The organism is Curtobacterium sp. MCLR17_039, from assembly GCF_003234745.1.
Lineage (GTDB): Bacteria > Actinomycetota > Actinomycetes > Actinomycetales > Microbacteriaceae > Curtobacterium > Curtobacterium flaccumfaciens.
The window spans coordinates 169,255-226,925 of record NZ_QKTF01000004.1 but is presented as its reverse complement, the minus strand read 5'-3'; the positions used below and the strand labels follow the sequence as shown (position 1 = coordinate 226,925).

At 71.5% G+C, this 57,671-nt stretch carries 50 protein-coding genes (1 of these 50 running past the window's edge); 20 read left to right on the top strand and 30 right to left on the bottom strand.

Features of this window, described 5'->3' with window-relative positions; translation table 11 throughout:
- Positions 1–11: 11 nt before the first annotated feature.
- From DEJ00_RS06665 to DEJ00_RS06650, 4 genes are all read right to left on the bottom strand, one after another.
- The gene (locus DEJ00_RS06665; protein WP_146247889.1) at positions 12–1,088 is read right to left on the bottom strand and encodes a glycosyltransferase family 4 protein; all 1,077 of its coding nucleotides are present in this window, start codon (positions 1,086–1,088) and stop codon (positions 12–14) included.
- A 64-nt stretch (positions 1,089–1,152) separates the two neighbouring features.
- Positions 1,153–2,649, bottom strand: a complete 1,497-nt coding sequence (locus tag DEJ00_RS06660) for a sugar transferase (RefSeq protein WP_111056800.1) — start codon at positions 2,647–2,649, stop codon at positions 1,153–1,155.
- Entirely contained in the window at positions 2,633–3,580 is a 948-nt protein-coding gene (locus DEJ00_RS06655) for a hypothetical protein (protein ID WP_111056799.1), read from the bottom strand. Before DEJ00_RS06655 ends, DEJ00_RS06660 begins: the two co-directional genes overlap by 17 nt.
- Before the next feature lie 14 nt (positions 3,581–3,594).
- Positions 3,595–5,046: a polysaccharide biosynthesis tyrosine autokinase gene (locus DEJ00_RS06650; protein ID WP_111056798.1), complete on the bottom strand. Its 1,452-nt coding sequence runs from the start codon at positions 5,044–5,046 to the stop codon at positions 3,595–3,597.
- Positions 5,047–5,198: 152 nt separating this feature from the next.
- Between DEJ00_RS06650 and DEJ00_RS06645 the strand changes: the two genes are divergently transcribed.
- Both DEJ00_RS06645 and DEJ00_RS06640 read left to right on the top strand, forming a co-directional pair.
- Positions 5,199–5,921 carry a type II CAAX prenyl endopeptidase Rce1 family protein gene (locus DEJ00_RS06645; protein WP_111056797.1) on the top strand — a complete coding sequence of 241 codons (723 nt, stop codon included), beginning with the start codon at positions 5,199–5,201 and terminating at the stop codon, positions 5,919–5,921.
- A 74-nt stretch (positions 5,922–5,995) separates the two neighbouring features.
- Positions 5,996–7,279 carry a PP2C family protein-serine/threonine phosphatase gene (locus tag DEJ00_RS06640; protein ID WP_146247888.1) on the top strand — a complete coding sequence of 428 codons (1,284 nt, stop codon included), beginning with the start codon at positions 5,996–5,998 and terminating at the stop codon, positions 7,277–7,279.
- 151 nt (positions 7,280–7,430) lie between these two features.
- Here the strand turns inward: DEJ00_RS06640 and DEJ00_RS06635 are convergent, their stop codons facing one another.
- From DEJ00_RS06635 to DEJ00_RS06610, 6 genes are all read right to left on the bottom strand, one after another.
- Positions 7,431–8,069, bottom strand: a complete 639-nt coding sequence (locus tag DEJ00_RS06635) for a TetR/AcrR family transcriptional regulator (RefSeq protein ID WP_111056795.1) — start codon at positions 8,067–8,069, stop codon at positions 7,431–7,433.
- Positions 8,070–8,141: 72 nt separating this feature from the next.
- A complete protein-coding gene (locus DEJ00_RS06630) occupies positions 8,142–8,813 on the bottom strand; it encodes a response regulator transcription factor (RefSeq protein ID WP_071248459.1) in 672 nt (223 codons plus the stop codon).
- A complete protein-coding gene (locus tag DEJ00_RS06625; protein ID WP_111056794.1) occupies positions 8,810–10,150 on the bottom strand; it encodes a sensor histidine kinase in 1,341 nt (446 codons plus the stop codon). The genes DEJ00_RS06630 and DEJ00_RS06625 overlap by 4 nt, the downstream gene beginning before the upstream one ends.
- Entirely contained in the window at positions 10,137–11,111 is a 975-nt protein-coding gene (locus DEJ00_RS06620) for a CPBP family intramembrane glutamic endopeptidase (protein WP_111056793.1), read from the bottom strand. The genes DEJ00_RS06625 and DEJ00_RS06620 overlap by 14 nt, the downstream gene beginning before the upstream one ends.
- Before the next feature lie 290 nt (positions 11,112–11,401).
- Entirely contained in the window at positions 11,402–11,959 is a 558-nt protein-coding gene (locus tag DEJ00_RS06615; RefSeq protein WP_071248520.1) for a hypothetical protein, read from the bottom strand.
- 2 nt (positions 11,960–11,961) lie between these two features.
- Positions 11,962–13,296, bottom strand: a complete 1,335-nt coding sequence (locus DEJ00_RS06610; RefSeq protein ID WP_111056792.1) for an adenylosuccinate synthase — start codon at positions 13,294–13,296, stop codon at positions 11,962–11,964.
- A gap of 208 nt (positions 13,297–13,504) precedes the next feature.
- Here DEJ00_RS06610 and DEJ00_RS06605 point away from each other — a divergent pair, with 208 nt between their 5' ends.
- The gene (locus DEJ00_RS06605) at positions 13,505–13,678 is read left to right on the top strand and encodes an antitoxin (protein WP_071248465.1); all 174 of its coding nucleotides are present in this window, start codon (positions 13,505–13,507) and stop codon (positions 13,676–13,678) included.
- Between the two features lie 104 nt (positions 13,679–13,782).
- Here the strand turns inward: DEJ00_RS06605 and DEJ00_RS18465 are convergent, their stop codons facing one another.
- Together DEJ00_RS18465 and DEJ00_RS06600 are read right to left on the bottom strand one after the other, a co-directional pair.
- Complete coding sequence (locus tag DEJ00_RS18465; RefSeq protein ID WP_155896763.1) at positions 13,783–13,947, bottom strand: hypothetical protein; 165 nt, start codon at positions 13,945–13,947, stop codon at positions 13,783–13,785.
- Between the two features lie 143 nt (positions 13,948–14,090).
- Positions 14,091–17,585 carry a S8 family serine peptidase gene (locus DEJ00_RS06600; RefSeq protein ID WP_146247887.1) on the bottom strand — a complete coding sequence of 1,165 codons (3,495 nt, stop codon included), beginning with the start codon at positions 17,583–17,585 and terminating at the stop codon, positions 14,091–14,093.
- 307 nt (positions 17,586–17,892) lie between these two features.
- On the opposite strand from DEJ00_RS06600, the gene DEJ00_RS06595 reads away from it, so the two are divergent.
- The 3 genes from DEJ00_RS06595 to DEJ00_RS06585 are packed head-to-tail and all read left to right on the top strand — an operon-like array spanning position 17,893 to position 21,400.
- Positions 17,893–18,555, top strand: a complete 663-nt coding sequence (locus DEJ00_RS06595; RefSeq protein ID WP_111056790.1) for a TetR/AcrR family transcriptional regulator — start codon at positions 17,893–17,895, stop codon at positions 18,553–18,555.
- A complete protein-coding gene (locus tag DEJ00_RS06590; RefSeq protein WP_111056789.1) occupies positions 18,552–19,322 on the top strand; it encodes a hypothetical protein in 771 nt (256 codons plus the stop codon). Before DEJ00_RS06595 ends, DEJ00_RS06590 begins: the two co-directional genes overlap by 4 nt.
- Complete coding sequence (locus DEJ00_RS06585) at positions 19,319–21,400, top strand: YhgE/Pip domain-containing protein (protein ID WP_111056788.1); 2,082 nt, start codon at positions 19,319–19,321, stop codon at positions 21,398–21,400. Before DEJ00_RS06590 ends, DEJ00_RS06585 begins: the two co-directional genes overlap by 4 nt.
- 75 nt (positions 21,401–21,475) lie before the next feature.
- On the opposite strand, the gene DEJ00_RS06580 is transcribed toward DEJ00_RS06585, so the two are convergent.
- Entirely contained in the window at positions 21,476–22,279 is an 804-nt protein-coding gene (locus DEJ00_RS06580) for an NAD(P)-dependent oxidoreductase (protein WP_111056787.1), read from the bottom strand.
- Between the two features lie 10 nt (positions 22,280–22,289).
- A complete protein-coding gene (locus tag DEJ00_RS06575; RefSeq protein WP_111056786.1) occupies positions 22,290–23,186 on the bottom strand; it encodes an endonuclease domain-containing protein in 897 nt (298 codons plus the stop codon).
- A gap of 249 nt (positions 23,187–23,435) precedes the next feature.
- Here DEJ00_RS06575 and DEJ00_RS06570 point away from each other — a divergent pair, with 249 nt between their 5' ends.
- Complete coding sequence (locus DEJ00_RS06570) at positions 23,436–24,425, top strand: LacI family DNA-binding transcriptional regulator (RefSeq protein WP_027464994.1); 990 nt, start codon at positions 23,436–23,438, stop codon at positions 24,423–24,425.
- Positions 24,426–24,528: 103 nt separating this feature from the next.
- Here DEJ00_RS06570 and DEJ00_RS06565 read toward each other — a convergent pair whose 3' ends face one another.
- The 3 genes from DEJ00_RS06565 to DEJ00_RS06555 form a co-directional block, all read right to left on the bottom strand.
- The gene (locus DEJ00_RS06565) at positions 24,529–25,176 is read right to left on the bottom strand and encodes a TrmH family RNA methyltransferase (protein ID WP_111056785.1); all 648 of its coding nucleotides are present in this window, start codon (positions 25,174–25,176) and stop codon (positions 24,529–24,531) included.
- A 21-nt stretch (positions 25,177–25,197) separates the two neighbouring features.
- Entirely contained in the window at positions 25,198–25,896 is a 699-nt protein-coding gene (locus tag DEJ00_RS06560) for a TetR/AcrR family transcriptional regulator C-terminal domain-containing protein (RefSeq protein ID WP_111056784.1), read from the bottom strand.
- A 181-nt stretch (positions 25,897–26,077) separates the two neighbouring features.
- Complete coding sequence (locus tag DEJ00_RS06555; RefSeq protein WP_146247886.1) at positions 26,078–29,539, bottom strand: SdrD B-like domain-containing protein; 3,462 nt, start codon at positions 29,537–29,539, stop codon at positions 26,078–26,080.
- Between the two features lie 179 nt (positions 29,540–29,718).
- On the opposite strand from DEJ00_RS06555, the gene DEJ00_RS06550 reads away from it, so the two are divergent.
- A complete protein-coding gene (locus DEJ00_RS06550) occupies positions 29,719–30,516 on the top strand; it encodes an HAD-IIA family hydrolase (RefSeq protein WP_027464991.1) in 798 nt (265 codons plus the stop codon).
- A 78-nt stretch (positions 30,517–30,594) separates the two neighbouring features.
- On the opposite strand, the gene DEJ00_RS06545 is transcribed toward DEJ00_RS06550, so the two are convergent.
- On the bottom strand, positions 30,595–33,663 hold the full coding sequence (locus tag DEJ00_RS06545) for a hypothetical protein (RefSeq protein WP_111056782.1): 3,069 nt from the start codon (positions 33,661–33,663) through the stop codon (positions 30,595–30,597).
- A 272-nt stretch (positions 33,664–33,935) separates the two neighbouring features.
- Here DEJ00_RS06545 and DEJ00_RS06540 point away from each other — a divergent pair, with 272 nt between their 5' ends.
- The 3 genes from DEJ00_RS06540 to DEJ00_RS06530 all read left to right on the top strand — a co-directional run bounded on the left by DEJ00_RS06540 (position 33,936) and on the right by DEJ00_RS06530 (position 38,594).
- Positions 33,936–35,129, top strand: coding sequence for an EfeM/EfeO family lipoprotein (locus DEJ00_RS06540; RefSeq protein WP_111056781.1), 1,194 nt, complete (start codon positions 33,936–33,938; stop codon positions 35,127–35,129).
- Positions 35,126–36,577, top strand: coding sequence for an iron uptake transporter deferrochelatase/peroxidase subunit (gene efeB, locus DEJ00_RS06535; RefSeq protein ID WP_258373569.1), 1,452 nt, complete (start codon positions 35,126–35,128; stop codon positions 36,575–36,577). The genes DEJ00_RS06540 and efeB overlap by 4 nt, the downstream gene beginning before the upstream one ends.
- 61 nt (positions 36,578–36,638) lie before the next feature.
- Positions 36,639–38,594 (top strand): alkaline phosphatase family protein, encoded by a 1,956-nt coding sequence (locus DEJ00_RS06530; RefSeq protein WP_258373568.1) that lies wholly within the window; start codon positions 36,639–36,641, stop codon positions 38,592–38,594.
- A gap of 246 nt (positions 38,595–38,840) precedes the next feature.
- On the opposite strand, the gene DEJ00_RS06525 is transcribed toward DEJ00_RS06530, so the two are convergent.
- Positions 38,841–39,731: a CPBP family intramembrane glutamic endopeptidase gene (locus tag DEJ00_RS06525; protein ID WP_181440098.1), complete on the bottom strand. Its 891-nt coding sequence runs from the start codon at positions 39,729–39,731 to the stop codon at positions 38,841–38,843.
- A 37-nt stretch (positions 39,732–39,768) separates the two neighbouring features.
- On the opposite strand from DEJ00_RS06525, the gene DEJ00_RS06520 reads away from it, so the two are divergent.
- Entirely contained in the window at positions 39,769–40,458 is a 690-nt protein-coding gene (locus DEJ00_RS06520) for a metal-dependent transcriptional regulator (protein ID WP_027464846.1), read from the top strand.
- Between the two features lie 618 nt (positions 40,459–41,076).
- Here DEJ00_RS06520 and DEJ00_RS06515 read toward each other — a convergent pair.
- Positions 41,077–41,721, bottom strand: coding sequence for a HEAT repeat domain-containing protein (locus tag DEJ00_RS06515; protein ID WP_111056778.1), 645 nt, complete (start codon positions 41,719–41,721; stop codon positions 41,077–41,079).
- Positions 41,722–41,829: 108 nt separating this feature from the next.
- Between DEJ00_RS06515 and DEJ00_RS06510 the strand changes: the two genes are divergently transcribed.
- Positions 41,830–42,783, top strand: coding sequence for an aldo/keto reductase (locus DEJ00_RS06510; RefSeq protein WP_111056777.1), 954 nt, complete (start codon positions 41,830–41,832; stop codon positions 42,781–42,783).
- Between the two features lie 170 nt (positions 42,784–42,953).
- On the opposite strand, the gene DEJ00_RS06505 is transcribed toward DEJ00_RS06510, so the two are convergent.
- The gene (locus tag DEJ00_RS06505; RefSeq protein WP_111056776.1) at positions 42,954–45,278 is read right to left on the bottom strand and encodes a septum formation family protein; all 2,325 of its coding nucleotides are present in this window, start codon (positions 45,276–45,278) and stop codon (positions 42,954–42,956) included.
- Entirely contained in the window at positions 45,275–45,826 is a 552-nt protein-coding gene (gene pyrE / locus DEJ00_RS06500) for an orotate phosphoribosyltransferase (protein ID WP_111056775.1), read from the bottom strand. Before pyrE ends, DEJ00_RS06505 begins: the two co-directional genes overlap by 4 nt.
- Positions 45,827–45,922: 96 nt before the next feature.
- Here pyrE and DEJ00_RS06495 point away from each other — a divergent pair, with 96 nt between their 5' ends.
- The 4 genes from DEJ00_RS06495 (at position 45,923) to DEJ00_RS06480 (ending at position 51,641) form a co-directional block, all read left to right on the top strand.
- A complete protein-coding gene (locus DEJ00_RS06495; RefSeq protein ID WP_146247885.1) occupies positions 45,923–47,590 on the top strand; it encodes a hypothetical protein in 1,668 nt (555 codons plus the stop codon).
- 74 nt (positions 47,591–47,664) lie between these two features.
- The gene (locus DEJ00_RS06490) at positions 47,665–49,011 is read left to right on the top strand and encodes a M23 family metallopeptidase (RefSeq protein ID WP_146247884.1); all 1,347 of its coding nucleotides are present in this window, start codon (positions 47,665–47,667) and stop codon (positions 49,009–49,011) included.
- A 138-nt stretch (positions 49,012–49,149) separates the two neighbouring features.
- Positions 49,150–50,964: an alpha/beta hydrolase gene (locus DEJ00_RS06485; protein ID WP_111056772.1), complete on the top strand. Its 1,815-nt coding sequence runs from the start codon at positions 49,150–49,152 to the stop codon at positions 50,962–50,964.
- Between the two features lie 17 nt (positions 50,965–50,981).
- The gene (locus DEJ00_RS06480; RefSeq protein ID WP_181440097.1) at positions 50,982–51,641 is read left to right on the top strand and encodes a hypothetical protein; all 660 of its coding nucleotides are present in this window, start codon (positions 50,982–50,984) and stop codon (positions 51,639–51,641) included.
- Positions 51,642–52,357: 716 nt separating this feature from the next.
- On the opposite strand, the gene DEJ00_RS06470 is transcribed toward DEJ00_RS06480, so the two are convergent.
- The 6 genes from DEJ00_RS06470 to DEJ00_RS06445 are packed head-to-tail and all read right to left on the bottom strand — an operon-like array spanning position 52,358 to position 55,460.
- Complete coding sequence (locus DEJ00_RS06470) at positions 52,358–53,164, bottom strand: aminoglycoside 3'-phosphotransferase (RefSeq protein WP_111056769.1); 807 nt, start codon at positions 53,162–53,164, stop codon at positions 52,358–52,360.
- An 8-nt stretch (positions 53,165–53,172) separates the two neighbouring features.
- Complete coding sequence (locus tag DEJ00_RS06465; RefSeq protein ID WP_111056768.1) at positions 53,173–53,775, bottom strand: hypothetical protein; 603 nt, start codon at positions 53,773–53,775, stop codon at positions 53,173–53,175.
- A complete protein-coding gene (locus DEJ00_RS06460) occupies positions 53,772–54,413 on the bottom strand; it encodes a hypothetical protein (protein ID WP_111056767.1) in 642 nt (213 codons plus the stop codon). The genes DEJ00_RS06465 and DEJ00_RS06460 overlap by 4 nt, the downstream gene beginning before the upstream one ends.
- The gene (locus DEJ00_RS06455) at positions 54,410–54,781 is read right to left on the bottom strand and encodes a hypothetical protein (protein ID WP_027464858.1); all 372 of its coding nucleotides are present in this window, start codon (positions 54,779–54,781) and stop codon (positions 54,410–54,412) included. Before DEJ00_RS06455 ends, DEJ00_RS06460 begins: the two co-directional genes overlap by 4 nt.
- On the bottom strand, positions 54,778–54,969 hold the full coding sequence (locus tag DEJ00_RS06450) for a DUF2273 domain-containing protein (protein WP_027464859.1): 192 nt from the start codon (positions 54,967–54,969) through the stop codon (positions 54,778–54,780). Before DEJ00_RS06450 ends, DEJ00_RS06455 begins: the two co-directional genes overlap by 4 nt.
- Positions 54,966–55,460: an Asp23/Gls24 family envelope stress response protein gene (locus tag DEJ00_RS06445; protein WP_110858766.1), complete on the bottom strand. Its 495-nt coding sequence runs from the start codon at positions 55,458–55,460 to the stop codon at positions 54,966–54,968. Before DEJ00_RS06445 ends, DEJ00_RS06450 begins: the two co-directional genes overlap by 4 nt.
- 194 nt (positions 55,461–55,654) lie before the next feature.
- On the opposite strand from DEJ00_RS06445, the gene DEJ00_RS06440 reads away from it, so the two are divergent.
- Together DEJ00_RS06440 and DEJ00_RS06435 are read left to right on the top strand one after the other, a co-directional pair.
- Entirely contained in the window at positions 55,655–56,491 is an 837-nt protein-coding gene (locus DEJ00_RS06440) for an exodeoxyribonuclease III (RefSeq protein ID WP_111056766.1), read from the top strand.
- A 133-nt stretch (positions 56,492–56,624) separates the two neighbouring features.
- Positions 56,625–56,873 carry a hypothetical protein gene (locus DEJ00_RS06435; RefSeq protein WP_027464862.1) on the top strand — a complete coding sequence of 83 codons (249 nt, stop codon included), beginning with the start codon at positions 56,625–56,627 and terminating at the stop codon, positions 56,871–56,873.
- 29 nt (positions 56,874–56,902) lie between these two features.
- Here the strand turns inward: DEJ00_RS06435 and DEJ00_RS06430 are convergent, their stop codons facing one another.
- The gene (locus DEJ00_RS06430) at positions 56,903–57,250 is read right to left on the bottom strand and encodes an aldehyde dehydrogenase (protein WP_258373565.1); all 348 of its coding nucleotides are present in this window, start codon (positions 57,248–57,250) and stop codon (positions 56,903–56,905) included.
- Between DEJ00_RS06430 and DEJ00_RS18460 the strand changes: the two genes are divergently transcribed.
- Positions 57,249–57,398 (top strand): hypothetical protein, encoded by a 150-nt coding sequence (locus DEJ00_RS18460; RefSeq protein ID WP_181440117.1) that lies wholly within the window; start codon positions 57,249–57,251, stop codon positions 57,396–57,398. The two genes, DEJ00_RS06430 and DEJ00_RS18460, sit on opposite strands and share 2 nt — an antisense overlap.
- Positions 57,399–57,537: 139 nt before the next feature.
- Here DEJ00_RS18460 and DEJ00_RS06425 read toward each other — a convergent pair whose 3' ends face one another.
- Positions 57,538–57,671, bottom strand: partial view of an AEC family transporter gene (locus tag DEJ00_RS06425; RefSeq protein WP_111056764.1) — the end only. It continues 790 nt past the right edge of the window; only the last 134 of its 924 coding nucleotides appear in the window; the start codon falls outside the window, past its right edge — the gene reads right to left on this strand; it ends in the stop codon at positions 57,538–57,540.

Below are 57,671 nucleotides of genomic sequence, written 5' to 3'. Positions count from 1 at the left end.
CATCTGGTCCCTCATGGAAGCAGAGCCGATGTGAACGCCTCGCTACTTGCCTTCAGCACTGCAGGCGGCCTGGGCGACGACTCGGCCCGGTGCAGTGCCTCTGCCAGCGCCCTGGTGTCGAGTTCCACCCACTCCCCAAGAGCCGGGTATGCGGCGAGATCGTTCTTGAGGCTCTTCGCGCCGGCAGCGACGACCCTGGTCCCGATCGCGGCAGCTTTGCCCAGCAACCCACTCGGCCCCTCGTTCGAGTGGGCAAGGACGACGCAGTCAACACAGGCAACTGCTGAGTCGAGCTCCACGTCGCTCAGTAATCGGTCAACGACGACGACGCGTCCCTCTGTCTCGAGAGTCGCGAGTCGGTGCCGGACTTCGAGCGGGATGTCCTGATCAAGCTTCCCGGCCACGAGCAGCCCGACATTCGTGTCGAGACCGACGATGGCGTCGAGGATCAGCTCAAGGTTCTTCCGAGCCGAGATGGCCCCGAGCACCGCAAACCAGTATCGGTCGGCCGTGATGCGGTGAGTAGAACGGAAAGCTTCGACGGCAGTCGGCGTTGCCAAGGTGCGGATCGGGTCCACAGCGATCCCGAACGCTGATTCCCCAGCCCACGTCGGTGACTTCAGAACCCGCAGACGGACTCTCCGCATTGCCGCGACCCGCCGGAACGCCATCGTCCGGAGCGCGGTCTTCAGCCGGGTGATCAAAACATTCCTCGCAGGCTGAGCGGTCTCACGCATCACCAGAACGCTCAATTCGCCGCTCCCCTCCCACCTGCGACGGAGCGCGAGACTGATTGCGGTTCGGTCTCCGTCGGGAACGATGACGTAGTCCGAATGCATCACACGCGAGGCGCGGACGAGATCGTCGAGTCCGCTGGCCGGTCGACGTCTGACAGCAATCCCCTTCTGAAGCCCGCTGAGGTGAAGACGTTCTTCCTCGACTTCTGGATGCTCACCAAGAAGAAGAGTGACATCGTCGCCTCGTTGCCGCGCGGCCTCCGCGATGAGCCGGGCATAGAAGAGCCTGTGACCTGTCGGGTTCGGCTCGATGACCACCGTGCGACGAATTCCCGGCATCACGGTAGCCATTGCATCCTCACCACTTTCCCTTTTCGTACGAGAACCGCTAGTCATCGCGCCGCACCTGGCGCGATCAGTAGGCACCGCGCGAAGCGACGACGGCTTTGGCCGTCCGCCAGAGGACCACGAGATCGCCCGTGATCGACCAGTTCTCCACGTAGTACAGATCGAGCCGCACGGAATCCTCCCACGACAGATCGGACCGACCGCTCACCTGCCACAGCCCCGTCATCCCCGGCTTCACCAGGAAGCGACGGTGGACATGGGTGTCGTAGCGGGCGACCTCCCGCGAGAGCGGCGGCCGGGGTCCGACGAGGGACATGCTGCCGGCCAGGACGTTGAACAGCTGCGGCACTTCGTCGAGGCTGTAGCGGCGCATGAACCCGCCGACCCGGGTGACCCGGGGGTCGTTCCGCATCTTGAACAGGACGTCGTTGCCCTCGGCCCGGTCGAGCGCACTGAGCTCCTGCAGGCGTTCCTCGGCATCGACGACCATCGAGCGGAACTTGATCATCCGGAAGGTGCTGCCGTTCAGCCCGACGCGCTCCTGCCGGAAGAAGATCGGACCGGTCGAGGTGGTCTTCACCAGCACCGCCAGCACGAGGAGCAGCGGCGACAGGACGACGACGAGCAGCCCCGCGCCGAGCAGGTCGAAGGCGCGCTTCGTGTAGAGCTTGCGGCCCGAGTACGTCGGTGTCTCGACGTGGATGAGCGGCAGGCCCTGCACCGGCCGGGTGTGGATGCGGGGACCACCGATGTCGGTCAGGCTCGGCGCGACCACCAGGTGCTGCCGACCCGGCTCGAGCGACCAGCTGAGTTCCCGGACGCGCTCCGGCGGCAGGTCGTCGGAACTCGTGATCACGACGGTGTCGGCACCCGTCTCGCGCAGCGCGGAGCCGACGTCGTCGAAGCCGCCGTGGCTCTGGATGGTCGACCCGGCCAGCAGGCCGCGGTGGTTCGTCGACACCACGGCGCCGACCACGCGGTAGCCGGCTTCGGGGGAACGCGCGAGTTCGCGGCCGATGTGCAGCACGCTGGTCGGGGATCCGACGAGCAGCACCGTCGCCGAGTAGGCGCCCTGCTGACGCTGGGCGACGAGCCACTGGCGCCAGATCCACCGGGACAGCAGGAGGACGAGGATCCCGATCGGGAACGCGATGAGCACGTAGCCGCGGGCCAGGTCGACGTGCAGCAGGAACGCCGCGATCGCGAGCAGGCCGAACACGCGAACGCTGGAGTCCGCGACCAGGCGGTACTCGGTGCTGCCGACGCCGATCACCCGCGCGCCGCGGGTGTCGTACAGGGCGAGTGCGCTCATCCACACGACGATCACCACGATGGAGATCGCGGAGTAGCTCAGTCGCAGGTCGGCGGTGTTCGTGGCCAGGTTCGACTCGAGTCCGAGCCAGGCGATCTGCACGCCGAAGACGACCCAGATCAGGGCCAGCAGGTCGGTGAAGAGCACACGGCGTGAGTACGTGCGGCTCCACTCGTCGGTGGCTCCGAGGGCGCGCGGTGCGCGGAGCGCGTCCGCCGTCACGAGGACGACCCGGTCACCACGTCGCCCCACCGTCCGACGAGACCCGCACGGTCGTGCCGTCCCACAGCCACACGTCCTGGCCGGCGCGGTCGATGGTGACGGTGTTGTCCGTGTCCGCGCCGTCGGCACAACCGACCGGCGTGACGGGGGTGCTCGGCGTCACCCCGGCGGCGGGCATCGTCACGAGCTGCACGCCGTCGCACGACGCGACCCCCACGCGGGCCAGCGTGTAGTCGCTGCCATCGACGGCGATCGAGCGCACGCCGCCCATCGGCACGTCGACCCAGGCTTCCTCACCGGTGCGCCACTCGAGTTGGCCGTCGCAGATGACGACCGCGGTCTGCTGCCCCTGGAACGCCTCGATCGGGTCGGCGCACGGCGCCTGGACGGTCCCCTTCGAGAGCACCACGCCGTCGGCGCTGATGCCGGCACCGGCGGCGCCGGGCGCCCCGGCTTCCCACGTCACGCCGGCGTCGGCGCTGGTCCGCGCCGTCGTGGTGCAGTCGTCGCCGACGCCTGCCAGGATCGAGAGCTCCGCACTGGAGGCCCGGATCGCCATGAGCGATCCGACATCCGTCCCGAGTCCCACCGGGACCCACGTCGCCCCGCCGTCCACGGAGTGTTCCAGCACCGGCCGCGGGCCGCCGCACGACCCACCGGACGCGCGCCACGCCTCCTGGCCGTCGACCGCTGCCAACAGGCGGCGACCCTGCTGCTTGGTCGACGCGGCGTCTGCGTCCGCAGACGCACTCGGCTTCGGTGTCTCGCTCGAATCCGGTGCCTGCGAGAAGGTCGGTATCGGACCTGCCGGTCCGTTCTGTTCGGGCGCGGTGCGGCCCAGGGCGAGTGTGACGAGCACCACGTCGACGACGATCAGCGCCACCACCACGACGGCCACCAGGATGAACGTGGTCCGGGGCAGTGCGCGGCCGAGGCTTCGGGTCCCCCGGCGATTCTTCATCTGATCGGCCCCGTTCAGCGTCCGGCGCGGCGGAGCACGCCCAGCTTCTTGCCGGCACGCTTCGGCGGGTGCGTCGACGTGGTCACGGTGTTGTCGTCCTCGTCGTGGCCGTAGCTGTAGCCGTAGCCGTAGCGGCCGTGGCCGTAGGCGCCCGGGCCCTTCAGCGGCATCTTCGTCAGGACGAAGCCGGAGACCGGGGCGCCGACGTTCTCGAGGGTGGCGACGGCCGCGGCGAGCTGGCCCTTCAGCGTCTGCCCCGAGGCGACCGCGACGATCGCGCCGGAGGCCTTCTTGGCCAGGATCGCCGCGTCGGTGACGGGCAGCAGCGGCGGGGCGTCGAACAGGACGTAGTCGAACTGCTGCTCGAGCAGGTCGATCAGGTCCTGCATCGCGCGCGAGCCGAGCAGCTCGGACGGGTTCGGCGGGATCTGACCGGCGGGCAGCACGACGAGCTTGCCGCGTCCCCACGGGTGGGCCACGTCCTCCAGGTCGGCGCGGCCGATCAGCACGTCGGTCAGACCGGCGTTGCTCTCGACGTCCATGTACTCGGCGACGCGGGGGCGGCGCAGGTCGGCGTCGATCAGGATGACGCGGAACCCGGCGCTGTCCAGGGCGATCGCCAGGTTCGCGACCGTGGTGCTCTTGCCCTCGGACTGCATCGACGACGTCATGACGAACGTGCGGGCACCGGTGCCGATGTCCAGGAACTGCAGGTTCGTGCGGAGCGTCCGGAACGACTCGGCGCGGGGGCTGCGCGGGTCCACCTGCACGATGAGCGGGCGCTCGGCGGCCTTGGCGTCGAAGGCGATCCCGCCGACGACCGGCTTGTCGCTGATCTTCTCGACGTCGAGCTCGGTGCGGATCCGGTTGTCCAGGGTCTGGCGCAGGACGGCGATGCCGATGCCCAGGGCGAGCCCGACGAGCAGCCCGAGCGCGACGTTGACGGGGACGTTCGGGCTGACCGGCGTGCTCGGCACGTCGGCCTGCTTCACGCGGGTGAGCTTGACCGTGCTCTTGCCGCTCGCGTCCGTGGCCTCGATGTCCTGCACGACGTTGGTCAGGCTCTGCGAGGTCGCGTTCGCGATGTTCGCGGCCTGCACCGGATCGGTGCCCTCGACCGAGATGGCGATGAGGGTGGTGCTCGTCGGCGCCGTCGCCGACACCATGGTCGCGAGCTGGTCCGCGTTCATGTCGAGCTTGAGCGACGAGATGACCGGCAGCAGCACGATCGGTGTCGACACCAGGTTCGAGTACGTCAGCACCCGCTGCTGGGTGAACGTGTTGCCCTGGGCCAGGTCACTGGCGCTGCCGGACGTCTCCGTGGAGACGAAGACCTGCGCCGATGCCGAGTAGACCGGCTTCTTCAGCAGGGAGAACCCTGCGGCTGCGGCCACTCCCACCAGGGCGAGTACGACGATCAGCACCCATCCCTTGCGGAGCACCGTGATGTAGTCGCGGAGTTCCACGCCTTTGCCTTCCCCGATCATGGCCGTCCCCGTGGTCCCGACACAGGCACGCCGGGGTACTCCCAGCGCACGGCATACAAATAGTGCCACAGGAACGAGCGCTGCTCGGGGGAAGTCGCCATCCGGCGCGCGGTGTCCTCTACGGTGGCCCCATGCGCTCCGAGCCGGCCCAGACCACCACCGAGCCCAGCGTGCGGCGACAGCGCGACCTCATCGTCATCCTGGTCGCACTCGGCGTCGCCGTGATCCTGACCCGGATCGTCGGACAGGTCACCCGGACTGGGGGCATCCCCTCGCCGGTCCTGCAGGTGCTCGCCGCGGACGCCGCCGTGTGGGTGCCGCTCGTCGTCGCTGCCGCCGTGGTGCTCCGTCGGACCCCGCGTTCGGCGATGGTGTCGCGGCTGCGGCTCGACCTGGGGATCGTGGTCTTCGCGATCGGCATCGTGATCGTGTGCCGCGCGGTGGACGTGTTCCTGTCGATCGCGTTCACGGGGTCGACCGGGCTGGTCCCGGCACCGACGCTCGGCACGCCCGACGTCGGGCTGCTGCTCGTGTCGGCGATCGGCATCGTCGTCGTCAGCCCGGTGCTCGAAGAAGTGGTGTTCCGCGGGCTGTTCCAGCGCCGGCTCGCCGCCGAGCTCACGCCCCGCACCCGGTTCCTCGCGGTGCTGGTCACGGCACTCCTGTTCGCACTGCTGCACCTGCTGCTCGGTGCGGGTGGCACGTCGCTCGGCGGGTTCCAGGTGTTCGTGACGACGTTCCTGCTCGGGCTGCTCACCGGCACGCTCGTCGCGATGACCGACCGCATCGGCGGCGCGATCCTGGCGCACGTGCTGTTCAACGCGGTCGCGGTCGTCGCCACCTGGCCGCGCTGAGCGGCCAGGACTGCGTCCCCAGATGGGGTCAGGGTCGGTCGCTCAGCAGCCGGGACCACTAGCCTGCACTGAGCATGACTCGCCCAACCAGCATCGTCGACAACCCTCTCGTCCGTCAGGCTCCGATCAGCGGCCTGTTGGCGCTGTCGGCGTTCCTGAGCGTCGTGATGCCGACGCTGGCGATCACCCAGCACCACCTGTTCGTCGCGAGCGTGATCGGTACGGTGGTCGCGACGCTGATGAGCGCGATCCCCACGCTCCTGCGCCGCGCGGCCTGGGTGGTGCCGGTCCTGCTCACCGTCGACTTCCTGACGATCGCACTGCTGCGTACCGGGACGGGCTCCGGCTCCTCGCTGTTCACCGCGATCGTGGTGCTCCCCGTGGTCTGGTGGGCGTCGCTCGAGGGCCGTCGCACCGTGCTCTTCGCGATCGCGGGCATCGTGGTCGTGATCCTCGCGCCCTACGTCCTGACCCCGTCCGACGCGCCCGGCGCGAGTGAACTCGTCCGTCTGGGCATCCTCGTCGTCGTGTTCGGCACCGTCGCCGTCGTCGTGCACGAGCTCTCCCGCCGCGCCCGACAGAGTCTGCGGTCCGCCGAAGCACGCGAGGGCAAGGTCCGCGCGGAGATCGACCGGGCGGCCGCCGTGCAGCGGTCCCTGCTCCCGACGACGACCGGCCGCATCACCGAGGACGTCGTCGTCGCCGGTGCCTGCCTGCCGGCCCGGAGCGTCGGTGGGGACTTCTTCGACTGGTACCCGACGCCGACCGGCGTGGCGGTGAGTCTCGGTGACGTCATGGGCAAGGGCGTCGGCGCGGGGCTGATCGCGGCCGCGGTGCGCGCGACCCTGCGCAGCGCCCGGACCGTCGAGGACCCCGGCGAGGCGCTGAAGCGGGCCTCCGACGGGCTGACCGCCGAGGGCGTCGGACCCGACCTCGCCTTCACCACGCTGTTCCACGCCCGAATCTCCGACGACGGCAGCCTCCAGTGGGCCGACGCCGGGCACGGGCTGAGCTTCGTCCTGCGCGCCGACGGGCACGTCGACCGGCTCCGGTCGGGTGACATGCCGCTCGGGCTCGGCATCCGCGAGGAGTGGGCGACGACCCAGGGCGCCCTCGAACCGGGTGACCTGCTCGTCTCGTTCAGCGACGGCGTGCTCGACCTGTACGACGACCTGGACGACACGATCGAGTCCGTCGCCGCGATCGCCCGTGCCGGCCGCGACCCGCACGCGGTCGTCCTCGCGCTCTCGGCCCGCGCCGACGAGGTGCCGCACGACGACGACGTCACGGTGATCGCCATCCGCCGGCAGCCCGTCGAGGTGGACACGGAGCGACCGCTCGCGATGCACGCCGACTGACGGCGCGGAACGAGCGCTGGCCTGCAGCTGTTGGTACGCGCCGCCGCTCGAACCCGAATCGTGCGGCGACGCGTGCAGACGGTGAGCGTCTGCCCTCGGACGCCCTAGCGTCCTCGGTCTGTGGGGGCGGCCCGACGGGCCACCCGGAGGGTCAACCGACCCGGTCGAGGTCCCAGAGGGGCGGCACGTACGCGCGGGACCAGCCCTCGCGCAGGCGCGTCACGGCGCGGTCGAAGGCCTCGAGCAGGTCCATCTCCGGCCGCACCATGGACTGCAGCTGCAGCCCCTCGTAGGTCGCGAGCAACTGCTCCGAGCCGCGCGCCGGCTCCATCGTGCCCGGCTCGCGCCCGAGCAGGACGTCCCGCTCCAGGGCGTGCTGCACGAAGGCGTGGAACCGTCGCCACCGGACGTGCAGCATCGGTGCGAGCGGGTGCTCGGGCGACGCCGCGATGTTCAGCGTCGCCGTCAGGAACCGCATGAGTGACGGGTCGGCCACGTTCGCGGTGACGATCGCGCGCAGGAACCGGATGGTGCCGTGCTGCTCGGCCAGGGGCATGAGCGGGACGGTGCGCTCCTCGTTCCACCGGTCGATCGTCGCGAGCAGCAGACCGTCCCAGCTCGGGAACGTCCGGGCGACGACCTCGGTGTCCACACCGGCCGCAGCCGCGACGACCCCGGGGGTCACCTCGTGCAGCGGACGGGAACGCAACGCCGTGATCATCCCGTGGATGACCTCACCCCGCAGGGAGGTGTCGTCGGAGGTGGTGACCGGCGGCGTTTCGATGTGCATGCATACACTGCACCAGCCCGGAGCGACCGTGCACAGTCCCCCGAACGGGAACGCGCGTTCCCCGGACAGGCCCTACGGCTGGTCCGGCACCGTCACGATCCGGTTCTGGTACGCCCACACCACGGCCTGCAGCCGCGACCGCACCCCGAGCTTCGGCAGCATCCGCGCCAGGTGCGACTTGACGGTCGACACTTCGAGCACGAGCGCAGCGGCGATCTCCTCGTTCGACATCCCCTGCGCCAGCAGGAGGAGCACCTCGCGCTCGCGGGCGGTCAGCACACCGTCGGCCCGGTCGCCGGAGACCGGCTGCAGGCTCCGCCGTGACACGAACTCCCGCAGCACCCGCCGGGTCAGTGCCTGGTCGAGCGTGCCGTTGCCGGCGGCGACCTGTCGCACGGCGTCGACGATGGTGTCCGGCTCGGCGTCCTTGAGCAGGAACCCGGACGCACCGGCCTCGAGCGCCCCGAACACGTAGTCGTCCAGGTCGAACGTCGTCAGCATGAGCGCGGGGATCGCCGGATCGGCGTCCGGCGCACAGAAGATCCGGGCGAGTTCGATGCCGTTCATCACCGGCATCCGGATGTCCAGGCAGGCGACGTCGGGTCGCGTCTCGCGCGCCAGCGCGAGCGCCTCGCCACCGTCGGCGGCCACGCCGACCACCTCGATGTCCGGCTCCGCGCCGAGGAGCGCGGACACCCCGGCGCGGACCAGTGGCTGGTCGTCCGCGACCAGCACGCGGATCACGCGACCACCCCGGTGCCGTCGTCGGCCTGCGCGGGTGCGGCAGGTGCCTCCCGGCCGAGCGCCAGCTCCACCAGCCATCCGCCGGTCGCGGTCGGGCCGGTCTGGAGGCGCGCCCCGACCAGGTCCGCCCGCTCGCGCATCCCCCGCAGGCCGTTGCCGCCCGAGGGAGAGGTCCCCGCTGCCGGGACGGTGGCTGGTGCGTTCTCCACCCGGATCACCACCCGGGTCGCGTCACGGCCGTCGATGGTGACGGTGCACGGGGCGGACGGGGCGTGCAGGGCGGCGTTGGCGAGTGCCTCCTGGACGGTGCGGTAGGCGGCGAGCTGCGCGAGCGGGCCGACGCCGTCGGCCAGCGGGCGGTCACCCGGCAGCACGTCGAGCCGGACGTCGCTGCGGAACCGGGCGCGTTCGGCCAGGTCGACGATGCCGGCGACCGTCTCGACGGCGCGCTCGGCGGGGGCGTCGTCGCGGAGCAGGCCGACCAGGCGGCGGAGGTCCTCGAGCACGGCGGTGCTCTGCTCCCGGACCTGGCGGGCACCCTCGTGGGCACGCTCCGGGTCCGCGTCGATCTGCCGGTCGATGACGGCGGCCATCAGCGCGATGCCGGACAGGTGGTGCGCGGCGATGTCGTGGAGCTCACGGGCCATCGCGGCGCGTTCGCGGGACACCGCGGCGTCGACCAGGGCGTCCTGCTCACGGTTCACGGCGCTGGCCTCGGCGGTGCGGGCGACGCGGACCTCGCGGCGGGACTGCACCAGCAGGGTGACCAGCAGGGGCAGGCCCACGGCACCGATCGCCTGCAGCACGCCCTGCCCGAGCGAGCCGGCGAGGCCCGTCGAGAAGTCACCGCGGAACGCGCCACCGGCGATGGCGAACAGCACCGCGCTGCCGGCGGCGACGAGCGCCCCGGCGACCAGGAGCGTCGGCCACAGGCGGGACAGCGGGACACGGAGTGCTGTGAGGACGACGGCGACGACCACGGGCAGTGCGGTGAGGCCGAACACGTCGAACGACTCCGGGGCGAGCGCCGCGACCACCACCGGCAGGGCGGCGACCACGATCAGCACGGTGCGCGGTGCCCGACGGGCGGCGAGCAGGGCGGCCGACTGCACCACCAGGTCGATGGCCAGGACGCTCCAGGCCAGGGTGAACGGTGCGGGCGCCCGCAGCGCCAGGGTGGCACCGTCGGGCTCGAGGGCGTCCAGGGGCGGCAGGCCGAGCAGCAGCCCGAGGGCGACGACGGCCGTGCCGAGGGCGACGAAGACGTCGACGCGGCGGGCGCGCCGTGCTGCCGGCTCGGCCGGTGCGCGCAGCGCGTCGTGCTCAGCGGGTGCCATCGTTGGATCCTACGAGGCGGGCGTGGGTGGGGACCGGTGCGTCGAGGGGCAGGGCGCGTCGGGCGGGGTCGTAGCCCAGGCGGCCACGGGTCGCGACGAGCAGCACCGCGGCGGCGATCGTCGACATGATGGTCAGGCCGATCATCAGCGTGCCGGCGGTCATGCTCGGGTACATCTCGGGGAAGAGCGTCGAGATCGTGTTGTTCACGCCGACGTGCAGCAGCAGGGCCAGGGGCAGGCTCTCGCGGGTCTTGTTGAAGACCTGGATCATCACGACGTTGAAGGTGATGGTGAACAGGGCGAACACGACGGGCTCGCTCCAGTGCGCGTTCGGCCAGCCGCCCCAGTCGCTGAAGTACAGCGGCATGTGCCAGAGCGCCCAGATCGGGCCGAGGATCGCGGCGGCACCGAGGCCCCCGAAGCGGTGCTGCAGGCGGGGCAGGGCGAAGTCGCGCCAGCCGGGCTCCTCGCTCAGGCCGGTCGAGAACAGCTGGATGATCAGTCCGGGCACGAGCATGGCGAAGGCCAGGGCCGAGGGGGCCCGCACGTCACCACCGGCGAACGGCAGCGCGGACACGACGATCAGGGCCGGCACGACGACGAGCGCCAGCGCGTACCAGTACCAGGCGACCCGCCAGCGGAACAGCCGTCCGACCCAGCGGCGGAGCCCCGCGCGACCGTCGGCGACCGCGGTGACGATGAACGCGCTGCCCAGCGGGCCGAGGAGCGCCCCGGGCAGGACGCCCGTGAACTGAGCGCTGCCCAGGACCTCGGGGAAGTGGATGTCCCACACGCCCATGCCGTGCGGCGACAGGATGTAGGGCACCCACGCGAGCCAGCTCAGGCCGAGTGCCATGGTGAAGAAGGACACGAGCGGGTGCCGGGCGATGAGGCCGCGGACACCCCCTCGGTCGCGGGCTGCGGTGCCGGCGGCGGGCCGGACTTCGGTGGTGTTCGTCATGGACACGACGCTAGGAACCAGCGCGCTCGGGGACGACCGGCTTCGGGATGCACCTGCGGGAGTTCCATCGAAGGATGCAAGAGCCGCGCGGGCCGTGCTTCGCCTGGGGGATGAACACGCCGTCGTCATCGCTCGACGCCCCGTCGTGCTCGAGACGCCGCAGTATTCGGAGGCGTCTCATGCGCTCGGCGGCGTCGGGGGAAGACACCGGCGTCCCGAGCGGCGCACTCGCGCCCGGACGGACGCCAGGCCCGGTGCCAGCTGACACCGGGCCTGGCGTCCGTCAGTGGTCAGACCACGGCGCGCAACGCGTCCGCGATGCCCGTCAGCGCCACGTCGAGCTCGTCGGCGACGCGCTGGTGGGTCGCCGTCGAGCGACGGTAGGGGTCGTCCACGTCGTCGTCGGCCGGGTCGGCGGGCGGCGGGACGGTGCCGCGCAGCCGGGCGACGCGTTCCACGAGCTGCTGCGGGGTCGTCACGTCGGCCAGGTCACCGGGCTCGAGGCCGGCGAGCACCCGCGCGAACTGCTTGATCGTGAACGTCCGCTTGGACGCCCGGGGCGCCAGGGAGACGGCGGCTGCGCGGTGCGATCGCTCAGCGGTCAGCACCAGGTCGGCCCGCTCGACGATCTCGGCCGTCAGGTACCGCGACCGGTGGGCCGAGGGATCGCCGCCGAGCCGCACGGACTGCTCGGCCGCGGCGGCGTCCATCGGGGCGCCGTCGTCGGCGATGGTGCCGGCCGACTCGACCACGAACGCCGGAGCGTCGGGGCCGAGCCGTGCCGTCAGGACCTGCGCGCCGAGCGGGGACCGGCAGATGTTGCCGCTGCAGACGAACAGGATCCGCATCGTCACGCTGCGTCGGTGCGTTCGCCGGCGCGCTCGTCGGCACGTTCGTCAGCACCGAGCAGGTCGTGCCGCACGACGATGGCGTCACGGCCGGGGCCGACACCGATCGCGGAGATCCGTGCGCCGGACATCGCCTCGATCGCCAGGACGTAGTCCTGTGCGTTCTTCGGCAGGTCGTCGAAGGTGCGGGCTCCGGTGATGTCCTCTGTCCAGCCGGGGAACTCCTGGTACACCGGCTTCGCGTGGTGGAAGTCGGACTGGTTGACCGGGACCTCGTCGACACGGACGCCGTCGACCTCGTACGCGACGCACACCGGGATCGTCTCGAGCCCGGTCAGGACGTCGAGCTTGGTGAGCACGAAGTCGGTCACGCCGTTGATGCGTGCCGTGTAGCGGGCGATCGGGGCGTCGTACCAGCCACAGCGGCGCGGGCGGCCGGTGGTGGTGCCGAACTCGAAGCCGTTGGCGCGCAGGAACTCGCCCGACTCGTCGAACAGCTCGGTCGGGAACGGACCGGCGCCGACGCGGGTCGTGTACGCCTTGACGATGCCGATGATCCGCTCGAGCTTGCCCGGGCCGATGCCGGAACCGGTCGCGGCGCCACCGGCGGTCGCGGACGACGAGGTGACGAACGGGTACGTGCCGTGGTCGACGTCGAGCATCGTGGCCTGGCCGGCTTCGAACAGGACGGTCTCGCCACGCTCCAGGGCACGGTGGATCTCGAGGGCGGTGTCGGCGACCATCGGGCGCAGGCGCTCGGCGAACGAGAGCAGCGACTCGACGACTTCTTCGGGGTCGATCGCGCGGCGGTTGAAGACCTTGACCAGCAGGTGGTTCTTCTGGTCGAGCGCTGCCTCGACCTTCTGGCGCAGGATGTTCTCGTCGAAGATGTCCTGGATCCGGATGCCGACGCGGTTGATCTTGTCGGCGTAGGTCGGGCCGATGCCGCGACCGGTGGTGCCGATCTGGCGCTTGCCCAGGAACCGCTCGGTCACCTTGTCGACGGTGCGGTGGTAGTGCGTGATGACGTGGGCGTTGGCCGACACGAGCAGCTTCGAGACGTCGACGCCGCGGGCGCGCAGGGCGTCGAGCTCCTGGAACAGCACCTCGAGGTCGACGACGACGCCGTTGCCGATGACCGGGGTCACGCCGGGCGTCAGGATGCCGGAGGGCAGCAGGTGCAGCGCGTACTTCTCGCCGCCGACGACGACGGTGTGGCCGGCGTTGTTGCCGCCGTTGAACTTCACGACGTAGTCGATGCGGGAGCCGAGGAGGTCGGTGGCCTTCCCCTTGCCCTCGTCGCCCCACTGGGCGCCGATGATGACTGCTGCGGGCATCTGGTTCTCCTCACGTTGGCGGAGGACCGCACACGGCCGTCCGGGCCGGTGGTCCACCCGAGTCTATCGGCTGGTCACCTGCGCGTCACCCGCCGTGACGCCCTGTGGACCGTGGGCCCCTTGTCCACATCCAGCGCACCTGGGTGTCCGTCCGGATCGGTCGGAGCACGGTCGGACCCGTCCAGATCCACCAGGGAAGGAGCACGACATGAGCGGCATCGGAGACAAGGCGAAGGACTTCGCCGACAGCGACAAGGGCGAGAAGGCCACGGACGCCGGCCTCGACAAGGCGGGCGACGCGGCCGACAAGGCGACCGGCGGCGGGCACGGCGACCAGATCGGCAAGGCCGAGGACGCAGCCGACGGCAAGATCGGCAAGTGACGTCCGAGACGCCACCGACGTACAGACGGGAGGCGCGGTGCCAGCTGGCACCGCGCCTCCCGTCTGTCGGTCGGTGCGTCCCGGATCGCCCGGCCGACCCCGGATCAGCTCCGGAAGAAGTCCTGGTACGACGGGTCACCGACGGGCTGGGAGTGCCCGGGCTCGGCCAGGCGCTGCTCGATCATGGCCTGGATGACGTCCGGCGGAGTGAGTCCACGACGGCGCCACTCGACCGGGTTGGACCGGAGCTGGTTCAGCGTGTTCTGCATGAGAGCAACACTGGCACCACGTAACTAGTTTGTCTAACTACCTGTCCTGTACACGCACCGGTGAGACGTGACTCCTGCACGAACAAGAGGTGCCGAGCCCGATCCGGGCCCGGCACCTCCTGGTCACCGTGTCGAACGGCGGATCAGCGCGCCACCTTCGCGGTCGGCGTCGACGTCGCCGTGCCGTCCTGGTAGCCCGTCGCCTTCGCGACGACCGTCACCGAGATCCGGTGCCCCGCGTCCGCGGAGCCGAGCGTGTACGACGAACCCGTGGCGTTCGTCACGGCCTTGCCGTCGCGCAGCCACCGGTACGAGTAGGTGACGCCCGTGCCGTCCCACTTGCCGTGGCCCGCCTTGAGCTTCGACCCGACCTTCGGCGTGCCGGCGATCGACACCCCGCTGCCCTTCTGGAGCTGCAGGGTCGGAGCCACCCAGGTCGCGGCGACACTCTGTGCCTGGCTGCCGACCGCGTTGCCGAGGTGGAGCAGCAGGACCCGGGCACTCGCGACACCGGGCGACCGGGTGACCTGGAGCGAGCCCCGGTCGGCGAAGACGACACCCGTCGACGAGCCCTGTGCGAAGGCCAGGGGCGGCTTCGCCGGGTTGAAGGCCACCGCGGTGGTCTCGTCCACGATCGACGAACCGCTCGTGGCCGCAGCCGGAGCGTAGGCCGACTCGGTCAGGACCGAGTACGTGAACGTCGACGTCGCACCGATCAGCGCGGCATCCACCGTCAGCACCTTCACCGTGCTGTCGAAGGTGTTGACGTCCTGGCCGGGCGCACCGCCGTTGAGGGGCTGCGCGTCCACGGTCTTGCCGGTCGCGAGGTCCACCGTCGTGGCGAGGGTGGCGTCGATGGTCGCCGACTTCGCGTCGTAGACCAGGTAGTCCGGCTCACCGTCGCGGTCCGTGTCGATCAGCACCTCGACGTTGGTCACGGCGCCGGGGTTGGCGTCGGGTCCCGCGGTCTGGATGCCGAACGCCAGCGTGCCGGAGGCCTTGTCGAAGCTCGCCCCGTAGGCCCGGACGTCCGCTGCCCGGAGCGACTGCGACGCCGAACCCTCCGCGAACGTCTCCTGGGGGTCCGTCCCGCCGAGCACGAACGGCGCGACCGCCGCGTGGTACCCCGTCGTCGCCGTCCCCTGGTCGACCACCCGGCCACGAAGCGGCAGGTCGGCGGTCTTCTGGGAGCCGGTGTACGTGATGCCCGCGCCGCGGACGGCGCTCACGGGCTTCGGCGCGACGTACGTGCCGACCCGCAGCGGATCGGTCGTGGTGTCGGTCGGGGTGAAGGTGACGAGCCCGGTGGCCGCCGCGACGAACTCGCGCTGGTACCCCTTCTGGACCGACTCCTGGGTGGGGTCGATGACCCGGCGGAGGGCCGTCGGGTCGGCGATCGTGAACGTCAGGTCCACGACGGCACCCCGGCCCGGCTGGACCGTGACGCGCTTGGTGCTGAGCGAGAACGCCACACCCGGCTGGGACACCCGAGGCTGGTAGGCCACGTCGTAGGTGTGCGCGGTCGAGCTGGTGTTCTCGACGAGCAGGGACCGGGTCTCGGTGGTCTTCTCGGCGACCTCGACGACACCGAACGAGGCGGTGACGAGCTGGCCGTTCTCGACGCTGCGGACCGTGGTGTCCGCCGTGACGGCCTGCAGCGCGTCGACGCGGCCGGTGCCCTGGCGGAGCAGGGTCGCGGTGCCGTCGCCGTCCTTGACGTCGTGCGTCGCCGTGTTCATCAGCGCCGCCTTCACCTGCGGGGCGGACCAGGTCGGGTGCGACTGGAACGTCAGCGCCGCGATGCCCGCGACGTCCGGCGTGGCCATCGAGGTGCCGCTCATCGACATGCGGCCGTCACCGGTGCCGTTGGCCGCCGAGATCACGTTGACCCCGGGGCCGGCGATGTCCGGCTTGACGATGTCGGCGAACGACCCGTGCACGCCACGGCTGGTGAACGACGCGAGCGTGTTCACGGCATCCGCCTCGATGGCGACCTCGAAGCCCTTGAGCTCGTCCGCGAAGCGCACGTGCAGGGTCCCCGCCTTCGCGGTGGCCTGGAGGCTCGCCACGCTCTTCGCGGTCAGCTCGGCCCCCGGGATGGTCGCGTTGCCACCGATGCCGGATTCGAACGTGTCGAGCGTGCCCGCCAGCAGGACGCCGACGCCGCCGGCAGCCTCGACGTTGTTGAAGCGCACGGCGGAACCGCACTCGAGCGCGGCGTCCGTCCACTTCAGCCAGACGACCTTGCCCGCGATCTCCGCGGCGTCAGCGGGGCTGAACGCTGCGCAGCCGTCGATGTTCGTGGTCGGGACGACGACGTCGCCCTCGACGGGCAGGGTGCCCTTGAAGTTGGACGAGTACTGCGAGCGGTAGGTCTTCGCGACGTCGGCCGGCGCGGTGACCTGGACGCCGTCGTAGAGCGACTGGCCGGTGGCGCTCGCGGCGACGGTGAGCGCACCCTCGGCGTTGCCCGGCGAACCACCGATGTCGGTGAAGTCGTCGGCGTTGCCCGAGGCGATCACGGGGAGCACGCCGCGAGCGGTCAGTGCGTCGATCTTGGCGTTGTCGGGGTCGTCCGGTGCGCCGTAGTCGGAGCCGAGCGACAGGTTCAGGACGTTGATGTCCTTGCCCTGGGTGAGCGCCTGGCCCACCCAGTCGAGCGCGGCACCGGTGACGTCGGTCGAGCCGCCGTTGTCGCCGAAGACCTTCAGGGCGTACAGGCCGGCCTCGGGCGCGGTGCCCGGGCCGATCCACATGTCCTGCACCTGCTGCGTCGTGAGCTTGGTGTAGTCGCCGTCGAACCGCTGCTTGTCGGCGGTCAGGCCGTAGCCGGCGATCGAGCCGGACACGTGCGTGCCGTGGTCGCCGCCCTTGCCGTCGATCGGGTTGTCGTCGGGAGCCGGCACCGGGTCGTAGGTGTTCGGGTCCGTCGGGTCGGCGTTGTAGGTCGCACCGGCGAAGTCGTACCCGCCGAGGAACTTCGACGCGTCGTACAGGCTGGGGTCCGGGGCGCCGCCGCTCGCGTTCGCCAGGGCCTGCTGGTACGCCTCGGTGGTGCCGGGGCCGCCGAAGTCGGCCTGCGTGTAGTCGAGACCGGTGTCGAGGACGGCGACGTTGACGTCCTTGCCGGTGTGGCCGGTCTGCTGCCAGGCGTCGAGCGAGCGCGTGTAGACGTCGCTCGCGGCGTTCTTCGGCGTGACGCCGTCGGCACCGGGGCGCACCAGGCTCGGGTCGACGCCCGAGGGAGCGGCGTCGGCGTTCTCGTTGACCGTCGGCTCGACGATCTTCTTCGGCGTGAGCGGGATGATGCTCTCGACGTCGGAGCGCTCCGCGATCTGCCGGAACGCGTCGACGTCGGCGACGACCGCGACTCCCGGGACGGTGTACTCGGTCGAGTAGAGCTCGGCCGCCTGGGCGTCCGCGCGCTTGACGGCCGACCGCACCGCGGCGACGGTGGACTGGATCGCCTCGACGCGGTTCTTGGCTGCGGAGGACTGGGTCCGCGACTTCGTCAGGTCCCCGCCCTTCGCCTTGGCGTCCACTTCGAGGGCGCCCTGGCCGGTCGTGCGCACGAACGCGGCGACGGTCTTCGTCGGCTTGGCGTCACGGAGCGGGGCGGAGAGCTTGAGGTCGGCCACCGAGATCCCGGCCGGAGCTGCGGAGGCCGCGCCCCCGACTGCGAGACCGCCACACGCGAGTGCCGCGACGGCGATGCCGGCGGTCAGGACGCGGGTGAAGCGATGGGGTGTTGGGTTCGGGTCGGGAATCGGTGTTGCACGGTTCAAAGAGGGCACTCCAGGCTCAGTCCGTGGTTCGCATGAGATTCCTGTGAAGCTATGCGTTCGTTCTCAGGCTGGACAGTCCGCTCTTTGGGGGACTCCCCTCGTCCGGGGGACGGAACCTGTTAAGTTGCACACCTGTGTGCACGTTATTACGATGGGGTGCGTGACCACCACCGAGCAGCCCTCGCGCGCGCCCCGCCGCGACGCCACGGAGAACCGGGCAGCCCTCCTCGACGCGGCGAAGACCTGCCTGCAGCAGGACCCGGATGCCTCGATCGAGACGATCGCCGCCTCCGCCGGCCTCTCGCGTCGTGCGGTGTACGGACACTTCCCCTCGCGCGACGACCTGGTGCGCGATGTCGTGACCGCCGGCGCCGCCCGGATCGCCGCCGCCATGCCCACCACCTCGGACCTGCAGGAGCTCCCGCCGGCCGCACGCCTCGCTGCAATCGCCGTGACGCTCTGGAGCGAGGTGTCGCACGTCCGCTCGATGGCCCGGGTCGCCGTGCGCAGCCCCTTCGCCGAACCCGTCGCCGAGGTGTTCGCCCCGTTGCGCTCGCAGGTGCGCCAGGCGTGCGCGCTCGGGATCGCCGACGGCGCCATGCGGGACGACGTCGACCCCGAGACCCTCGGCCGTCTGGTCGAGGGCGCGTGCATCGCCGTCCTCGACGAGGCCACCCGTTCCGGCACGAGCGACGAGGACGGACGGCGCATGGTGGTGGTGTCGGCGCTGGGCATGGCCGGCATCGACTGGCGCACCGCGCTGCTCTCCGAACCCGCTGCTCCCGCTCCCGCTCCCGCCCCTGCCCCGAAGGACCACGCATGACGCTCGAACTCGACCACGTCGGCATCGGCGAGGAGCCCGGCGCGCCCCTGCCCGTCGTCTCCGCCGTCGCCGCCCCCGGACGCCCGGGGGTCCTCGCCGTCGAGACCGAGCAGGCACCCGTGCTCGCGTCACTCGTCGCCGGTGGCCGCATGCAGCCCGACTCCGGCCGCCTGCTGCTCGACGGCCACGAGGACCCGGCAGCCGTCCGGCGCGCGTTCGCCCTGGTCGACACCCCCGGGGTCGCCGAGCCCTTCCCCGTCATGACCCTCAAGCAGATCGTGCGCGAAGAGCTCGCGTTCGCGGGGCAGCGCCCGAACCGCGAGCACGTCGACACCGTGCTCGACGAGCTCGGACTGCGGGACTACGTCGACACCGCCGTGCAGCGGGTGCCGACCGCCGTGCGCATCCGGCTGCTCGTCGAACTCGCCCTGCTCCGCGACGGTGTGACCGGCATCGTGATCACCTCGCCCGAGCGACACGGCGGCGCCGTCGAGGACTGGTTCCAGGTGGTCCGCGACGTCGCACGACGGGGCGTGACCGTGGTCCTCGTGACCTCGAAGGCCGCCGCCACGACCGTCGAGCACCTGCTCGGCACGATCGACACGCACGACGACGTCGCGACGCAAGACGACGTCGCGACGCACGTGACGCCCCAGACCGAGGACCCCGAGGACGTGGCCCGAACCGACGGAACCGAGCCGGGCCTCCCGGCCGCTCCTTCCGTCACCGAAGCATCCGCAACCGTCCCGACGGAGGCACAGAAGTGACCACCACCTCGCTCGTCCGCGCAGAACTCGCGCGGCTCACCGCGACCCCGCTCGCACGCCTGGCGTTCATCGCGCTGATGATCGTGCCGCTGCTGTACGGCGGCGCCTACCTGTGGGCGAACCGCGACCCCTACGCGAAGCTCGACCAGATCCCCGCCGCGATCGTGAACCTCGACGCCGGCGCCACGCTGGACGGCGAGCACGTCGACTACGGCAAGGACGTCACGAAGGAGGCCATCGACGGCGCCGACTTCAAGTGGACGAAGACGAGCGCCGCCGATGCCCGCTCCGGCGTCCGGAACGGCACCTACGACTTCGTCGTCACCATCCCGCACGACTTCTCCGAGCACCTGGTGTCCGCGCAGTCCGACGACCCGACGCAGGCGAAGCTCGTCATGACGACGGCCGACACGAACTCGTACCTGGCCTCGACCATCGCCGAGCAGGCGGGCAAGACCATGCGCACCGCCGTCGCCGAGCGCGTCGGCAAGCAGGCGGCGAAGACCCTGCTCGTCGGGCTCGCCGACGTGCGGGACAGCCTCGGCGACGCCGTCGACGGGGCCGATGAACTCGCGTCCGGAACCGCCAAGGCGGACTCGGGCGCGCACCAGCTCGCCGACGGCACCGGCAAGCTGTCGTCCGGTGCGGCGCAGCTCGCGTCCGGCACGGCCGACCTGCCGTCGCAGACCCAGCAGCTGAACAGCGGGGCGCAGCAGGTGGCGTCGGGGGCGTCGACCCTGGCGTCCGGGCTGGCCAGCGCGCAGCAGCAGACGGCGGCGCTGCCGTCGCAGACGCAGCAGTTGAACAGTGGGGCGCAGCAGGTCGCGGCCGGCAACAAGCAGCTCGCCGACACGGTCGACTCGTACAGCGCCGACGTCGAGTCGCTCCGACCCCTCGACGCCGAGACCGTGATCTCGGGCATCACCGACAACCTGCCCGAGGGTGTCGAGCTCACCGAGGAACAGCAGGCTGCCCTGCAGTCGACCGTCACCGACGCCGTCACCCGGGTCAACACCGCCGGCGCCTCCGCGAAGAGCACCTACGAAACGACGAAGTCCTCGGTGGACAAGCTCCGTGACGGCTCCGCACAGGTCGCGGCCGGCACGTCGTCGCTCGCCTCCGCGGCGCCGACGCTCGCGTCCGGCATCTCCTCGGCGGCGAACGGGGCATCCACGCTCGCATCGGGGGCCGCCCAGGTGGCGGACGGCACGTCGAAGCTGGCCTCGGCCGCTCCGACGCTGTCATCCGGTGCTTCGCAGCTCGCGACCGGTGCGAAGACCGCCGACCAGGGCGCGTCATCACTCGCGTCGGGGCTCGACAAGCTCACGACCGGGTCGTCGAAGCTCGCGTCGTCGCTCGACGAGGGCCGCACGAAGATCCCGGCGTCGAACGCCTCGGAGCGTGAGTCGCAGGCCTCGGTCATCTCCGACCCGGTCAAGGTCGGGGACGACAACGTCGCCGCCGCGTCGAACTACGGTGCCGGTCTCGCGCCGTTCTTCATCTCGCTCGCGGCCTGGATCGGCATGTACGCGCTGTTCCTCATCCTCAAGCCGATCTCCAAGCGTGCGATCACGGCGGTGCGGAAGCCCCTCGCGGTGGTGTTCGGCGGCTGGCTGACCCCGGCGCTCCTCGGCCTGGTGCAGATGGTGGCGCTGTTCTTCATCGTGCGCTTCGCCCTCGACCTGAACGTGGTGCACGTCGGCGGCACGATCGGCATCATGGTGCTGGCCTCGGCGACCTTCGCGGCGATCATCATGGCGCTCAACGTGCTGCTCGGATCGGTCGGGCAGTTCCTCGGCCTGGTGCTCATGCTCGTGCAGCTCGTCACCGCCGGCGGGACGTTCCCGTGGCAGACGCTGCCGGGGCCGTTGGCGGCGCTGCACTTCGCGTTGCCGATGACGTACTCGGTCGACGCGATCCGGCAGACGATGTACGGCGGGAACCTCGGCGCCGCGTGGTCCGACGCGGGCGTGCTGCTCTGCTGGCTGCTCGGGGCGCTCCTGGTGTCCTTCGTGGTCACGGCGCGGCAGACCCGTTCCCGCACGCTGCGCGACCTGCGCCCGAGCCTGATCGGGTAGCGGGCGCGGGCGCCGCGCGGCACGCTTCGTGAGCAGAAGAGGTCGGGTGACATCAGGTCACCCGACCTCTTCTGCTCACGAAGTGCGTTCGCCGAGCGGCTGGTGCACCATCCCACCGCCGAGGGTGCGCAGGTCGTCCGTCGGCAGGGCCGCACGGGCGTCCGCGTCGAGCACTGCGGACGCGTCGTCGAGGGGGTGGAACCCGATGCGCTCCCCGGCGGACAGGTCAGCCGGCGACCCGGTGTTCCGCGACAGGGCCCAGACCACGTGGTGCCCGGGATCGCGGAGCGCTACGGTCGCGAGCACCAGGCGCGTCAGGTCGTCGGGCGAGGTCCACGTGAGCAGCCCCCGGGTCGTCGGCGGCAGCGCCCCGAACGCACCGATCCGCGCGGACACGATCGACATCTCGTACCGATCGGCGAACAGGCTGCCGAGCAGTTCCATCGCCGCCTTCGTCACGCCGTAGTACGTGTCCGGACGGGGCAGCCGGTCGCCGGGCACGCTCCCCGGCTGGTCGAGGGGTTCGGGCACCAGCCCCACCGCGTGGATCGAGCTGGCCTGCACGACCCGGAGCACCCCGGCGGCGGCCGCCCGTTCGAGCACGTTCTTCGTGCCGGTCAGGTTCGCCGCGATCAGGTCGTCCCAGGCAGCCTCGGTCGGGATGCCCGCCAGGTGCACCACGGTGTCGACCCCGGCGAGCGCATCGTCCAGCGCTGCCGGGTCGTTCACCGAACCGGGCACGAACCGTTCCCCGGCGACGATCGGATCGTGGGGCCGCTGTTCGTCGAGCAGCACGAGGTCGTGTCCCGCGGACCGCAGTCGAGGACGCAGGGCGCTCCCGATCCGACCCGCGGCTCCGGTGATGAGCAGCGTCGCCATGCCGCGGACGCTACCCCCGGCGCGCGAGCAGCGACCTCAGGTGTGCGACCGCGCCGAACGCCGGGGTGTCGAGGTCGGACTTCGTCCACCGGACGACCGCCCAGCCGACTCGTTCCATCTCGCGGTAGCGGCGGAGGTCACGGCCCCACTGCTCGGCATCGGTCCGGTGGTGGTCACCCTCGTACTCGATGACGATGCGCTGCTCCGGGTAGGCCAGGTCGACACGGCCGACGAACCGACCGTCTTCGTCGAGCACGTCGACCTGCAGGTCGGGCTCGGGCAGCCCCGCGCGGACGATCGCCAGCCGTGCTCTGGTCTCCTGCGGCGACCCGGCACCCACCCGCACGAGCCCGAGCGCCACGCGCAGTCGTCGGACACCCGATCGCGCGCCCGCCAGGGCGACGGCGGCAGCGAGGTCGTCGATCGTCGTCCCGCACCGTCGTTCCGTGACGATGGCGTCCCCGAGTACGACGAGCTGGTCGACCGAGAGCACGGCACCGCAGTCCACCCACAGCGCCGCGGGCGTGCTCGTCGGCATCCCCCACCGCTCCGTCACCCGGGCACGGTCCGGTGTGATGCGGTGCCCGACGACCCCGCGGCGGCGCGGTTGTGCGATCGGCACGGGACTCGTGACGTGCACCGGTCCGTCGTCGGCGAACGGGACCGGCAGCTGCCAGAGGACCGCCGCCGAGACGTGACTGATGAACTGCCCGGGAACCAGGACCGGCCGGAACGCCCGGATCCGGTGGACCGGGTCGGGCGGACGGTCACGTGCCCATCGGATGGACCGGGTCGGCAGGATCAGGTCACGCCGTCGGAGTCGTTGCCGGGAGACGCCCAGGCGGTCGGCGGCACCGACGTCGAACGTGCGCCCGCGCAGCGGTGTCGGAAGTGGTCGTGCTCGCATGACCACCACGTTCGCGCCCCGCGCCCACCGCCTGCGCGCCGAACGCGACTTCTGTGCACAGCGCACCCCGGGCCTCCCGTGTGGAGGACCAGCCACGCGCAGATCGTGAGCAGAAATGGTCGGGTCGCCGCCCCGCACCCGACCATTTCTGCTCACGAAGCGAACCGCGACCCCACCACGACCCCGCCCGGCCCATGTCACGTCAACCGCTACGATCGACGCACGAGCCAACGGAGGTCGAAGCGCATCATGGGAGACGGCAAACCCGCGACCATCTACGACGTCGCCGCACGCGCCGGGGTCTCGAAGTCCCTCGTCTCCCTCGTGCTGCAGCGCTCCCCCCGGGTCAGCGACCAGCGCCGGGCCGCCGTGCTCAAGGCCATCCAGGAACTCGACTACCGCCCGTCCACCGCGGCCGTCTCCCTCGCCGGCACGCGCAGCCGCACGATCGGCGTGGTCCTCGACGACTTCCGCAACCAGTGGTTCGTGGACCTGCTCACCGGCCTGCGCGAGAGCCTGCAGGACCAGGGACACCGGCTCGTGGTCGCCGACCGGTTCCTCAACACGGGGCTCGATGCCTCTCCGGTGGAGGGCTTCCTCTCGATGCGCGTCGAGGGCATCGTGATCGCTGGCGAGCCCACCACGGACCTCGCGATCCCGGCCTCGATGCCGCTCGTGATCGCCGGCGGCCGGGTCGCGATCCCCCGTGCCGACACCGTGGCGAACGACGACCACGCCGGTGGCGGCATCGCGGCGCAGCACCTGCTCGACCTCGGCCACACCCGCCTCGGGTTCGTCGGCGCGAGCTCGGCGGCCTCGGCCGAACGCCAGGCCGGGTTCGCGCAGGCCGCGGCGGCACGCGCGTCCGTCGTCACGACGGTGCTGCCGGGCGAACCCACCGAAGAGGCCGGTTCCCGCGCCCTCGGCATGCTCCTCGACGAGCACCCGGACGTCACCGCGGTCTTCGCCGCGAACGACGTGATGGCCCTCGGCGCCCTGTCCGAACTCGCCGAACGCGGGTTGCGCGTGCCCGAGGACGTCTCCGTCATCGGGTACGACGACACCCCGGTGGCCGCGATGCGCTACGTCGGCCTGACGAGCATCGACGACCGCAGCGTCGAGATCGGCCGCGGCGCCGGCGAGCGCCTGCTGGCCCGGATCGCCGATCCACGGATCGCTGCCACGGAACTCCTCGTCGAACCCCGTCTGGTCGCGCGCCGCACCACCGCCGCGCGCTGACGGGGCAGCCCGGACTCCGGCCTGGAGGCCCGACCTGCCTCCGCCCCGCCCGCTTCGTGAGCAGAAATGGTCGGGTTCAGGGCCCGTGCCCGACCTTTTCTGCTCACAAAGCCGCGCCGGGCAACTCCGCGTGCTGGACGACCCAGCTGTGCATGACGATCGCCGCGGCGGCCGACGCGTTGATGCTCCGCGTCGACCCGAACTGCGTGATCTCCAGGTGTGCGTCGGCACCGGCGACCGCCTGCTCGGTCAGCCCGGGGCCCTCCTGCCCGAACAGGAACACGCAGCGCTCCGGGATCGTCGCGGTCTCGATGCGCTCGGCACCGGGGGTGTTGTCGATGGCGACGACGGGACGCTGTTCCTCGGACATCGCGGCGAGGAACGCCTCGACGTCGGGGTGGTACCGGACGTGCTGGTACCGGTCGGTGACCATCGCCCCGCGCTTGTTCCACCGGCGTCGTCCGATGATGTGCACGGTGCCGGCCAGGAAGGCGTTGGCGCTCCGCACGATCGACCCGATGTTCAGGTCGTGCTGCCAGTTCTCGATCGCCACGTCGAACGCGTGCCGGCGGGTGTCGAGCTCGGCGACGATCGCGTCCATCGACCAGTACCGGTAGCGGTCGAGCACGTTCCGGGAGTCCCCCGCGGCCAGCAGCTCCGGGTCGAGCCGCGGGTCGTCGGGCCAGGGTTCCGGGTGCGGCCCCACCCCGTTGGTCGTCAGCTCGTGCGACGGTTCGGGCGCTGTGGTCACCCGACCAGCGTACGGCCGAGGTCAGGCGGTGCGCGCCGGGTGGTCGATGCGCGACTCGATGCCGGCGATCAGGATGTCGAGGCCGAGCGCGAACCGGTCGTCGTAGGAGTGCTCGCCGAGGATCTCGCCCACCAGCCGGTGCCGCTCGGGGCGTCCGGCCTCGGAGTCCCCGCGCCCGACCTGCACCCCGGCGTGCCCGACCACGAAGTCGTAGACGACGAAGAAGGCGTACATCGCCTCGGCCGGCGGCAGTCCGGCGTCCTGCAGGGCACCGACGACCTTCGCCACGACGGCGTCGGACTCGGTCGAGGCGAGCGGGGCGCGCTGGCTGTGCGACTCGAGCACGAGCGGGTGGGTGCACATCAGGTCGCGGAACGTCGTGGCGAAGGTGCGGACGACGGCGTGCCACTCGTCCGGCCAGACGAAGGTCGCGGTGAACTCGTCGACGGTGCGGCGGACGAGTTCGGCGTGCAGGTCGTCGAGGCCGCCGATGGTCCGGTGCACGGTCATCGGGGCGACGCCGAGCCGCACGCCCAGTGCCCGGAAGGACAGGCGGTCGAGGCCGTCCTCGTTCGCGATGGTCGTGGCGGCGTCGATCACCTGCTCGCGGGACAGCACGTTGGGGCGGCCCCGGCGTCGTCGCGGCGTCACCTCGAGCTCCGTCTCCGACACCGGAGTGGGTCGGGGCGCGGTGGACGGGGTTCCGGGTTCGACGAGCACGAGGGGGCCTCCTTGATTCGGTACGTGTCCCGAAAAGCGTAGGGCAAAAGCCGACCGCGGTTCGGTGTCTCGACCATCTCGGGTCTGGCAGCAGCGCGCAAGAGCCGCTCCGGGCCTCCCGGCCCTTTCTGAGCGGACCGTCAGTGGGGCCGCGGCGACTGCCTCGCCGCGGCCCCACTGCTCAGCGCTGGCTCGATCCGCGGGTGCGACGTCTGCGCGCCGCGAGGAGGCCACCCAGGGCTAGGAGCAGCACCGCTGTCACCGCCGCCAGTCCGAGTCCGTCGGCTCCGGTGAACGCCAGTCCGCCGCGTGCCGGGCCGCGGGATCCGTCGCCGGTACCCGCCGCCTCCGCGTCGTCACGGCCGCCGGGTGTTCCCGAAGACCCGGCATTCCCGGCATTCCCGGGATGTCCGGGCGTGCCGGGCACTCCCGGGCCACCTGGCGTCACCGGCGGTCCGGTCGGTGTCTCCGCTGCGGGCAGGAGCCCCGCGTCGACGGTGCGGTCCTGTTCGATGTGCTCGAGCTGGCCCTCGTCGGAACGGATCGCGGCGAGTTCGACGGGGGCGGTCACGCCGGAGGCGTCGGCGTCGGAGTCGATCGCGCGGTCGTCGCCGACGAGCTCCTTCGTGAACTCCCGACCGTCCGGTGCCGTCCAGTGCACGCTGTACGAGCCGGGGCGCAGGTCGTCGAAGGTGTACTCGCCGTCGCCGTTCGTGGTGGTGGTCCGGCGCACGGCGTCGCCGCGGTCGTCCGAGCCGGTGAGGCGGACCGAGACGTCCGCGATGCCGGCTTCGTCGTCGTCCTGCAGACCGTCGCCGTCCTCGTCGGACCACACGAAGTCGCCGATCGAACCGGCCACGACGGTGACCGTCGCCGGGTTGGACTGGACCGGGAGCGCGAGGTTCGAGGCGCGGAGGCCGAACCGGTTCGTGTACGCGTCACCGTCGCGCTGGCCCGCCGTCGCGACCACGACCCGGTGTGTGACGGTCTCGCCCACTCCCACGGGGGCGGTCCGCAGGATGCGCGCAGCCGTGACGTCCGCGAGCCCGGCGGGGCACCCCTCGGTGCCGAACGCCGACGCCGAGCACCAGGTGGTGGTGCCACCAGCCTGGTTCGACGGGTCAGCGGCGTCGAGCACGACGTCGCGCGGGTCGCGGCTCGTGTAGCGGACGCGCTCACCGGCTGCGGCGGCGACCGCGATGGGCTCGGCGAGCCCGACCGTGCCGTGGAAGGTGGAGTTGCGGGTGTCCCCCCGGTACGGAAGGACGTCGATGACGTCCAGCCCGTCGATCGGGGTGGCGTCGATGTTCGTGTACCCGAGGTCCCACTCCAGGTGGTCCCCCGACACGACGACCGGCTCGACGGCGGTCTTCTCGACGCCGACCCCGCCGGTGGCGACGACCTGGACGGCGCGCTGGGCGTTGCGGAGGGCCTGCGGCGACTTGTCCGTCGGCGAAGCGATGTCCGTCACGTTGGTGATCGCCCCCGCCGGGGCGAGCTTCGAGACCGCGGCGGTGTACGTGATCGGGTCGATCGCCTCGTTCGGCCGGACCGCGGTCGTCCAGGTGAGACGCTGGACGTCGTTGCCGTCATCGTCCTTCGTGGTGTCGATCTCCGGCACCTCGGAGGCGCTGCCGGCGACGTAGGTCACGTGGTTCGGCAGCACGTCCCGCACCGTCACGGAGGTCTCCTTCCCCGTGGTGTTGCCGTTCGTGAGCGACGGGTACAGGGCGTAGTCGACGGTGTCGCCGGCGACGGTGAAGGTGGTCTCGTCGGGGGTGTCGGCCGCGTCGTGGCCCGGGTCGACGATCTTCTTCTGGATCCGGGCGAGGTTCTCGGTGAGGATGACGCTGTCGGACAGGGGACCGGCACCGAGGTCCGCGTCGGACCAGACGTCGTGCGCCCAGCGCTCCGAGCGGTCACCGAACCACGCGTGACCGAAGTCGTAGGCCCGCGTGCCGTCCGCGGCGTCCTCGGTGGTGACGTAGCTGTAGAGCGTGCCGTCACTGCCACCGGGGACGTCACCGGTCGCGCGGACCGCTCCGACGGCGTCGATGCCGCCGGGGACGTCTTCCGGCTGGTCGTACCAGGGGCCGTCCTCGTCGTCGCAGGTCGCCTTCTGGCCCGCGGAGGGAGCGGTCATGTCGTACGCGGCGTACTGCACCTTCGCGCTGGTCATGCCGCTGGTGAACGCCGCGACCCCGCCGCCGCCGACGCGGGTGACGTGCTGCGTGTCGCGGTCGAAGGTGTCGCAGAGGATCGCGTTCTCGAACGACGCCAGCCCCCTGTTGGAGGCGCTGACGTCGCTCCGGAGCAGCGTGCCCGGGGTGGCCCACGGGTCGCCGTCGCGAGCAGAGCCCCGCTCGACGGCCTGCCCGTCGCCGATGACCCGGAGGAGCCGCTTCTGCGCGGAGCCGTCTGCGTACTCGAGGACGTTGCGCTCGGCGGAGTTGTCACCCGTCGGTTCCGTGCCGCCGGGGAAGTTCGGCGCTCCGCTGACGGACGTGGTCTGCAGCGGCGTGAAGGTGTTGACCGACTCGACCGAGGTCCCGGTCGGAGGGTTGCGCATCCAGAGGCTGATGTAGCCGCTCACGAAGTAGGGCTTGGCGCCGCCGGCGATCGGCCCGTTCGTGAGGCTCCTCGAGGGGACGTGCTCGGGGTCCGTGACCGTCCCGGTGATCGTGACGTCGACCGCCCGGCCGGGGGCCGACTGCTCGCAGGAGAACGCACCGGAGTCCGTGACCGCTTGCTCGCCGCCGCCGCTGCCGCCGGGCAGGCCGCCCATCCGCCAGTCACCCGGCTCGTTCGGGCCGCAGACTGGGTTGCCGCCGTTCCACAGGACCGCATCGGAGGGCACGGCGCCGAGGATCCGGGAGAGGTCGTCCGCGAACGTCATCGGGCCGGCGCTCTTCTCGAACCCGAGGAGCCCCTGTCCGGGCACGAGCGGCTGCCAGTCCACGGCGATCGGGTAGATCAGCTGCAGCCCCTTCGTCGTTCCGTCCGGACCGGTGACGTCGGTCCGGAGCGATGACGCGTGGACGTTCTTGCTTAGGTTGTAGCGCGCGGCTGCGGACACGGTGACGGCGTCGGCGACCGCGGTGGCGGTCCCGTTCTCGGCTTCGTCCGCGGTGGCGGTCACCGGGACGGCGATCGTGTCGCCGTTCTGCAAGTCACCCGAGACGCCCAGGACGATCGACACGAAGACCGTCCGGCCTTCTCCCAGCGTGCCGATGTTGCAGGTCAGCACGGCCCCCGAGATCGCCGAACCCGGGCCGACGCAGATGGTCGGGACCCCTGCCCACGACGTGCCGGCGGGGGCGGTCACGGTGAAGCGTTCGTTCGTGCTGGTGCCGTCGTTCGAGTTGAGGGAGACGCGGTACGTGACCGCGTCCATCGTGCGGACGATGCCGTTCTTCTCACTCGCGTCGCCACCAGCGCCGTCCGTCGGGGTGAAGGGGCCGTTGCCGTCCTTCGTGACGTCGATCGCGACGGCCACCGTGCTCTGCGGCGCGGCGGATGCGGTGCCGCCGGGTGCTTCCGGCTCGCTCGCCACCACCGGGGCGGTCGGCAGGGCAAGACCGAGGACGACGCCAGCGGTGGCCAGGGTCGACACGGCGATGCGCGCTCTACTTCGAGATCGCATGGGTCTCCTTGTTCTCGCGAGGCTGATGTCCCGCAGATCGTCGGGACGAGAACCGCCCCAACAGGCAGCGTACGCACACATTGCATGCCACATCGATTATTCATGTTCTGAATATCGCTGATGGTGATTGTCGAGCCCGGGACGGTGGGCGCGAACCCCCGCGCAGTAAGGTGAGGCCCATGGCGACCCGAGACGATGTCGAGTGCTGGCTGACCGACATGGACGGCGTGCTCGTCCACGAGAACCAGGCGCTCCCCGGCGCCCCGGAGCTCATCCAGCAGTGGCTCGACGACGGCACCGAGTTCCTCGTGCTGACGAACAACTCGATCTTCACGCCGCGCGACCTCAGCGCCCGGCTCCGCGGCTCGGGCCTGCACGTGCCCGAGGAGCGGATCTGGACGAGTGCGCTGGCAACCGCGGACTTCTGCAAGTCACAGATGCCCGGCGGCTCGGCGTTCGTCATCGGCGAGGCCGGCATGACGACCGCTCTGCACGAAGCCGGGTTCATCATGACCGAGACCGCTCCCGACTACGTCGTCGTCGGCGAGACCCGCAACTACTCGTTCGAGGCGATCACCAAGGCCGTCCGGCTCATCCGCGCCGGCGCCCGCTTCATCGTGACGAACCCCGACGCCACCGGCCCGAGCGCCGAGGGGGTCCTGCCGGCGACCGGCGCCATCGCCGCGATGATCGAGAAGGCCACCGGCAAGCAGCCCTACGTGGTGGGCAAGCCGAACCCGATGATGTTCCGCTCCGCGATGAACCGGATCGGGGCGCACTCCGAGAACACCGGCATGATCGGCGACCGCATGGACACCGACGTGCAGGCCGGCATCGAGGCGGGGCTGCACACCGTGCTCGTGATGACGGGCATCAGCGACCAGGCGGAGATCGACCGGTACCCGTTCCGCCCGAGCGAGGTCATCTCCGGCGTGCACGAGCTCGTGCGCACCGAGCCCTTCGAGGTCGAGCTCTAGCGCAGGGCGAACGAAGTCACCCGGAACCGCACGTCGTACGGCCCGGGTGACTTCTCACACCGCGATCTCTCGGACCACTCAGACCTCTCGACGGCGACGGCGCAGCCAGACCGCCAAGAGCATCACGGCCCCCGAGCCGAAGACGCCCAGGGCGATCGCGACCGTCCGTGCGATGTCCGCCCCCGTGTACGCCAGGTCGGCCGGCAACGGTGCGACGACGAACCGGGCCTCGACCTCGTTGGACCGCACCTCCACGGCACCTCGAGGACCCACGGCCCCGTCTTCGCGCGCCACCGAACCAATCGCGACCGCTTCGAACAGGACGTGACCGACGGTGACGTCGCCGTCGGTCACCTGACGCGGGGTGCTCGCAGTGCACGCGGTCTGCTCACCGGGGGCGAGCTCCTCGGCTCGGCAGGTGATCACACCGGCCTCCACGCTCTGGACCGAGATCGAACGGGCGACCAGGTTGCTCGTGTTCGTCACCTCGTAGGTCGACGCGATCTCGTCGCCGGATCGCACCGGTTTGCCGTCACTCGGCGTCCAGGCTCCTTCGAGGAACAAGGCCGAGCGTGCATCGAGGCCGACCGTGACGGAGTCGTCCGCCGTCACGGACTCACCGTTCGGGTCCTTGCCGCTCGCGGTCTCGATGAACTCGACGGCCCCGAGCTCGATGTCGTCTTGCGTGAGGGCATGGTCGGGCACCGTGCACGAGGTCGATCCGCCGGGCACGAGCGGTTCCGCGGAGCAGGTGACGGCGAGCTCGGGCCGATCCTGGATCGCAGCGCCGATCTCCTTGAGCGTCGTGTTGCCGGTGTTCGTCACCGTGACAGCGACCTCCACCGAGTCTCCCGCAGCGGGAACGTCGTGCTCCGACGACGCGAGGTTCGCCGTGATCGAGGTGGACACACTCGGCACCTGGCGAAGCGTGACCGTGTCGTCGTCCTCAGCGTTCACGGTGCGACCGTCCGGAGCGATCCCGACCGCACGGTCGGAGAACACGATGCTTCCGCGGTCGATGTCGTCTTGCGTGAGGGCATGGTCGGGCACCGTGCACGAGGTCGATCCGCCGGGCACGAGCGGTTCCGCGGAGCAGGTGACGGCGAGCTCGGGCCGATCCTGGATCGCAGCGCCGATCTCCTTGAGCGTCGTGTTGCCGGTGTTCGTCACCGTGACAGCGACCTCCACCGAGTCTCCCGCAGCGGGAACGTCGTGCTCCGACGACGCGAGGTTCGCCGTGATCGAGGTGGACACACTCGGCACCTGGCGAAGCGTGACCGTGTCGTCGTCCTCAGCGTTCACCGTGCGACCGTCCGGAGCGATCCCGACCGCACGGTCGGAGAACACGATGCTTCCGCGATCGATGTCGGCCTGCGTGAGGGCATGGTCCGGCACCGTGCACTCGACCCTGTCCGTCGGTGCGAGCTCGTCCTGCGGGCAGCTGACCCCTGCGCCCACCAGACCCGGCATCGTGACCGCCACGTCGTGCAGCGTGACGTTCCCGATGTTCGTTGCGGACAACCGCAGCTCGACCGGGAGGCCCGGAACCGGCATGTCAGTCGCTTCGAGGGTCGCAGAGACTGAGGTCCCGATCGCCGGAGCGGACGCCGTGGTCGGCTGCGAAGCGGAGTCCGTGGCTTCGACCTCTGCACCGAGGGGCGATCGTGCGGTAGCACCGACCTCGTCATCGATGTGCCCCCGGTCGATGTCCGCCTGGACGACACGACGGGACGGCGTGGCACAGTCCGTCGACGCGCCAGGGGCGAGGTCGTCAGCCTCGCAGACGACGACACCGTTGGTGCCCTCGACCTCGAGCCCGGTCACGGGGAGCGCCCCTGCATTGGTGACGCGCTGTGCGAACGCGATTCCTTCACCGAGATCGGCCACCGCATCGCTGCTTCCGCTGAGGACGGGACGGTCCTCGACGACGAGCTCGTTCTGCTCGGGCAGGAACGTGATGCTCGCGGTCTCGGGCAGGTCGATCCCGGTGTGGTCGTTCACCGTGTCGGCACCGATCGAGTAGGTACCCGCCGTTGTCGATGTCACGTCGACCGTGACCGTGCAGGAAGCTGCCCCAGCGGCGAGCCCACCCGAGACAGTGACCGTCGACGAGCCCCCATCCGCCGCGACATCGGCTTGTGCGCAGGTGGTCTCGGCACGCGGGTCGGCCGACAGCACGAGGTGGTCCGGCAAGGTGTCCGAGAAGGACCAGCCCGACTTCGCACCGTTCTCGGACGTGTTCTGCACGGTGAACGTCAACCGTGCGGACTCGCCGACGAACGGAGTGGTCCCGTCGAATGCGTTCGCGAGACGCGGTGTGGCGTCGTACATCGTGACACCGTCGATCGCTCCGTCGTTCCCCGAGAAGTTCCCCTGCCGGTTCCGCATCGTCCAGCCGACCGCGTCGTTCGAGACCAGCAACGCTGCATCAGCGACGAAGTGTCCCCCGCGGACCTGGTGCCCACCGACCGAGTACGCCTTGGTCCCCGCAGTGGTGCACGGGTCGATCGCGGAATCGGTGACGGGACGCTCTCGCCCGCCGTCGACGAGGGAGAACACGAGCGACGGGTGGGCGAAACCGCTGCACGCCGACGCGGCGGCATCGACTCCGAAGGAGATGAACCGGTCGGTGCCGCCGATCGGGACGTCGCGCACTGACCCGACTTGCACACTGCCCGGCGTGGTGGACCGGTCCCAGGTCCAAGCGCTGACGGCGTGGTTCGTGCGTGGGTCCCCACCGTTGATCTGGCCGAGCACGTAGGCGAGTTCGCCCACACTCCCCTGGTCGCTGTGACAGGTCGGCGCGGTCGGCGCGACGAAGTTCGTGACGATGCCGTTGCACTGCGCCGCGCTGACCCACTCGGGGTCGGCGCGGTACTTGACACCGTTCAGCCCCACGTACTGGGTGAGGAGCATCGTGGAGGAGCCGACTCCCTGCTCGAAGTCCTCGCTGAAGATCACCTTCGGAGCAGAGCCGCTCGCGGACTTCGCGCCGTCCGCAGCCGGTGGGACAGCTCCGGCTCGCGGCAGTTGCACCTCGGCATGCGCGCCGGCGGCGGTCAGCGACAGTCCGGCCGTGATGGTCGCAGCGACGGCCAACAACGCCGACCACCGTTTCCAGGCTCCAGCGCCCTGTGGCGATGTCATCGGTCTCCTTCAGGTCTTCGTCCGCGCATGCGCTCGGACGGGGGCTCGCGGACGATCGACGGATAGTCCATGCAACATTTTACATTCCTTATTGCAAGACGCAATCCCACGGAGGCGGGTCGCCCTGGTGACGATCGGGTGAACAGAACCGTTCCGCGGTGAACGACGGGAAAACTGCCGCGCGGGCGACCCTAGGGTTGCCCTGGGCAGGGCCAAAGTGGCTCTGATCAGGGTTTTCTGTGAATCGCTACAGAATGGGGTCATCGGTGCCGATGTCGGTTCGTGCCACGACGGCAGTGGTCGTCGGCGCGCTCGGAGCGCTCGTGGGGACCGCGATCGTCGCGCCGCACCTGGTCCCCTCGTCGGCGCCGCACACGGCGGCGGCCTGGGTGCAGGCCGGCACCGACGCCTGCGGTGCGGGGTGGCCGGCGAGTCCGGACCGCGCCCTCGCCGGCCCGCACACGTTCCGGATCCACAACACGTCCGTCGCCGGGATCGAGGTGCAGCTGGTCGACCCCACGAGCGGCGCGGTCTACCTCGACGCGGAGGGGCTGGGGGCGGGCGCGACGCACGACTACGGCGTCCGACTCCCGCGCGGCCAGTACCGCTTCCGTTGCCTGCCCGCCGACGCGAACCCGAGCACCGGACCGGTCGTCCACCTGCGCGGTGCCGCCCACGTCAGCGACGAGACCCCGGGGATCGTCCCGGTCACCCGCGACGACCTGATCCCCGCTGCGAAGTCCTACGGCACCTGGATCGAGAGCCGCCTGCCGGCGCTGCTCGACGACGTGCGTGCGCTCGACGCCGACGTCCGTGCAGGCGACGTCCGGGCGGCACAGCGGGACTGGCTGGTCGGTCACCGCGAGTACGAGCAGCTCGGAGCCGCCTACGGGGCGTTCGGCGACGACGACACCGCGATCGACGGCGTCCCCGCAGCCGGACGGACCGCGCTCGACGACCCGCACCTGGCCGGGTTCCACCGTGTCGAGGCACTGCTGTGGTCGGGCGGCCCCAGCAGCCGTGCCGTCGCGCCGGCCGACGCCCTGGTCGCCGCGGTCGCGCACCTGCGCCGGACGTTCCCCACCCAGCGGGTCGACCCGCTCGACGTCGGCCTGCGCGCGCACGAGATCCTCGAGAACGCGCTGCGCTTCGAGGCGACCGGGGCCACCGACGCCGGCAGCCACACGGCTCTGGCCACGATCGACGCGAACATCAGCGGGACGGAACACGCGCTCGAGCCGCTCCGGCCGATCCTGCGGAGCCGCTATCCGGGGTTGCCCGCCACCGATCGTGCGCTGGCGGCCCTCCGCGCCGACGTCGGATCGCACCGACGGACCGACGGCAGCTGGGACACCCTCGACGGCCTCGGCCGCACCGACCGCGAGCACCTCGACGCCGACCTCGACGCCGCACTCGAGCGACTCGCGCCCGTCGCCGCCATCTGCGACCCGAGGAGGACCTCGTGACCGAACGACCGCAGCACCAGAGCCCGCAGGGGCACCAGATCCAGCAGGACCCCCGGCGCCGGCAGCACCCACGCGGGATGGACGCGGCGACGTACCGACGGATGGCCGAGGCGCACGCCAGCCTCGGGCTGTCCGCCGACGGCAACGCGTGCCCGGCCGGTGGTCCGGACGACCGGAAACCGTCGACCCCGGGAACCCGCGGGCTCGGCCGTCGCGCGTTCCTGACCAGCGCGGTCGCGGCCGGTGCCGGAGCCGCCGCGGCGGCGGCAGCGAGCCTGACCGCCGGGGGCGGGACGGGCCTCCAGGCAGCAGCCGCGACCACCGGCGGTGCCGACGCGGCCTCGTACGCGTTCCACGGCGCCCACCAGGCCGGGATCAGCACACCGGCGCAGCGACAGTCGGCGTTCCTGGCGTTCGACGTGACCGCGGCCAGCCGCGGGGACCTGGCCGACCTGCTCCGGACGATCACCGAGCGGGCCCGTTTCCTCACCCGCGGCGGCACGCCCGCCGACGTCGGGATCACCGCGCCGCCGGCCGACTCCGGTGTGCTCGGACCGGAGGTCGCGGCCGACGGGCTCACCGTGACGGCGAGCGTGGGTGCCTCGCTGTTCGACCACCGGTACGGTCTGGTGGGGCAGCGCCCGGCGCGGTTGCGGACGATGGAGGACTTCCCGAACGACGACCTCGATCGGTCGATCTCGGACGGCGACCTGCTGCTCCAGGTGTGCGCGCACAACACCGACACGGTCCTGCACGCCGTCCGCGACATCGCCCGGGCCACCCGCGGCGGCATGCAGGTGCGCTGGCGGCAGGACGGTTTCGCCTCGCCGCCGCGCCCCTCCGGCACCCCGCGCAACCTGCTCGGGTTCAAGGACGGCACGGGCAACCCCTCCACCGCGGACCGAAGCGTGATGGACGACCTGGTCTGGACCCGCGGCGGACAGGACGGCGAACCCGACTGGGTCACCGGGGGCAGCTACCACGTCGTGCGGACCATCCGGATGTTCGTCGAGTTCTGGGATCGCGTCTCGCTGCACGAGCAGGAGAACATGATCGGCCGCCACCGCGACTCCGGTGCCCCGCTCACCCGCAGCGGCGAGTTCGACGACCCGCGGTACCAGGACGACCCGACCGGTGACGTGATCCAGATGGACGCGCACATCCGGTTGGCGAACCCGCGCACGGCCGAAGCCCGTGCGCAGCAGATGCTCCGACGCCCGTACAACTTCGACAACGGCACCGACACGAACGGCGACCTCGACATGGGCCTGTTGTTCGCCTGTTTCCAGGCCGACCTGGAACGGCAGTTCGTCGCCGTGCAGAAGCGCCTGGTCGACGAGCCCCTCGTCGACTACGTGTCGCCGGTCGGTGGCGGCTACTTCTTCGCCCTGCCCGGGGTCCGCCACGCGGACGACTGGCTGGGCCGTCGACTGTTCGCACGCACCTGACCGGGCCCGCCGGCCCCACTGCTTCCCCATCCCCACCGTCCCGACCAGTGAGAGGTTCCTCGTGTTCCGACCTTCCGAACGACGCATCCAACAGGGCGCGCTCGCCATCATGGCCCTGGCGGCCGTCGCGGGGACGGCCATCGCCATCCCGCAGTCGGCGTCCGCCGCGGACAACTCCCTGCGGACCACCACCCCCGTCAAGCACGTCGTCGTGATGTACGACGAGAACGTGTCGTTCGACCACTACTTCGGCACCTACCCGAAGGCCGCGAACACCGACGGCACCCGTTTCACCGCGGGGCGCGGCACGCCGACGGTGAACACGCTCGCGTCCTCCGGCACCCTGACGAAGAACCCGAACGCCTACGCGCCGTCACGGTTGACGCCGGCCCAGGCGCTCACCTGTGACCAGAACCACAACTACCTGCCCGAGCAGAAGGCCGTCGCCGGTGGCGCCATGGACAAGTTCGTCGAGAGCACCTCGGTGGACACCTGCACGGGGCTGTACGGGTCGCCGGGCCTGACGATGGACTACTACGACGGCAACACCACCACCGGGCTGTGGAACTACGCCCAGAACTACGCGATGAGCGACAACGCCTGGGACACCGGCTTCGGCCCCTCCACCCCCGGAGCGCTCAACCTGATCAGCGGCAACACCCACGGCGGCACGGGCGTGGACTCGGTCACCGGCGCCACGGTGCCGACCTCGACCTCCGTCGTCGCGAAGGACGCCGCGGGCCAGGGCACCGTCACGGCCGACCCGGACCCCGCCTACGACGACTGCTCCGACAAGGACCGCACGTCGACGTCGAACCTGGTGAAGATGTCGGGCAAGAACATCGGCGACCTGCTCAACGCGAAGGGGGTCACCTGGGGCTGGTTCCAGGGTGGCTTCGCCCCGACGACGGCGTACGCGGGCACCGGCACCCTCGCCAAGTGCGACGCCACCACGACGAACGTGGGCGGGTCGGTCAGCAACGACTACTCGCCACACCACAACCCGTTCGCGTACTACGCGTCGACGTCGAACCCGCACCACCTCGCGCCGACGAGCGACCGCATGATCGGCTCCACCGACCGGGCGAACCACCAGTACGACCTGTCCTCGTTCGACACGGCCCTCGCCGAGCACCGGATGCCCGCCGTGTCGTTCCTCAAGGCCCCCGAAGCCCAGGACGGGCACGCCGCCTACTCCGACCCGCTCGACGAGCAGAAGTTCCTGACGTCGAAGATCAACGAGATCGAGCAGTCGCCGGAGTGGTCGAACACGGCCATCATCATCAACTACGACGACTCGGACGGCTGGTACGACCATGTCGCGCCCACCATCCTGAACGGCTCGACGGACTCCTCGAACGACACCACGGTCTGCACCTCGGCTGCGACCAAGGTGGGTGTCGCCGGCGGGTACCTCGACCGGTGCGGCCCCTCGCAGCGGCTGCCGTACCTGGTCATCTCGCCGTTCGCCAAGCAGAACCACGTCGACCACACCGCCATCGAGCAGACCTCGACCACGAAGTTCATCGAGGACAACTGGTCGACGGGCCGGATCGGTGACCAGTCGTTCGACGCTCGGGCGGGGTCCCTCCGCGGCATGTTCGACTTCACGCACCCGCAGCACCGCGAGGTGCTGCTGAACACGACGACGGGTGCGGTCTCGCGGATCGTGTCGACGGCCGTCACTCCGAAGCCGACCCCGAAGCCCACGGCGAAGCCGCACGCGGGGACCGGCGGCGGGACGGGCTCGAGCGCGGGATCCGGAGCCGGCACCGGTGCGGGTACCGGCAGCGGGGCGGCGCCGGCCTCGAGCGCCTCGGCCGGAGCCGCGGGCGCGGGCGCGGGCGCGGGGCAGACCGTTGCCGCCGACCCGTCCGCGGCCGATCCGTCCACGAAGCGCCTGGCCTTCACCGGCGTGCAGCTCACCGGGGTCACGATCGCCGCGATCGTGTTCCTGATGGCCGGCATCGCACTCGTCGTCATCCGTCGTCGACAGCTCCGCCGTCGGGCCGACTGACACGGAGCGTCGGACCGACCGACACAGAGCGTCGGACCGACCAACACAGAGCGTCGGACCGACCGACACGGAGCGTCGGACCGACCGACACGGAGCGTCGGACCGACCGACACGGAACCGAGCGGTGCCCCGGAGCGTCCTGCGCTCCGGGGCACCGTCGCGTCCACGCGCAGTCGCCCAGCGCCCGTCGGCGCCGCATCCGTCGTCGCCGCGTCCGTCGTCGCGCCGCGCGTCGGATCCGTTCCCTCAGACCACGTCGACCTGGAGGCGCGGCTCGCCTCCCGGCACCACGACCGCCGCCATCGGCGGCACCGTCCGCCACCGCTTCGCGAGCCGACGGGGCCGGTCGTCGTACCAGGCGATGATCCCGCCGGCCACGATGCCGAACGCGAGCACCCCGAACGAGAACAGCCCGATCAGGCCGAGCAGGGTCAGCTTCCCGAAGTCGCCCGGGTCCGTGGTCGCCGTGAACCCGATCGACCCGAAGTCCCAGAAGGCGTGCAGCAGCACCGGGGCGAGCAGCGACCCGGTCAGCCGTCGCGCGACGTACAGCGTCGACCCGAACGACGCCGCGAACACGACCTGGACCAGCGTCGGCCCGATGCCGGCACCGGCGAGCGCGTTGAGCAGGTGCAGCAGCCCGAACAGCGCGCACGACAGGGCCCACACCCCCGTCTCCGGCAGGCGCCGCCGCAGCCCCACGAGCAGGGTGCCGCGGGCCATGAGCTCCTCGAACACCCCGACGAACAGCACCCCGACGGCGAGCAGCAGGAAGTAGTGCGCGGGCAGCGCGGTCCAGTCGATCAGGGGCAGCCGGACGACGCACACCACGAGCACGAGGATCGGCGCAACCATCGTCCACCGGAGTCGCGTCCGGACCGGGTCGACCGTGGCGATCCGCCACCAGCCGAGCGCCGTGACGAACAGGGCGAGTGCCGCGACGGCGATGCCCTCGGGGATGACGAGGGCGTGCACGACGCTGTCGACCGTCTGCCCGAGGGTCGCGTAGTCGTCGCTCGGCCGTGACCGCCAGGCGCTGATCGCTGCGAAGACCACGATCGGCGCGAGCCCGAGCAGCAGCGACGGGGGCACCGGCCAGCGGCGGCGAGCGGCTCGGACGGGGGCGGTGGTGGTCATCTGCTGGTTGTACCAGGCGGGACGTACGATTGGCGGTATGCGCCTGCCCTCCCTGTCCACCATGGCAGAGGACTACGTCAAGCTCATCTGGAAGGCCAGCGAGCGCGGCGGACCCGGCTTGGCGACGCGCGACATCGCGGCGTCCCTGAAGGTGTCGGCGTCGACGGTGTCGGGCAACCTCAAGAAGCTCGACCGCGACGGCCTGATCGAGCACACCCCGTACTACGGCGTCGTGCTCACCCCGCTCGGGCAGCAGGTCGCGGTGGCGATGGTCCGGCGGCACCGGCTGATCGAGACGTTCCTGGTGGAGCGGCTCGGTTACTCGTGGGACGAGGTCCACACCGAGGCCGAGGCTCTGGAGCACGCCGTGTCGGAGCAGTTCCTCGACCGGGTGGACGCCGACCTCGGCCACCCGACGCACGACCCCCACGGCGACCCGATCCCCGGTGCGGACGGCATCGTGCCGGACTCCCCCGGCACCCTCCTCGGTGCGATCGAGCCGGGAGCGTGCGGCACCGTGGACCGCGTCTCGGACGACGATCCCTCGCTGCTGCGGTACTTCGACGAGCTCGGGGTGGGGCTGGGCACGCACCTGCGCGTCGAGCGGGTGCGGGACTACGCCGGCGTCATCGCGGTGTCGCGGCGGGCCACCGACGGCTCGGAGTCCCTCGTCGACCTGCCGGCCGCGGCGGCGTCGTCCATCTGGCTCGCGCCCGACGGCGACTGACCCCGCTGCGCGGGCTGGCCGGCTGGCGTGCGCGGGCTGGCCGGTCACGACACCCCGCTCACGTCCGCCGACTGGTCACGCTCCGTCGCCCGGGAGCCCCGCAGGCAACGGTTCGCGACCACCCGGCGCCCAGCGCACGGGGTGTCGTGACCGCACCGCGGCCCGCGAACGCGCGTGGCGTCGGACGGGAGGCCCGTTGCCCCGCCGCCACGCGCCTCCCGTCCGGCGCCCCACCGGTCCCGACACCCCGCTCACCTTCCCCCACCGGTCACGAACCGTCGCCCGGGAGCCCCGCAGCCGACGGTTCGCGACCACTCGGCGCCCAGCGCACGGGGTGTCGTGACCGCACCGCGGCCCGCGAACGCGCGTGGCGTCGGACGGGAGGCCCGGTGCCCCGCCGCCACGCGCCTCCCGTCCGGCGCCCCACCGGTCACGACACCCCGCTCACGTTCCCCCACCGGTCACGAACCGTCACCCGGGAGCCCCGCAACCGACGGTTCGCGACCACCCGGCACCCCACCCACGGGGTGTCGTGACCGCGCGACGCGGCCGCCCCACGACCATGGCGGCGACGCTTCGTGACCACCCGGCGCTCCCGGCCGGGCGCGCCCGACGGCCCTAGCCCTTGACGGAGCGCGTCCGGCCGAGGGCGACCTCGCGCCGGGCGCGTTCGAGGGCGAGCGCAGATGCGGCGTCCGGGTCGTGCAGCAGTCGTTCGGTCTCGCGCACGTGCTCCCGGACGGCCTCGGTCCCCCGCTCGGCGGCCGAGGCGAGGACGGGTCCGACGGTGTCCTCGCCGAGGCCCACCAGGGCACGGGACAGGCTGAGCCGACGCTCGCGGTCGCCGATGCCGAGCTGCACCGCGAGGGTCCGCGCGAGCGACGCCCGCTCGTCGTCCGGCACCAGTGCGACGGCCGTCCGCCAGGCCGCGCGGAGCACCTCGTCGTCGTGGTCCTCGAGCAGCGGCCGTACCGCGGGCCACGCGTCCGGGTCACCGATCTTCGACAGGGTGTGGAGCGCCTGGCTGCGAGCCTGCGGATCGGGGCGCTCGAGCTCGGGCAGCACGCGGGCCACGACGTCGTCGGCGGGGTGCCGGGTGAGTGCCCACGTCAGCATGTCGCGGACGAAGAAGTCCGGCTCGACGGCGCACTGCGCGACGAGCACCTCGAGGTCCGCGGGGTCCGGGGTGGTCCCCGCGGCCATCACGGCCTGCAGCCGGGCGGAGGATCGCGGGTCGGCGAGGGCGTCGGTGAGCGTGGTCATCCCTCCATCGAAGCCCCTCGCGCCGGGGCCGTGTCAAGCATCGGGGCATAGCGTCGGGAGACGTGCGGTCCGCTCCCACCGCACCCACGACCACGAAAGGACGTCCGCATGCCCCGCATCGGTACCAGTGACCTGCACGTGTTCCCCCTCGCCCTCGGCGGCAACGTCTTCGGGTGGACGGCGGACGAGTCGACCTCGCACCAGGTCCTCGACGCCTACACCTCGGCCGGTGGCGACTTCATCGACACCGCGGACGTCTACTCGGCCTGGGCGCCGGGCAACTCGGGCGGTGAGTCCGAGCGGGTCATCGGTTCGTGGCTCCGTGCCTCGGGCAAGCGGGACGACGTCGTCATCGCGACGAAGGGCTCGCAGCACCCGGATTTCCAGGGCCTCGCCGCGGACACCGTTGCCGCCGCCGCCCGCGCCAGCCTCGAGCGCCTCGGCACCGACCGGATCGACCTGTACTACGCCCACTTCGACGACCAGTCGACCCCGCTCGAGGAGACCGTCCGCGCCTTCGACCAGCTCGTGCAGGACGGACTGGTCCGCTACACCGCGATCTCGAACTACTCGAAGGACCGCGCCGCGGAGTGGATCCGCATCGCAACGGAGAACGGGCTCGCCCAGCCCGTCGCCATCCAGCCTCACTACAACCTGGTCACCCGCCAGCCGTTCGAGGCGGAGATCGCGCCGCTCGCGCACGAGCACGGACTCGGCGTCGTGCCGTACTTCTCGCTCGCCGCGGGGTTCCTGACCGGCAAGTACCGCTCGAAGGACGACTTCGCCGGCAAGGACCGCGAGGGCCAGGTGTCCGGGTACTTCACCGACGAGGGGCTCGCCGTCGTGGACGCGCTGTCCTCGATCGCCGACGCGCACGGCTCCGAGATCGCCACCGTCGCACTCGCCTGGTTGCAGGCGCAGCCCGACGTCGTCGCGCCGATCGCGAGCGCCCGGAACACCGAGCAGCTGCCGGCGCTGCTGGCCTCGGCGGAGCTCGAGCTCAGCGCCGACGAGCTGCAGACGCTGTCCGACGTGTCGGCGAAGGTGCCCGCGAGCGCCTGACACCCGCGCGCTGTCGAGCGACGCCGGCGGTCGCGGGCGGAAACAGACGCGGACGCGGACGCGAACGCGAAACGACGATGTCGCTGTCGTACGACGTCGACATCGTCGTTCCGCGTCGGACCCCACCGCCCGACCGACCGCCGCCGCCGCCGCCGCCGAGCGACCCGCGCCTACGCCCCCGGCGCCAACGACCCGGTCAGCGGCTGCCCCGACGACCGCGTCACGAAGCACGAGATGAACCGGTCACCCTGGTCCCACGTCGCCTGGTCCGGCGCGTAGGAACCCTGCACCTGCACGTCGCCCACGGCAGCGGCGGCCGAGGCGTTCAGCGCCGCGTCGGACTGGCACTGGTCGGCGGCCTGGGTCGCGAGGGCCTCGGTGCCCGGGTAGGTGTCGCCCTGGACCGGGAGTCGTGCGGTGAGCTGCCCGATGTGCGGCGTCGTGCAGTCCACCACCGTGAAGGTCTGCGACCACGCGTTCGTGAACGGCGACAGGCACTCCCCGCCGGCCAGATCGGTCCACGGGTGCTCGCCGGGCAACGCCGGCGTCGTGGCGAACTGCAGCGTGGCGGCGGGCGCGGCGGCCTCGCTCGACTGCGAGGCCGACGCTGACGGCGCAGCACTCGGTGTCGCCGGCGCCGAAGCGGCCGCCGGCGACTTCGTCGGCACGGCCTGGTCGGCGATGTTGTTGCCGAGGATCCACTTCGACAGCAGGAACACCAGCACGATGAGCACGAGGATCAGCGCGATCGACCCGTAGATCAGCAGCTGCTTGCCGCGCTTGCCCTCGTTCCGCAGCCGCGCGAAGCCCTCGTTGATGAAGTTGTCGCGTTCGCCGGACGGCCGGTCCGGACCGCCGGCGGGCCGTCCGGCCGCAGCGGGCGCGGGGGCAGCAGCAGGAGCGGCGGCAGCAGCAGGCACGGCAGCCGCCGGCATCATCCGCGTCCCGGTGTCCTCGGGGTCGTAGCCGGTGCCACCGAGCTGCCCGACCGCCTCGGTGCCGAACAGGTCCTTGATGGCGCTCGTGTCGCTGGTCTCGCGGCCGTCCCACTCGGACTGGTCCAGGTCGTCCGGCGCCGCGGCGGGCAGGGGCTCCGGCTGCGGACCGGTGTCGTTCCCACGCAGTCCCAGAACGGCGTCGAGGTCCTGCCCCACCGACGGCGGCAGGTGCGCCGGGTACTCCTGTGCACCGGTGGGTTCGACCAGCGGAGGTGCTGCGGTCGGCGGAACGGTCGCGTCGGGCTCGGACCACCAGGGGGTCCCGGCCGCCGGCATCGCGGTGGTCGGGGCGTCGGCCTGGAGGCCCTCGGTCGCGTCCGGCACGACGTCTCCGGCGGGCCGACGGGGTGCGTCCACTGCCTCGGTCGCCTCCGACGGAGCACCAGCGGCAGCGGCAGCACCAGCGGCGTCGGCATCCGGCACGGCAGCCGGAGCAGCCGTGTCCGACACGGGCGCTGCCGGGACCGCCGGGGGCACCACCGGCGGCACGGGGACCGCCGGCGGCACCGGGTAGGTCCGCGGTGCCTGCGGCAGCCCGGAGGCCGGAGTGTCGGCCTCGCCGGCGACGACCTCGTCCTCGTCGTCGGACTCGTCGGCGAGCGACCAGGACCCGGCGGACAGTGCGGTGGTGTCGAACGAGTCGGTGGTCAGCGTCGCCGGGACCTCGCCGGGCTCGTCGTCACCGATCGCCCAGTCGAACGGCCGGTCGTGCGCGCCGGTCTGCGTGGGGACCGGCCCGGTGCTGGTGATGCGCAGCAGGTCGGTGAAGGTCGGTGGTTCCTCGGTCGGGGGCAGGACGTTCTCGACGCCGAGGGGCTGGGGTGCAGCGGGAGCAGCGGGCGGCACGGACTCCGGGTGGTTCCCGGTCGCGCGGCCGAGCCAGTCGACGTCGGCACGACCTTCACCGAACGGGTCGACGCGGCGACGCTCGTCCTCGATGGCCTTCGATGCGGCGGCACGTTCGTCCCGGTGGGTCTGCGCCGTCGGCAGCACGATCGACGACGGGTGCGGCGCGGTGGAGTCCGGCGGGGCGTCGGCGGCGGCGGGGATCCGGTCGTGCAGTGTGGAGCGTTCGTGCTCGACGACGGCGTCGGGGTTCTCGGAGGGTGCGAGCAACTCGGGCGGCATCGAGATGGCCTGGGTCGCGCCGTCGTCGAGCGCCGGAGCAGCAGGCTCAGGCGCCGCAGGAGCAGCTGCCGCAGCCCCAGCCTCGGCCTCGGCCTCGGCCTCAGCAGGCTCCGCCTCGCCCTCGGCCACGAAGGGCTCCGGCAGCGGCGCGCCCGTCTCGCGGGCGGTGCGCTCCGCCTCGCGGCGCTCCCGTCGCGACGGCCAGTCCTCCTCGCCGCGCGGAGCGCCGAAGATGTCCGCAGCGCTGCGGAGACCGTGGAACGGAGCGTCCGAGCCGGACGCACGCCGAGCCTCCAGGCCGTCGTCCCCGTCTGCCGGGCCGGCGGTGCCGTCGGGTTCGCGTGCGTCGTCCGGACGCTCCTCGGTCACGCGGTCAGCCCCAGATCAGCCAACCCGATGGCCGCGAAGTACGGGTAGCCGGCCGCCTCGATCGACTCCTTGGCACCGGTGTCCCGGTCCACGACCACCGCGACGGCAGCGACGATCGCGCCCTCGCGCTCGAGCGCCTCGGCCGCCTTGAGCGGCGAGCCGCCGGTGGTGGAGGTGTCCTCGAGCACGACGACGCGCTTGCCCTTGAGGTCCGGCCCCTCGACCTGCTTGCCGCGGCCGTGGTCCTTCGGCTCCTTGCGGACGACGAAGGCGTCGTAGGTCAGCCCCTGGGCGGCGGCCTGGTGCAGGACGGCGCTGGCGATGGGGTCGGCGCCCATGGTGAGGCCGCCGACGGCGGAGACGTCCGGCACCTGCTGCACGAGCTCGGTCATGACCTGCCCGATCAGCGGCGCGACGCGGTGGTCCAGGCTGACCTTCCGCAGGTCGATGTAGTACGTCGCCTTCTTCCCGCTGGTCAGGGTGAAGTCGCCGTGGAACACCGCTTCGGAGGAGATGTACTGGATCAACTGTTCGCGCGCGTCGGTCACAGCCCACAAGGGTAGTCGGTCGGACCCGCAATGCGCTCCCCCAGCCTGTGGGCCGCGGGGTGCCGGCACCGAGGCGGCCTCGGTACGCTCCGGGGCATGTCCCGAGCACCGCGCCGCCCCGCCGTGGAGCCGGCTCCGTCCGGCGACCGGCGGCCCGGCGAGGTGGCCGTCACGATCGGACGGGAGGCCCTGGGCGGCCTGGTCGCGCTGGCCCTGGCCGTCGTCGCCCTGCGCCACGTCATCGCGACGGAGCGGGTGGCGTTGCTCTGGTACGACGGCGATTCGGTGCTGCTGCCGCTCGTTCAGCGCTCGCTGCAGGCTGGCCAGCCGTTCGAGTGGGCCATGTCGCCCGCGCTGTTCTTCTTCCCCGAGCTGCCCGTGTACCTGTTCTGCTCGCTGGTGACCGCCACGCCGCAGCAGGCCCTGGCGCTGAACGGGGTGCTCGTGCTCCTCGCCGTCTACGCCCTGGTGCGGGCGGCCGCGAACGAGCTGATGCCGTCCGCCGGGCGCCCCGCCCGGATCGCGGTGTCGGCCGGGGCGCTCGGTCTGGTCACGCTGCTGGTGCTGACCGAGTCGTCGGCGACGGCCACGTCGCTCGAGCTGGCGTCCCTGCTGCTCACCACGACCTACTACTACGGCGCCGTGCTGGCGATGCTCGGCACCGCGGTGCTCGTGCTGCGGGCGGTGCGCCTCGGCCGAGCGTCGGTGCCACTGCTCGTGGTGCTCGGACTCGTCGCCGCGTGCACGACCGCGTCGAACCCGCTGTACGTGCCGTGGTCAGCGGCCCCGGTGGTCGTCACCCTCGGGCTCCTCGTGCTGGCGCGGCGGGTGCCGTGGCGTCCGGCCGCGCTGCTCGCCGGTGCCGTCACGGTCGGATCGGTCGTCGGGTACCTGGTGCGGATCCCGCTCCGGCCGTTCGTCTCCCTCGACCCGGCGACGTACGTGCAGCCGTCGCGGGCCGGGGAGACCCTGCGGTTCTTCGCGGCGCTGACCGACGACCGGGCGGGCACGGCACCGGGCGATCTCGGGCTCCTGCTGCTGTTCGCCGGGGTGCTCGTCACCGTCGGCGGCACGGTCTGGGCCTGGCGGGTCCGCACCGCACGCACCGTGCTGGTCGCGACCCTGCTGCCCCTGGTGACCGTCGTCGCCGTGTCCGTCGGGGTCGTCGTCGCCGGGTCCGAGACCCCGCGCTACCTGCAGCCGATCGTGACCGCACCGCTGCTCGCGCTCGTCGCCGTGGCCGAGCTCACCCGCACCGCGGTCCGCCGCACCCGCGTGCACCGCCCGCACCGCGGGGTCCGGGCCGGGGTGGCGGTCGCGATGGCCGCCGTGCTCGCGACCGGGATCGCCGTGGCCCCCGGTACCGCCCACGCCGTGGCGACCGCGCGGTACCCGGCGGCGGCGTGCCTGGACCGTTGGGCCGACGGGCGCCAGGTCACCGGCGTCGGGCAGTTCTGGACCGTCCGGCCCCTCGCCACCTACGCGTCGAGGAACGTCGGGCTGCTGCAGGTCCGGGACACCTTCGAGACGTACCCCTGGCTCGTCGACCTCGGGGCCTACCGTGACGCCGACCCGAGCTTCGTGGTGGTCGGGTCGCACGACCTCTGGACCACCGCGGTCGAGGACTCCCTCGGGCCCCCGGCGACGATCACCCACTGCACCGGGTTCGACGTCTACGACTACGCCGGCACCGCGGGGCAGGCCATCCTGCGGCGCGACGTCGTCGGGAGCGCCGACGTCATCCGACGCGACCGCGGCTTCTGATGCACTGCTGAAGTTGTCCACAGCGGCGCGTTGCCGTCCGATGCTCGCTGTACGGATGTATAGGCTCGTGCTCGATGTCTCGCCCCACCAGCCCCCGCGCCCACCGTGTCCCCGTGCGCCTGCGCCTCGCCGTCACCGGCCTGGCGCTCGCGGGCCTCGTCGGCACGGTCATCGCCGACGCTCCGGCCGCCCAGGCGGTGACCTACCCCACGTGGGACGAAGTGGAGTCCGCCCGCGGCAAGGAATCCGCGAAGCAGGGGCAGATCACCGAGATCCGGGGCATCATCAGCGAGCTCGACGCCAAGGTCGACGCTGCCGAGGCCAAGGCCAAGAAGCTCGGTGACGTGTTCTACAAGGCGCAGCGCAAGGCCCAGACCGCGGCCGAGAAGGAACAGCAGCTCCGCGCCGACGCGAAGGAGCACGCGAAGGTCGCCGACCAGAGCGCCGCGCAGGCCGGGCAGTTCGCCGCGCAGATGTCCCGCTCCGGGGGCGCCGACGTCACCACCTCGGTGATCACCCAGGGCGAAGACGCCAGTGATCTGCTGTACAACCTCGGTGCGCTGAGCAAGCTCTCCGAGCAGGCCGAGCGTGTGCAGGCCGCCGCGAGCGCCGACGCCGCCGTCGCCAGCTCGCTCGAGGCACAGGCCGACCGCGCCGCAGAAGCGCTGGGCGACCTCGCTGCCGAGGCCGAAGACCGCATGCAGGAAGCCCAGGCGGCATCCGACGCCGTGCAGGCCGCCTACGACGAACAGCAGTCCAACAAGGCCCGACTCGACGCCCAGCTCGCGACCCTGACCTCCGGCCGTGTCCGGACCGAAGCCGAGTTCGCCAAGGGTGAGCGCGTCCGCAAGGCGGCGGAGGAGAAGGCTGCGCGCGAAGCGGCACAGCGCGCGGCCGCAGCGGCGGCGGCAGCAGCGGCAGCCGCGAACTCCGGCGGGGGCTCGTCGTCGGGTGGCGGGTCGACCGGGAGCAGCGGCTCGGGCGGCGGCGGTTCCGTCGGCGCGGGCTCCGGGACCGGCTGGGTCCGCCCGGCCAGCGGCTACGTCATCAGCCCCTACGGGTACCGCGTGCACCCGATCACCGGCGTCGTCACCATGCACGAGGGCACCGACCTGGCGAGCGGCTGCTCCACGCCCATCGTCGCGGCCTCGGCCGGCACCGTCGACTACGTCGGCTGGTACGGCGGGTACGGCAACTACGTCCGGATCAGCCACGGCAACGGCGTGCAGACCGCCTACGGGCACATCGTCAACGGTGGCTTCCGGGTCACCCAGGGCCAGCGAGTCGCGGCGGGACAGCTCATCGCGCTCGTCGGCTCCACCGGGGCGTCGACCGGCTGCCACAGCCACGTCGAGGTGCACATCAACGGCGCCACCACCGACCCGGTGCCCTTCATGGGTGCACGCGGGGTCGCCTTCTAGCCAGCCCGCTCACCAGACCGCCGTCCACTCCCAGTGGGCGGCGGTTTGTTGTTTCCACAAGCGCATCGTTGTCATTTCGTACTGCACCGCTGAAATGCTACGTTTCCCCCATCGACCAGTTCGGATGGTGGGGGGACGATGGGGATCGAGTTCGACGACGCAGCCGCGTCGCGGTTGGCCGACTGCGCAGCCGAGGTGGCGCTCTCGCTGCGTGCCAGCGCCCAACCACGACGGAACAACGCCGAGGCCGCCCTGCACGACTTCGACGGCGCCTACTCGCGGCTGTTCGAGGCCGCTCGGGTGACGGAGTCGCAAGACCGAACCCGGTTGGCGACGGCGCTCGAGTCTCTGGTCGAACAGGTTCGGACCGCGCAGCGGCAGGCAGACACCGAACGCGAGCGGTTGGCGGACGTCGCCGCGTGGCGGCAGCGCGAAGCCGACCGTGACCTGGTGCGCGCCGGTGGCGGGCTCCCGCTGCAACCCGTGCTCGACTGGAGCAGCTCGGTGTTCGACCCTGAACCATCGGGCAGGCCGCAGCGACCTTCTCCGGTGTCCGCGGTGTTCAGCGCGCGTTCGCGGCAGCGCACCGGTGGCCGGTCCGGAGGACGGAGCGGGGCAGATCCCGCTCGGCTGCGGAAGTTCGCTGCCGTGGCCCGGGTGCAGGACTCCTCGACGGAGCAGGATCTCGTGCGGATGCGCAACGCGTGGGCTGTGTTCCGCAACCGTTGCAGCTGGGTCCCGGTCGACAGGGCGTCATTGTCAGGTGGTTTCGCCGACTACCTTGCCGAGAACGCCGACGACGCGTCGTGGATCGATCGGATCGCGAGCGCGTTCAGGGCCGCTGGCGGCGGTTCCCTCGCGAACGCTGCGCTCGACGTCGCCGGCACCTCCAAACTTCCACTCGGGCTGCAGCGGCTGCTCGATCCGTCCCTGACCCCGGCTGAGGTCGCAGCGGCCTGGGCCGCGCTCGGCTTCACCGACGCCGACGTCCGGGCGTTGCCCCTGGCCACGCAGCTGCAGTTCGCAGGACTCGACGGCGTCCCGGCAGCGCAGCGCGACATCGCGTCCAGGGCCGTCCTCTCGGCCGCGGTACGAGACCCGGAGCGGCTGTACCGGCTGATGGGGCTGCCCTACACCTACGGTGCGGTCAGCCTCGACGAGTTCCGGAAGCAGGTGGTGGCACTTCGGGACGGCCTCCGTGACGCCGACGATCTCGCGCGCACCATCCCCCGGCCGTCGAGGGCCGTGGCACAACTTGTCGGGTTCGGCGTGTCGGACGGCTCACTCGTCGCCGCAGTCGTCCTCGGCGACCTGGACACCGCGTCGAACGTGACGGTCAACGTCCCCGGGGCGACAACTGCCGTCGACAGCATGGACGAGAAGGTCCGCGCCGCCAACGGTCTTCTGGGCACCGCGTGGAAACAGCGCCGGTCTGAATCATTCGCGGTCGTGTCCTGGATCGGGTACCACGCACCGGGCGCCGTCGAAGTCCCCAGCCAGGCGCGCGCGACCGCGGGTGGGGCGAATCTCGCCTCGTTCCTCGACGGCATCCACGACAGCCGCGGCAGCGCGCCGCGGTCGCTGACCGTCCTCGGGCACTCCTACGGGTCCACCACCGCGGCCGAAGCGCTCGCGCAGACTCGGTACCGGGTCGACTCGCTCGTCACGTACGGCTCCGTCGGATTCACCGACACCACGACTCCCGAGCATCTCAACGTTGACCACGTGTACGCGACCGAGGGGTCCGCTGACCACACAGCGATCCTCGGCCGGATCGGACGGACCGATCCACGCGACCTTCCGGACGTCGAAACGTTCGGCGCTGATGATTCCCCTGGCGGCAGCGCCGTCACCGGGCACGACATGTTCCCGGACAGCGGTGTCGGCTACCTGTCCCGAGATGCCACCGCACAACAGACCATCGCGAAGATCATCGCGACGGGGACGCCATGATGAAGACCATGCGACCGATGCTCCGTGCCATCACGACTGCTGCCCTGACGCTCGGGCTGCTGTCGGGGTGCGCGGGAGGAGGAACCCAGATGCCCACCGATGCAGCCGGCCTGACCCAGCACGAGGTCGCCGAGATGTCCCTGCACCAAGAGTTCGACGCCTACCGCGACCACTACGAACACATGCAACAACTCCTGCGGAACGCGCAACTCGAAGTCCACGACGGCGAATGGGAATGGGGCGGCGGCGACGACGTCCCCGGCATCGGCGGAGACGGCGTCGCACCCCTGCCCGGCTCCGACACGAAGAACAGCTACGACATGAGCACCACCCGGCTCTGGTCCCCGCCCAGCGGCACTGACCAACAGCAGGCACTCAAACCGATGATCGACTACTTCACCGAGCAAGGCTGGACCATCGAACGCCGCACCATCACCGGCGACCAAGAAATCTGGGCCACCACCGGCGACGGCTGGCAGATCCAGTACACCGCCCAAGAGAACGGCGACAACCCCCTCACCGTCTACAGCGAACCTTTCTGGACCAACGACGCACACAAGCTCCGGCGAGCCGTGGCAGGACGCTCCCAGGCCGACTTCCCTGATCGTTCCCTCCCCGGCGTCTACCCGGCGTTCCCCCAATGGGACGACCCGATCATCAACCCACCGAAGATCTGACCGATGCTCCGCGCCATCACGACCGCTGCCCTGACCCTGGGACTGCTGACCGGGTGCGCAGCAGGAGGAACCCAGATGCCCACCGACGCAGCCGGCCTCACCCAGCACGAGGTCGCCGAGATGTCCCTGCACCAAGAGTTCGACGCGTACCGCGACCACTACGACCACATGCAGCGACTCCTGCGGAACGCGCAACTCCAGGTCCACGACGGCGAATGGGAATGGGGCGGCGGCGACGACCTGCCCGGGATCGGCGGAGACGGCGTCGCACCGCTGCCCGGGTCCGACACCAAGAACAGCTACGACATGAGCACCACCCGGCTCTGGTCCCCGCCCGGCGTCATCGACCAGCAGCGGGACCTGCAGCCGATGATCGACTGGTTCACCGACCAGGGCTGGCACATCGAGCAACGCACGATCACCGGCGACCGCGAAGTCTGGGCCACCACCGGTGACGGCTGGCAGATCCAGTACGCCGCGCAGGAGAACGGCGACAACCCCATCACCGTCTACAGCGAACCCTTCTGGACCAACGACGGTGATGCCTTGTCGAGCGCCATCTACGGACGGTCGACGGTCACGTTCCCGGATCGATCTCGCCCGGGCGTCCACCCAGCTTTCCCGGAATGGGTGATCCCATCGTCAACCACCCCAAGATCTGACACGACACGACACGACACGACACGAGTCGGCAGTGGGGGGGGACCCGAGCCCCATCAGCTCGGAACGCTCCCCACGTCGTCCACGTCGGTGTTCCACAGCGCCCGGTACCACGCGGTGCGCTCCGGGTCGTCCGGCAGCCCGTACGCCCGGTGGAACAGCGGCTCCCACCCGGGTCCGTAGTTCCAGCCGAGAGCCATCGTCGCCACCGCGATGTCGGCCCAGCGGTCGGCGACGCCCATCGCGTCCAGGTCGACGTGCCCGCTCCACCGCCGATCCGCACCGATCAACGTGTTCGGGGTGCACGGGTCACCATGACAGACGACGGTCCGGTCGGCCGGCGGCTCCGGACCGAGACCGCCCGGGCCGCGGCCGGCGTCGGTCTCGGCGTCGACGACCGCCGCACGCGCGCGATCGAGCCGGTCCGCCGTGGACCACGTGAACGGGCAGTCGTCGACGGGCAACGTGTCGTGCAGCGCACGCAGCCCCTCGCCCACCGCGACCACCGCGGTCCGGGGTTCGTCGTGCCAGCGCGGGTCGACGGCGCTCCACCCGGGCACGGCACGGGTGTGCAGCCAGACGCCGTCGTCGTCGGTGCCGTGGTCGAGCACCTCCGGCACCCGGGCGTACCGGGACGCCCACGTCAGCCGCGCGGCCTCGCCGCTGATCCACGAACCGTAGGCGTGCGGCAGGACCTTCACGAACTCCTCGGCCTGCGCATCCGGTCCGATGCGGAACGTCGTCCCGCCGATCTGGTTGTGCCAGACGAGCGCGAACTCACGCCCTCGCGCGACCTCGGTGACGATGCGCGGCACCGGGACCGTCTCGCCCGGCCGGGGCAGTCCACCGATCGAGCGCACCACGGTGATGCTCAGTGCACGCGGTCCGGGCGGGAGGACCCCGACCCACCGCGGGCGATCTCGAGCAGCACGGGCAGGCGTTCGCCGAGCAGGGCGTCGAGGTCGGCGACGACGGCCTCGACCCGTTCGGTGATCTCGCGCGGCGCGGCCCCCCGGCGCGGACGGACCCGCACCCGGATCGCGCGGCCTCCGCGGACCCGGTAGACGTCGACGGCGAGCGACCCGACCTGCGGCATGTCGCCGATGGCCGAGGAGAGCGCGTGCTGCACGGCGGTGGCCTCGATGCGCACCGAGCCGGCGACGCCGTCGGCCGAACCGTCGCTGTCCACGACGGTGCTCTCGCGGCCACCGCCGAGCGTCGTCAGCACGACGAGGGCGAGCACGCCGAGCACGACGCCACCGCCGAGCACGCAGGTCCAGGCGAACACCGAGTCGTCACGCGATGCCCCGGTGCCGAGTCCGGCGAGGGCATCGCCGACCGTGCGCCACCACGAGGCGACGACGGGCAGCCCCTGGGCGGTCTGCACCAGGATCGCCGCCACCCCGGCGACGAGCAGGACGAGCCCGAGCAGGACGAGCGCCGTCCGGCCGAGCCCACGGTTCGTGGCGTTCATCCGTCCACCCGCCCGGTCGGCTGCACCCGGACCCGCGCGACCAGCGGCGGCTGCGCGTCGATCGCGGTGAACTCCCGCTCGACGGCCTCGGTCGCGGCGACCGCGGGGACGTCCACCCCGGCTGCGGGCCGGAGCACGACGTCGACCGTGCGGCGGCCGACAGTGCCCACGGCGGCGTCGGCGCCCAGACGGGTCGCGGAACGGGCGGCGCGGGCCGCAGCGGAGGCCAGGACCTCGTCGTCGACGACCACTGCGAGCCGGTCGGACGACATCACGTGCCGCGGACGGCGCTGGGGCAGGATCCCCTGCAGCAGCAGGACGAGCCCGATCAGGGCCACGACGGCGCCGATGCCGATCACGACGGTGGTCTCGAGGCCGTCCGGGGCCGCGAGCGCGGCGTCGACCACGGCACGGGGGTCGACACCCAGGACGTTCTGGTCGAGCAGGACGAGCGCACCGGCGAAGACCGCGGCGGCGGCGAGCACCAGGGCGATGAGCATCGCGACGACGACTGCGGCGGAGCGGGAGACGTGGGTCTCGCGGCGCAGCAGGCGGCGGTAGGTGGCGTGGTGGTCGTCGTGCGAGGGGCCGGCGGGGACGACCGACTCGGTGCTCCCGACGGCGGGGGCGGCGGTCACCGGACCCTCCGCGGGGTGTCCACGACCGACGAGGCGAAGGTCACGGTCACGCGGGCGACCTGTCGGCCGGTGATGGTGCGGAAGCGCTCGGCGATCGTGCCGCGAGCCCGGTGCGCCGCGGCGACGACCGGTTCGTCGGGGAGTGCGTGCGAGCCCAGCACCGGCAGGGCGAGCGGGGCGGTGATCTCGACCGCCAGGGCGCCGCGACCATCGTCGGCGACCCGGGCACGGACCTCCCGGAAGGCCACGCGCAGTGCTTCGGCGGCGACCGCCTGGGCGGTGTGCACCAGCGCCGACGTGCCGATGCGGTCGGAGCCGCGGAGCCGGACGCCGCTGTCGCCGGTCGTGGCGACGGCGGCGTCGCTCACGACGAGCTCCGGCGTCCGCGCAGCACGTCGAGCAGGCGGCGGAAGTCGACGTCACCCGTGACGATTCGGGCGACCAGAGCGCCGACCGCCATGCAGACGGCGACGACGACGAACGCCCAGAACCCGAGCGTCACGGCGACGATCGCGAGCAGGGCGCCGGTGCCCATCCCGACGACGGTGGCGTTCACCGGACTCGACCGTCCCGGGTGTCGAGCTCGTCCGCGACGCCGTTGAGCGCCGGGATGTTCACGTCGTTGATGGCGATGTTGACCTCGGTGACCTCGAGGCCGACGAGTTCGGTGACGGCGTTCGTCACGGCGGCGCGGACCGCGGAGGCGACCTCCATCATCGGCGTGGGGTAGTCGACGACGATGGTCAGGTCGACCGCGACCTGGGTCTCACCGACCTCGACGCGGACGCCCTGGCCGAGCGCGCTCGAGCCGATGGCGTCGCGGATGGCACCGAACGCCCGCGAGGCGTTGCCGCCGAGCGCGAAGACACCGGGGACGTCGCGGGCGGCGATGCCCGCGACCTTCGCGACGACCGTGTCGTCGATGATGGTCCTGCCCTTGGCGGTGACCTGCGTCGTGGTGGTGCCGGCGGGCTGGGTGCTCCCGGCCCCGGTGCCGAGCGTGGCCCCGGTCGTGGTCCCGTCGACGCGGTTCGTCGTCGATGCCATTGCTGCCTCCGTGCGATCGATTGCTGGTCTCCAGCGAACACCATCGTGCCGTACGCCGCACAGGCGGCGCACGTGCCGCACGCCGCACAGGCGACGCACGCCGTACGCCGCACAGGCGGCGCACGTGCCGCACGCCGCACAGGCGACGCACCCGCCGACCTCGTCGTCAGTCGGCACCGGTAGGTTCTTGTTCCATGCGCGTCGCGACCTGGAACGTGAACTCCGTCCGCACCCGAGTGGGTCGGATCGTCGACTGGCTGGTGCGTGAGGACGTCGACGTCCTCGGCATGCAGGAGATCAAGTGCAAGCCGGAGCAGTTCCCGGTCGAGCAGTTCGAGGCTGCGGGGTACCACGTCGAGGCGCACGGTCTGAACCAGTGGAACGGCGTCGCGTTCGCCAGCCGGCTGCCGATGGAGGACGTCACCCGCGACTTCCCCGGCCAGCCCGGGTTCCTGAAGGGCCACGAGGGGCCGGACCTGCCGGTCGAGGCCCGCGCGATCGGCGTCACGGTCGACGGCGTGCGGCTCTGGAGCCTCTACGTGCCGAACGGCCGCGAGGTGGGCGACCCGCACTACACGTACAAGCTCGACTGGCTCGCCCAGCTGGCCGACCGCACCTCGGAGTGGATCCAGGCGTCGCCGGAGACCCCGCTCGCACTGATGGGCGACTGGAACGTCGCACCGCTCGACCAGGATGTCTGGGACATGCGGGTCTTCGAGGGGTCGACCCACGTCAGCGACCCCGAGCGGGCCGCGTTCCGCGAGTTCGAGGCGCGGGGTCTGCAGGACGTCGTCCGCCCGATCGTGCCCGACGGCTACACGTACTGGGACTACAAGCAGCTGCGGTTCCCGCGCAACGAGGGCATGCGCATCGACTTCGTGCTCGGCTCGCAGGCCTTCGTCGACGTCGTCACCGACGCCTCGATCCACCGGAACGAGCGCAAGGGCGACGCCCCGAGCGACCACGTGCCCGTGGTGGTCGACCTCGACCTGGACACGTCGCTCGACGACGACCGCCCGATGATCTTCTGATCGGAGTCCGGTCACTGGCCCGGAGCGACGACGCACGTCCGGCTCTGTTACGCCCGGCGTCCGCCGTGATTGAGCCGTCCGTCACGCCGACGTAGGTTTCCTGCACCGAACCCCTTCGAGAGCAGGTGAAGCCATGTCCCGCACGACGATCCTTCCCATCCAGCGCCTCATGGCGACCGCGGCCCCCGGTGCGTGGCGCGACGGCATCGTCGTCGAGACCCGCGCAGCCGACGCCGTGGTGCTGTTCCTCGACGGGAGCATCACGCAGCTGCGGGTGGCGGACGCCGACGGCGTCCTGTCGGTCGGCGAGCCGGTCGCCCACCACCCGGTCGCAGAGATCCTCAGCGCCGGCGGTCGACAGACCACCGCACGCGTCGCGTAGCGCAGGCGGAGCGGTTCAGGCGGAGCGGTTCAGGCCGCCATCGAGTCGAGCATCGCCTGGCACTTCGACACCATCTCGTCGCAGGCCATGGCGCAGTACCGGCACGACTCGTCCATGTCCTGGTGCCGGCGGCACTCGGCGGCACACGCGGTGCCCATCGCGACGACGGCCATGAGCATCGCCTGCATCGCCGCGGTGTCCATCCCCATCGGACGCATCATCATCCGCATGCCGGTGTCGGCGAGCATCGCGGTGTTCGAGCACATCGCGGCGCAGGTCGCCATCTCGCCGCCCATCCGCATGTCGGCCGCGGAGCACATCGTCGCCGCCATCGACGCGGCGTTCATCGCCATCATCGTGTCCTGCATCATGTCCATGTCCATCTCCATGGGCATGTCCGTCATCGACATGTTCTTCATCATCGCCATCGTGTCCATCGCCGGTCTCCTCGTCGTGGTCGTCGGTCACGGGGCGGTCCGCCCCGCGTGCCCGCCAGGGTACGCGCGTGCCGTCCGCGCTTCGTGAGCAGAACGGGTCGGGTCGGCGGACGCGACCCGACCTCTGCTGCTCACCATCGGCGGTGGTCGCCACCACGGCCGGACGGGAGGCCCGGTGCGGCCCCGCCACGGGCCTCCCGTCCGCTGCGTCGCGCGACCACGGCGCGCTACGGGTGCAGCAGGGCGGCGATCGCGACGAGCACGGGCACCGAGCCGAGCGTCGAGATGAGCACGACGTCGCGCGCCACCGGGACCGCTGCCCCGTACCGCTGCGCGTAGTTGAAGACGTTCTGCGCCGCCG

Coding starts and splice junctions, on each gene's coding strand:
- DEJ00_RS06515 (WP_111056778.1), bottom strand. CDS start 41,721: ATGACCACGCTCACCGACGCCCTCGCCGACCCGCGATCCTCCGCCCGG.
- DEJ00_RS06610 (WP_111056792.1), bottom strand. CDS start 13,296: ATGCCCGCAGCAGTCATCATCGGCGCCCAGTGGGGCGACGAGGGCAAG.
- DEJ00_RS06440 (WP_111056766.1), top strand. CDS start 55,655: ATGCGCGTCGCGACCTGGAACGTGAACTCCGTCCGCACCCGAGTGGGT.
- DEJ00_RS06445 (WP_110858766.1), bottom strand. CDS start 55,460: ATGGCATCGACGACGAACCGCGTCGACGGGACCACGACCGGGGCCACG.
- DEJ00_RS06490 (WP_146247884.1), top strand. CDS start 47,665: ATGTCTCGCCCCACCAGCCCCCGCGCCCACCGTGTCCCCGTGCGCCTG.
- DEJ00_RS06605 (WP_071248465.1), top strand. CDS start 13,505: ATGAGCGGCATCGGAGACAAGGCGAAGGACTTCGCCGACAGCGACAAG.
- DEJ00_RS06590 (WP_111056789.1), top strand. CDS start 18,552: ATGACGCTCGAACTCGACCACGTCGGCATCGGCGAGGAGCCCGGCGCG.
- DEJ00_RS06625 (WP_111056794.1), bottom strand. CDS start 10,150: ATGGCACCCGCTGAGCACGACGCGCTGCGCGCACCGGCCGAGCCGGCA.
- DEJ00_RS06555 (WP_146247886.1), bottom strand. CDS start 29,539: ATGCGATCTCGAAGTAGAGCGCGCATCGCCGTGTCGACCCTGGCCACC.
- DEJ00_RS06525 (WP_181440098.1), bottom strand. CDS start 39,731: ATGACCACCACCGCCCCCGTCCGAGCCGCTCGCCGCCGCTGGCCGGTG.
- DEJ00_RS06615 (WP_071248520.1), bottom strand. CDS start 11,959: ATGCGGATCCTGTTCGTCTGCAGCGGCAACATCTGCCGGTCCCCGCTC.
- DEJ00_RS06485 (WP_111056772.1), top strand. CDS start 49,150: ATGGGGATCGAGTTCGACGACGCAGCCGCGTCGCGGTTGGCCGACTGC.
- DEJ00_RS06495 (WP_146247885.1), top strand. CDS start 45,923: ATGTCCCGAGCACCGCGCCGCCCCGCCGTGGAGCCGGCTCCGTCCGGC.
- DEJ00_RS06620 (WP_111056793.1), bottom strand. CDS start 11,111: ATGACGAACACCACCGAAGTCCGGCCCGCCGCCGGCACCGCAGCCCGC.
- DEJ00_RS06480 (WP_181440097.1), top strand. CDS start 50,982: ATGCTCCGTGCCATCACGACTGCTGCCCTGACGCTCGGGCTGCTGTCG.
- DEJ00_RS06510 (WP_111056777.1), top strand. CDS start 41,830: ATGCCCCGCATCGGTACCAGTGACCTGCACGTGTTCCCCCTCGCCCTC.
- DEJ00_RS06570 (WP_027464994.1), top strand. CDS start 23,436: ATGGGAGACGGCAAACCCGCGACCATCTACGACGTCGCCGCACGCGCC.
- DEJ00_RS18460 (WP_181440117.1), top strand. CDS start 57,249: ATGTCCATCTCCATGGGCATGTCCGTCATCGACATGTTCTTCATCATC.
- DEJ00_RS06435 (WP_027464862.1), top strand. CDS start 56,625: ATGTCCCGCACGACGATCCTTCCCATCCAGCGCCTCATGGCGACCGCG.
- DEJ00_RS06580 (WP_111056787.1), bottom strand. CDS start 22,279: ATGGCGACGCTGCTCATCACCGGAGCCGCGGGTCGGATCGGGAGCGCC.
- DEJ00_RS06665 (WP_146247889.1), bottom strand. CDS start 1,088: ATGGCTACCGTGATGCCGGGAATTCGTCGCACGGTGGTCATCGAGCCG.
- DEJ00_RS06465 (WP_111056768.1), bottom strand. CDS start 53,775: ATGAACGCCACGAACCGTGGGCTCGGCCGGACGGCGCTCGTCCTGCTC.
- DEJ00_RS06430 (WP_258373565.1), bottom strand. CDS start 57,250: ATGGACATGATGCAGGACACGATGATGGCGATGAACGCCGCGTCGATG.
- DEJ00_RS06640 (WP_146247888.1), top strand. CDS start 5,996: ATGACTCGCCCAACCAGCATCGTCGACAACCCTCTCGTCCGTCAGGCT.
- DEJ00_RS06540 (WP_111056781.1), top strand. CDS start 33,936: ATGTCGGTTCGTGCCACGACGGCAGTGGTCGTCGGCGCGCTCGGAGCG.
- DEJ00_RS06575 (WP_111056786.1), bottom strand. CDS start 23,186: ATGCGAGCACGACCACTTCCGACACCGCTGCGCGGGCGCACGTTCGAC.
- DEJ00_RS06545 (WP_111056782.1), bottom strand. CDS start 33,663: ATGACATCGCCACAGGGCGCTGGAGCCTGGAAACGGTGGTCGGCGTTG.
- DEJ00_RS06645 (WP_111056797.1), top strand. CDS start 5,199: ATGCGCTCCGAGCCGGCCCAGACCACCACCGAGCCCAGCGTGCGGCGA.
- DEJ00_RS06635 (WP_111056795.1), bottom strand. CDS start 8,069: ATGCACATCGAAACGCCGCCGGTCACCACCTCCGACGACACCTCCCTG.
- DEJ00_RS06655 (WP_111056799.1), bottom strand. CDS start 3,580: ATGAAGAATCGCCGGGGGACCCGAAGCCTCGGCCGCGCACTGCCCCGG.
- DEJ00_RS06550 (WP_027464991.1), top strand. CDS start 29,719: ATGGCGACCCGAGACGATGTCGAGTGCTGGCTGACCGACATGGACGGC.
- DEJ00_RS06520 (WP_027464846.1), top strand. CDS start 39,769: ATGCGCCTGCCCTCCCTGTCCACCATGGCAGAGGACTACGTCAAGCTC.
- DEJ00_RS18465 (WP_155896763.1), bottom strand. CDS start 13,947: ATGCAGAACACGCTGAACCAGCTCCGGTCCAACCCGGTCGAGTGGCGC.